The organism is Chitinophaga costaii, from assembly GCF_900094705.1.
GTDB lineage: Bacteria > Bacteroidota > Bacteroidia > Chitinophagales > Chitinophagaceae > Chitinophaga > Chitinophaga costaii.
The window spans coordinates 115,343-164,038 of record NZ_FMAR01000011.1; the positions used below are offsets into that span (position 1 = coordinate 115,343).

Annotated in this window: 38 protein-coding genes (1 of these 38 running past the window's edge); 7 read left to right on the forward strand and 31 right to left on the reverse strand. The window is 49.2% G+C overall.

Going from position 1 to position 48,696, the window contains the following annotated elements; all coding sequences use genetic code 11:
• Positions 1–710, forward strand: the 3' portion of a protein-coding gene (gene leuS, locus GA0116948_RS15120; RefSeq protein ID WP_089713716.1) for a leucine--tRNA ligase. 2,062 nt of this gene lie to the left of the window's left edge; the window shows 710 of its 2,772 coding nt (coding positions 2,063–2,772); its start codon lies off the left edge, out of view; its stop codon occupies positions 708–710.
• A 248-nt stretch (positions 711–958) separates the two neighbouring features.
• On the opposite strand, the gene GA0116948_RS15125 is transcribed toward leuS, so the two are convergent.
• Entirely contained in the window at positions 959–2,266 is a 1,308-nt protein-coding gene (locus GA0116948_RS15125; RefSeq protein WP_089713717.1) for a M28 family metallopeptidase, read from the reverse strand.
• A 108-nt stretch (positions 2,267–2,374) separates the two neighbouring features.
• Between GA0116948_RS15125 and ruvB the strand changes: the two genes are divergently transcribed.
• Positions 2,375–3,403 carry a Holliday junction branch migration DNA helicase RuvB gene (ruvB, locus tag GA0116948_RS15130; RefSeq protein WP_089713719.1) on the forward strand — a complete coding sequence of 343 codons (1,029 nt, stop codon included), beginning with the start codon at positions 2,375–2,377 and terminating at the stop codon, positions 3,401–3,403.
• A gap of 121 nt (positions 3,404–3,524) precedes the next feature.
• On the opposite strand, the gene GA0116948_RS15135 is transcribed toward ruvB, so the two are convergent.
• The 3 genes from GA0116948_RS15135 to GA0116948_RS15145 form a co-directional block, all read right to left on the reverse strand.
• The gene (locus GA0116948_RS15135; RefSeq protein WP_089713721.1) at positions 3,525–4,226 is read right to left on the reverse strand and encodes a response regulator transcription factor; all 702 of its coding nucleotides are present in this window, start codon (positions 4,224–4,226) and stop codon (positions 3,525–3,527) included.
• 93 nt (positions 4,227–4,319) lie between these two features.
• Positions 4,320–5,108 (reverse strand): DUF3108 domain-containing protein, encoded by a 789-nt coding sequence (locus GA0116948_RS15140; protein WP_089713722.1) that lies wholly within the window; start codon positions 5,106–5,108, stop codon positions 4,320–4,322.
• A 10-nt stretch (positions 5,109–5,118) separates the two neighbouring features.
• Positions 5,119–6,039 (reverse strand): lysylphosphatidylglycerol synthase domain-containing protein, encoded by a 921-nt coding sequence (locus tag GA0116948_RS15145; RefSeq protein WP_089713724.1) that lies wholly within the window; start codon positions 6,037–6,039, stop codon positions 5,119–5,121.
• 104 nt (positions 6,040–6,143) lie between these two features.
• On the opposite strand from GA0116948_RS15145, the gene ruvC reads away from it, so the two are divergent.
• Both ruvC and GA0116948_RS15155 read left to right on the forward strand, forming a co-directional pair.
• Complete coding sequence (gene ruvC, locus GA0116948_RS15150) at positions 6,144–6,704, forward strand: crossover junction endodeoxyribonuclease RuvC (RefSeq protein ID WP_089713726.1); 561 nt, start codon at positions 6,144–6,146, stop codon at positions 6,702–6,704.
• A 269-nt stretch (positions 6,705–6,973) separates the two neighbouring features.
• Entirely contained in the window at positions 6,974–7,684 is a 711-nt protein-coding gene (locus GA0116948_RS15155) for a response regulator transcription factor (protein ID WP_089713797.1), read from the forward strand.
• Here GA0116948_RS15155 and GA0116948_RS15160 read toward each other — a convergent pair.
• The 4 genes from GA0116948_RS15160 to rsmA all read right to left on the reverse strand — a co-directional run bounded on the left by GA0116948_RS15160 (position 7,665) and on the right by rsmA (position 10,549).
• Positions 7,665–8,063, reverse strand: coding sequence for an HIT family protein (locus GA0116948_RS15160; protein WP_089713729.1), 399 nt, complete (start codon positions 8,061–8,063; stop codon positions 7,665–7,667). The genes GA0116948_RS15155 and GA0116948_RS15160 overlap by 20 nt on opposite strands.
• Before the next feature lie 153 nt (positions 8,064–8,216).
• Positions 8,217–8,690 (reverse strand): transcription elongation factor GreA, encoded by a 474-nt coding sequence (greA, locus tag GA0116948_RS15165; RefSeq protein ID WP_089713731.1) that lies wholly within the window; start codon positions 8,688–8,690, stop codon positions 8,217–8,219.
• Positions 8,691–8,855: 165 nt separating this feature from the next.
• Positions 8,856–9,800, reverse strand: a complete 945-nt coding sequence (locus tag GA0116948_RS15170; protein ID WP_089713733.1) for an NAD(P)-dependent oxidoreductase — start codon at positions 9,798–9,800, stop codon at positions 8,856–8,858.
• On the reverse strand, positions 9,797–10,549 hold the full coding sequence (gene rsmA, locus GA0116948_RS15175) for a 16S rRNA (adenine(1518)-N(6)/adenine(1519)-N(6))-dimethyltransferase RsmA (RefSeq protein WP_089713735.1): 753 nt from the start codon (positions 10,547–10,549) through the stop codon (positions 9,797–9,799). Before rsmA ends, GA0116948_RS15170 begins: the two co-directional genes overlap by 4 nt.
• Positions 10,550–10,632: 83 nt before the next feature.
• On the opposite strand from rsmA, the gene pdxA reads away from it, so the two are divergent.
• Complete coding sequence (pdxA, locus tag GA0116948_RS15180) at positions 10,633–11,700, forward strand: 4-hydroxythreonine-4-phosphate dehydrogenase PdxA (RefSeq protein WP_089713737.1); 1,068 nt, start codon at positions 10,633–10,635, stop codon at positions 11,698–11,700.
• Positions 11,701–11,784: 84 nt separating this feature from the next.
• Here the strand turns inward: pdxA and GA0116948_RS15185 are convergent, their stop codons facing one another.
• The 11 genes from GA0116948_RS15185 to GA0116948_RS15235 form a co-directional block, all read right to left on the reverse strand.
• The gene (locus GA0116948_RS15185) at positions 11,785–12,444 is read right to left on the reverse strand and encodes a hypothetical protein (protein WP_089713739.1); all 660 of its coding nucleotides are present in this window, start codon (positions 12,442–12,444) and stop codon (positions 11,785–11,787) included.
• Between the two features lie 45 nt (positions 12,445–12,489).
• Positions 12,490–14,640 carry a TonB-dependent receptor gene (locus GA0116948_RS15190; protein WP_089713741.1) on the reverse strand — a complete coding sequence of 717 codons (2,151 nt, stop codon included), beginning with the start codon at positions 14,638–14,640 and terminating at the stop codon, positions 12,490–12,492.
• Between the two features lie 244 nt (positions 14,641–14,884).
• A complete protein-coding gene (gene atpA / locus GA0116948_RS15195) occupies positions 14,885–16,462 on the reverse strand; it encodes a F0F1 ATP synthase subunit alpha (protein WP_089713743.1) in 1,578 nt (525 codons plus the stop codon).
• A gap of 85 nt (positions 16,463–16,547) precedes the next feature.
• Positions 16,548–17,111, reverse strand: a complete 564-nt coding sequence (gene atpH / locus GA0116948_RS15200) for an ATP synthase F1 subunit delta (RefSeq protein WP_089713745.1) — start codon at positions 17,109–17,111, stop codon at positions 16,548–16,550.
• Positions 17,112–17,199: 88 nt separating this feature from the next.
• Positions 17,200–17,694, reverse strand: coding sequence for a F0F1 ATP synthase subunit B (atpF, locus tag GA0116948_RS15205; RefSeq protein WP_089713747.1), 495 nt, complete (start codon positions 17,692–17,694; stop codon positions 17,200–17,202).
• Between the two features lie 113 nt (positions 17,695–17,807).
• Positions 17,808–18,068, reverse strand: coding sequence for an ATP synthase F0 subunit C (gene atpE, locus GA0116948_RS15210; protein WP_089713749.1), 261 nt, complete (start codon positions 18,066–18,068; stop codon positions 17,808–17,810).
• A 44-nt stretch (positions 18,069–18,112) separates the two neighbouring features.
• Complete coding sequence (atpB, locus tag GA0116948_RS15215) at positions 18,113–19,303, reverse strand: F0F1 ATP synthase subunit A (RefSeq protein ID WP_089713750.1); 1,191 nt, start codon at positions 19,301–19,303, stop codon at positions 18,113–18,115.
• Between the two features lie 309 nt (positions 19,304–19,612).
• On the reverse strand, positions 19,613–19,873 hold the full coding sequence (locus GA0116948_RS15220; RefSeq protein ID WP_123891814.1) for a hypothetical protein: 261 nt from the start codon (positions 19,871–19,873) through the stop codon (positions 19,613–19,615).
• A 139-nt stretch (positions 19,874–20,012) separates the two neighbouring features.
• Complete coding sequence (locus GA0116948_RS15225) at positions 20,013–23,768, reverse strand: DUF3857 domain-containing protein (RefSeq protein ID WP_165798482.1); 3,756 nt, start codon at positions 23,766–23,768, stop codon at positions 20,013–20,015.
• A gap of 110 nt (positions 23,769–23,878) precedes the next feature.
• The gene (locus GA0116948_RS15230) at positions 23,879–25,636 is read right to left on the reverse strand and encodes an ABC transporter ATP-binding protein (RefSeq protein WP_089713756.1); all 1,758 of its coding nucleotides are present in this window, start codon (positions 25,634–25,636) and stop codon (positions 23,879–23,881) included.
• Between the two features lie 154 nt (positions 25,637–25,790).
• Positions 25,791–27,971 carry a hypothetical protein gene (locus GA0116948_RS15235; protein WP_123891813.1) on the reverse strand — a complete coding sequence of 727 codons (2,181 nt, stop codon included), beginning with the start codon at positions 27,969–27,971 and terminating at the stop codon, positions 25,791–25,793.
• Positions 27,972–28,386: 415 nt separating this feature from the next.
• Between GA0116948_RS15235 and GA0116948_RS15240 the strand changes: the two genes are divergently transcribed.
• Both GA0116948_RS15240 and GA0116948_RS15245 read left to right on the forward strand, forming a co-directional pair.
• Complete coding sequence (locus tag GA0116948_RS15240) at positions 28,387–29,070, forward strand: response regulator transcription factor (protein ID WP_089713760.1); 684 nt, start codon at positions 28,387–28,389, stop codon at positions 29,068–29,070.
• A gap of 169 nt (positions 29,071–29,239) precedes the next feature.
• Positions 29,240–30,289, forward strand: a complete 1,050-nt coding sequence (locus GA0116948_RS15245; RefSeq protein WP_089713763.1) for a sensor histidine kinase — start codon at positions 29,240–29,242, stop codon at positions 30,287–30,289.
• 70 nt (positions 30,290–30,359) lie between these two features.
• Here the strand turns inward: GA0116948_RS15245 and GA0116948_RS15250 are convergent, their stop codons facing one another.
• From GA0116948_RS15250 to GA0116948_RS15305, 12 genes are all read right to left on the reverse strand, one after another.
• Positions 30,360–30,668, reverse strand: coding sequence for a hypothetical protein (locus GA0116948_RS15250; RefSeq protein ID WP_123891812.1), 309 nt, complete (start codon positions 30,666–30,668; stop codon positions 30,360–30,362).
• A 114-nt stretch (positions 30,669–30,782) separates the two neighbouring features.
• Positions 30,783–32,270, reverse strand: coding sequence for an MBOAT family O-acyltransferase (locus tag GA0116948_RS15255; protein WP_089713767.1), 1,488 nt, complete (start codon positions 32,268–32,270; stop codon positions 30,783–30,785).
• Positions 32,267–33,634, reverse strand: a complete 1,368-nt coding sequence (locus GA0116948_RS15260; protein WP_165798481.1) for a GDSL-type esterase/lipase family protein — start codon at positions 33,632–33,634, stop codon at positions 32,267–32,269. Before GA0116948_RS15260 ends, GA0116948_RS15255 begins: the two co-directional genes overlap by 4 nt.
• Entirely contained in the window at positions 33,621–35,045 is a 1,425-nt protein-coding gene (locus GA0116948_RS15265; protein ID WP_089713771.1) for an SGNH/GDSL hydrolase family protein, read from the reverse strand. The genes GA0116948_RS15260 and GA0116948_RS15265 overlap by 14 nt, the downstream gene beginning before the upstream one ends.
• 41 nt (positions 35,046–35,086) lie before the next feature.
• Positions 35,087–35,605, reverse strand: coding sequence for a glucosaminidase domain-containing protein (locus tag GA0116948_RS15270; RefSeq protein ID WP_089713772.1), 519 nt, complete (start codon positions 35,603–35,605; stop codon positions 35,087–35,089).
• A gap of 238 nt (positions 35,606–35,843) precedes the next feature.
• Positions 35,844–37,604, reverse strand: coding sequence for an aspartate--tRNA ligase (aspS, locus tag GA0116948_RS15275; RefSeq protein ID WP_089713774.1), 1,761 nt, complete (start codon positions 37,602–37,604; stop codon positions 35,844–35,846).
• An 81-nt stretch (positions 37,605–37,685) separates the two neighbouring features.
• Positions 37,686–38,729, reverse strand: coding sequence for an NAD(P)/FAD-dependent oxidoreductase (locus GA0116948_RS15280; protein ID WP_165798480.1), 1,044 nt, complete (start codon positions 38,727–38,729; stop codon positions 37,686–37,688).
• A gap of 29 nt (positions 38,730–38,758) precedes the next feature.
• Positions 38,759–44,629, reverse strand: coding sequence for an alpha-2-macroglobulin family protein (locus GA0116948_RS15285; protein WP_089713778.1), 5,871 nt, complete (start codon positions 44,627–44,629; stop codon positions 38,759–38,761).
• A 138-nt stretch (positions 44,630–44,767) separates the two neighbouring features.
• Complete coding sequence (gene sucD, locus GA0116948_RS15290) at positions 44,768–45,643, reverse strand: succinate--CoA ligase subunit alpha (RefSeq protein WP_089713781.1); 876 nt, start codon at positions 45,641–45,643, stop codon at positions 44,768–44,770.
• A 208-nt stretch (positions 45,644–45,851) separates the two neighbouring features.
• On the reverse strand, positions 45,852–46,691 hold the full coding sequence (locus GA0116948_RS15295; protein ID WP_089713782.1) for an ABC transporter ATP-binding protein: 840 nt from the start codon (positions 46,689–46,691) through the stop codon (positions 45,852–45,854).
• Between the two features lie 47 nt (positions 46,692–46,738).
• Entirely contained in the window at positions 46,739–47,491 is a 753-nt protein-coding gene (locus GA0116948_RS15300; protein ID WP_089713799.1) for an MlaE family ABC transporter permease, read from the reverse strand.
• Positions 47,492–47,561: 70 nt separating this feature from the next.
• Positions 47,562–48,593: a hypothetical protein gene (locus tag GA0116948_RS15305; protein ID WP_089713785.1), complete on the reverse strand. Its 1,032-nt coding sequence runs from the start codon at positions 48,591–48,593 to the stop codon at positions 47,562–47,564.
• Positions 48,594–48,696 lie beyond the last annotated feature (103 nt).

The following is a 48,696-nucleotide window of genomic DNA, read 5'->3' on the forward strand; positions in this document are numbered from 1 at the left end:
AGTACCTGTGTGGCACCGAGGTAGAGAAAATGAGCAAGAGCAAGTACAACACCGTAAACCCTAACGAACTAGTAGAAAAATACGGTGCAGATACTTTCCGCATGTACGAAATGTTCCTGGGCCCCGTGGAGCAGTCTAAACCCTGGGATACAAAAGGCATTGAAGGGGTACACCGCTTTCTGAAAAAACTCTGGCGCCTGTTCTATGACGAACAGAAAGGCTGGATCGTAACCGGGGAACAACCCGCCCCGGAGGCGCTAAAAATATTGCATAAAACCATCCAGAAAATTGACTACGATACGGAGCATTTTTCTTACAACACAGCCGTAAGCCAGTTTATGATCTGCGTAAACGAGCTGGCCACCCTCAAGGCCCGCCAGCGTGCAGTGCTGGAGCCTTTGCTAATATTACTGGCCCCTTATGCCCCGCACATCGCGGCAGAACTGTGGCATACACTGGGCCACGAAAGTAGCATACTAGACGCCACCTACCCCCTTTTCGACGAGCAATATGTAAAAGAAAGCGCCTTCAATTACCCGGTAGCCATCAACGGCAAAACCCGCCTGGAAATGAGCCTCCCCCTAGACGCCGACAACACCACCATTGAAGCCGCCGTCTTAGCCAACGAAGACCTCAAAAAATGGCTGGAAAACAAACCCGTCAAACGCGTCATCATTGTTAAAGGCCGCATGGTAAACCTGGTTATTTAATTATGAATTATGAATTATGAATTATGAATTATAAATTATAAATTATAAATAATTTTGAGAGAATAAAAAAAGTAGCGCCACTTTCCTTACGGAGTGGCGCTACTTTTTTTTATATTATGAACCTCATTTTCAACCTGGGATTCTATATACATCTACTGATAACTAAAGACAAGCATAATTCATAATTCATAATTCATAATTCATAATTAATAATTCATAATTCATAATTCATAATTCATAATTCATAATTAATTCACTTTTGTTTTATCGATCCGGGTCGGCGTATCCTTGCCGCTTACAATTCCAGTGGCGCTGAGGGCGATGGCTTTGATGGTGTTGGTGATGTTGGTGATGTCCAGGCTTTTTACTTCGTCGCTTACGCTGTGGTATAATTTGTCGGAATCAATTTGGTCGGTGGAAATGGTGTGGGCGGGTACACCTAAACGGGCCAGGGTGGCGTTGTCAGAGCGGTAAAATAAGTTTTGCTCCGGATAGGGGTCCGGATAGAATTTGAAGACGGAGCCTTCCAGGTTTTTTTGCAGGATGGTGCCGAAATCACTGCGTTCATAGCCGGTGATAAAAGCACTGTTTACCCCAAATTTAGCTTCCTTGCCGATCATCTCTATGTTGAACATCGCTACAACGCTGTCTGCATTTAATTGGCGGGAAAAATAATGAGAACCGTAGCCGCCAATTTCCTCTGCGGTGAATGCTACGAAAACAAGCGTGCGCTCGTTGTTGTGCAAGTCATGAAAATGTTTGGCCAGTGCGATTACCGCGGTGGTGCCGGAAGCGTCATCGTCGGCGCCGTTAGCAATGCTGTCTTTCGCTTCATTGGCCGGGAGAATGCCCAGGTGGTCATAATGACCGGAGAACACCACGTATTCGCCCTTTTTGCTTTTGCCGGGCAGTATGCCCACTACATTATTCAGCGGCGACTGTTCAATATTTTGTTCCACCAGCAAGTTCCAATTATTAATGATGCTGTCTGCCGGACGTTTCAGCACAAACACCACGCTCTTGCTGCTGTCTAGCGTTTCACGGGCGCTGTTGTTAAAATAGCCGCGCAGTTGTTCAAAGGCAGTGGCATGTTTGGCATCTATCCAAACCAGCGTGTTGCGGGTAGCCTGCATGTTTTTGCGGATGGCATCAAAGAACACGTCGTCGGGACCAATTTGCTCAATGGCAACGCGGCTATCCGCAGCCGTCCAGCCAATGTGGGAGGCGGCGCTGCGCAGCAGTACATTGTTTGCGGTGGCCGGGCTACCGTTTACCTGCAGTGATATGCTGGAAGGCTCCAATTTGTAAATGGCAAATTCCTGCCGGTAGCTTTTAGTGCCGGGAAGTGGCTGAAGACCGGCCTTTGCAAATTCCCTTTCAATAAAGGCCGATGCCCGCTGAATGTCTGGCGTAAAGGTTTTACGGCCCCGCATCTCGTCCGATGCCAGCGTGCTAACAATCCGTTTTACTTCGCTTTCTTTAATATCTTGCTGGGCATAAAGGGCGCAGGCGCTTTGTAATACCAGTAAGCCCGTGAATAAAATTTGGGTACGCATAGTGGGTGGCTAGGTTTAGTCACGTAAAATAAAGCATTCTTGCTATTTTTGCCTTGGGTTAATTGTTAATCGGGGAATACCCCTTAACGAAAGGATTAACACATGCATATGTCCAATCCGCAATTACGGCCAGACGAACAACGGCTCAGCGCCGCCGAAAAGGAATTTGAAAACACCATCCGGCCCCGGGAGATCGTTGATTTCTCCGGGCAGGAACAGATTATAGAAAACCTCAAAATATTTATCAAAGCAGCCAAAATGCGGGGTGAAGCCCTGGACCATGTATTGTTTCACGGCCCTCCCGGCCTGGGAAAAACTACCCTGTCGCGCATTGTGGCCAATGAACTGGGCGTAAATATCAAGGAAACTTCCGGCCCGGTGATCGAAAAACCCGGCGAACTGGCTGGCCTGCTCACCAACCTGGGCGAACACGACGTGCTTTTTATCGACGAAATACACCGCCTCAGCACCGTAGTGGAGGAATATCTTTATTCCGCCATGGAAGATTTCCGCATCGACATCATGATCGATAGCGGCCCAAATGCCCGTTCTATACAGATCAATTTACAGCCCTTTACACTCATTGGTGCTACCACGCGTTCGGGCCTGCTCACGGCCCCACTCCTGAGCCGCTTTGGTATTAAATCACGCCTGGAATACTATTCTGCGGAATTATTGCAGAAAATCATCTGGCGCGCCGCCGAAATCCTGGGCACCAAAATCACCTCCGACGCTGCCATGGAAATAGCCCGTCGCAGCCGTGGCACCCCCCGTATTGCCAATGGCCTGCTTCGCCGCGTACGCGATTTTGCACAGGTGATGGGCAACGGTGTAATAGACCTCGCCATTGCCCAATACAGCCTGCGTGCACTTAACGTAGATGAATATGGCCTCGATGAAATGGATAATCGTATCCTCAACGTGATTATCGAAAACTTTAAAGGCGGCCCGGTGGGCATTACCACCATTGCTACGGCAGTGGGCGAAGAAGCGGGTACGCTGGAAGAAGTATATGAGCCGTTCTTAATTCAGGAAGGTTTCATTAAGCGTACACCCCGTGGACGAGAAGTAACGGAAAAGGCATATGTGCATTTGGGAAAAACGCCGCATACCAAGGGGGGAGGGTTGTTGTTTTAATGTTATTTAAATTGCCTCATCATTTATAAATCAGGTAGCATTCCTACCAGCATAGCATGCTTAAAAAAAGCGCCGCAATCTTTAGGAATGCGGCGCTTTTACAGAATATCCTTGCCTATAACTATTCTTGTACTACCAGCCGGAAACCATTTCCATGGATGTTCACGATCTCAATATGTGTATCATCCTTCAAATACTTGCGCAGTTTTGCAATGTACACATCCATGCTGCGGCCATTGAAATACGTGTCGCTACCCCATATCTTTTTAAGGGCCAGTTCCCGCGGTAACAGGTCGTTTTTATGTTCGCAAAGCATGCGCAGCAACTCGTTTTCTTTGGGAGAGAGGGTTTGCGTTTGTCCGTCGTGTTCCAGACTGCGGAGTCGGGAATTAAAGTGGTAGCGCCCCACCTGAAACTCGTGCAAGTCTTCTTCCTTATTAGAAAGCTCCTGGTTGCGTTTCAGGATGGCCTTGATCTTTAGCAACAGTAATTCGCTGTCGAAAGGCTTGGAAATATAATCGTCGGCTCCCAGTTTATATCCCTGGATAATGTCTTCCTTCATGGTTTTGGCAGACAGGAAAAACAGGGGAATATCGGGATCTACATCGCGAATTTCTTCGGCCAGTTTAAAACCGTCCATGTTGGGCATCATGATGTCCAGCAGGCAGATATCGAACTTTTCCCGGCGGAAGGCGGCCAGCGCCAGTATGCCGTCGCGGCTCAGTTCTACATCGTAGTCGTTCAGTTCCAGGTAATTCTTTAGTACCATACCCAGGTTGGTGTCGTCCTCGGCGAGTAATATTTTAGGCTTACGTTCTTCCATGTGCTGCAATTATACTGACAAATATACTTTTTATCTGAAACCGGCGCGCGCAGGTGGCGTGCCCGGCAGTGTATGTTTTGTTAAAGTTTGGGACTAGCGCTTGTCGATGAGGGAAGTAAAGGCATAACGCAGGTTCTTGTATTCTATCATATCCACTTTAATACTGCCCACAGAAATAGGGCTATCTATGCGCAGAGGTACTTTATTGGCATCGTCGCTCACCCATACCGTCATCTGTTCTCCACCGGTGAAGGCTGTACCTTTCAGTAGCAAGGGTTTGAACTTAATAGCCCGGAACTTTCCAAAGCGGGTGTCTACTTCCTCCTTGCCCAGATAACGGATATAAATTTCATATACCTGGTCATCGAGATACATATTGAAGGTGATCTTATCGTTTACTTTGTATTTGTTGAAATCAATATTGCGGGCGTAATACACGGCACTGATTACATCCTGCACACAGTGTGGCGTAGTAATCTTTTTTTTGGTGCTGGTGGCAGTGTTGGCTTCATGATCAAAGGATACATCATGGTTTATCTTATATCCGCCTTCATTCACATTGCGTAAAAACTTATAGGGCTGTAGCGTAGCGGTGTCGATAAAAGATTCGTAGGTATCCCTCACTTTAAAAATCCAGTCGTAGGAGCGGTAGGTTTTGCCAAAGGCTGTAATGTGGTATACGTCCCGGCCATCAAGTTTTTCACTGGCTACTACGAGGGTAGCTTCGCCGGCGCCTACATAAATTTTACCGAGGTTGTAATATACTTTAAGGGTAATAGCTTCGCCGGCGCGGTAGCTGGTGTTGCGCAAACCGCAAAAATCCTGCGCCCGCACCGCGCTAAATAAGAGTATACTGAGAAGTACTAGTAAACAACGCTTCATTTGACGGTGGCTATTTTTCCCTGAATATTTTAATGCCCAGCAGCAGCACAATTCCCAGTATGGCAGGAACACAAAGGTTAATGACCCAGATAGCAGCCGTAGCGTAAATAATGCCGGCAGTATTGTTACTGAGCTGACGCAATACATATACGCTTACCTGCCCTCTTACCCCTAGTTCCACCATGGCAAATGTGGGAATAATTGCCAACGCCAGATAAATCACACTGTTCATTAAAAACCCTTGCCACCAAACGATTTCCACCCCTAACGCTCCAAGCAAAATCAAATACTGTGCCGAGAAGACCATGTAACGGATGGCCGATAAGAGCAGTAAAATGCTTAATTCACGGGGTTTATAACGTGCTACGATGGCTACAAAAATGCGGACTTTGCGAAGAACAGGTATCTTCTCAAACAAGGTCACGATCCATTGCAACCGAAAGTAAAGTATTATCACGAATATGCAAACCAATAGCAATACCGCCAGCAGGAATTTCTCCCAACGAGGGTCCATCACCGCTTCATTGCCGGCACTGAGGGAGTAATGATACAGGTAATAAGCCAGGCCTATTAATCCAAAAATAATGGTGGTGATCAACTGGCTGAAGCTACCTACAATGGTTACTGCAATGCCCTTTATCTTGTTCTTATTTTTGAGGTACAATACGCGGCCACCGTACTCCCCCACCCGGTTTGGCGTATGAATGCTGAGTGATACACCCGCCAGGGTGGCACGGAAAGCCCGGATAAAGGAGATGTGTTCCAGCCGGTTTACTAACAATTGCCACTTACGCGCCTCAATCCCCCAGTTGACCAGCATCAGCGCCAGTTGCACGGCCAGGATACGTAGCACCCCACCCACCGTGAGGTTACTGCGTATGGTCTGATAGGCATGATCCAGGTGGGGCTGACGAATTACCTGCAGGTACATCAAATACCCTAAGCCTGCAAATAAGACCCCGCCTACCCCGTATTTGAGGATTGTTTTTGTACTTTTGTTCAGACGAATAAATTTGGGCAAAAATACGCTGTTGGTTGACAAACACTTCTAAAATAATTCTGGGCATCGACCCTGGCACCCTTGTAATGGGTTATGGCCTGATCCGCATTGAACAAAAGAAGGCTTCCCTGATCGACATGAACGTGTTGAAACTTTCCAAACATAAAGATCATTACGAACGCTTACAATTAATACAGATCCGGGTACAGGAACTCATCGCCCAGCACAGGCCTGCTGTTTGTGCCATTGAAGCCCCTTTTTTTGGGAAAAATGTACAAAGTATGCTAAAATTGGGCCGCGCCCAGGGGGTGGCCATCGCCACTGCCATGCAGGCTGGCGTAGCCGTATCGGAATATTCCCCCAAAAAGGTAAAACAATCCATTACCGGCAATGGGAATGCAGATAAAGAACAGGTATGGGCCATGTTGCAACGCATCTTGCTGTGTGGCGAACGCCCGGACTTCCTCGATGCTTCCGATGCCCTGGCGGTAGCGGTTTGCCACTTCTTCCAGGAAAATAATCCATTATCCGGTTTGGGAAAAAGTAAGGGCTGGGACCAGTTTTTACAAGACAACCCTGGCAGAATAGTGAAGTAATAGCAAAGCTGGTGGCCCATCTTCACGTATACACACGCATAATACCGTTACTGGCAACGGGTCGTCAAAGGCATTCCTACGGCTAGTGGCCCGCCCCACAGATTTTTTAAATCGGGAAATTGTATTTATTTTGACAAAAATCTCCTTTTTTTAATCCCTGGCAGAAGACCCGGCGTATTTAACTATACTATGAATCTGATTCAAGACCATAAATGGCTATCCATGGTATATTTATATGATTTTACTATTAATCAGCATCACAGATGGATATGAAAGCAAGAATCCTCCTGGTAGAGGATGATGAAAATGTGGGTGCGGTCACTAAAAAAAAGTTGGAAGAAAATGGTTATGAAGTATTTCATTGTACAGACGGACAAATGGCTTGGGACCAGTTCGTTATGCGCAATTTCGATATATGCCTTCTCGACGTGGTGATGCCTAAAAAAGATGGGTTTACCCTGGCCCAGCAGATCCGCAGAAAAAACGACCTTATTCCAATCTTGTTTCTCACGTCCAAGTCTATGGACGAAGACAAGATCACCGGCTTTAAAACCGGGGCAGATGATTACATTACCAAACCTTTTAGCATGACGGAACTGCTCATGCGCATAGAAGTTTTTATAAAACGTACTCGCAGCAGTTCCAATACACAGCCCTCCGTGGAAAAAAGGAGCCGCTATACCGTGGGTAAGTTTGTATTCGACTACGCCGAGCTTCGCCTCACCTTCAGCAGCGCCGCCGCCTCCAGTACCCTTACTCAAAAGGAAGCCGACCTCCTGAAGTTCCTCTGTGAAAACCCCAATAAAACGTTAAAACGCGAGGAAATCCTGTACCACGTATGGGGTAAGGACGACTATTTTCTGGGCCGCAGCATGGATGTTTTTATTACCAAATTAAGAAAACATTTTAAAGCAGACCCTGACATAAAACTGGAAACGCTCCATGGTGTGGGCTTCCGGTTTAACGTTCCTCAAAATTAGCCAGTATTTTTTCCTGGATTCCCTTAAACTGTTCCGGTGATAATTTCAGCTTAGGACGGGAAAAATTCATATCGTCTACCCCATTAATAGGAATAAGATGCATGTGCGCATGCGGCACCTCCAGCCCTATCACGGTAACGCCTATCCGGTTACATTCAAAACTCCGCTCCAGCGCTTCTGATACTTTTTTAGCAAATAACAGAAACTCGGCAAGGTATACGTCGGGTATCTCAAAGAATTTGTCTACCTCCACCTTCGGCACCACCAGTGTATGTCCTTCGGCCAGGGGGGCAATGTCCAAAAAGGCATAGAACTTATCATTTTCTGCAATGCGGTAACTGGGAATATCCCCGTTAATGATCTTCGTAAATATGGTCATGGGAGCAGGTATTAAATATTGAGTAGGCGTAACAATGTACGTTGTAATAGGTATTGTGCGAGCTATATTATGCTGCCACGGTACATGGCAAAGAAAAGCCGCTCTCAGCAAGCGGCTTTTCTTTGTAATACCTTACCGTAAACAGCCATGCCTTTATACGGTAATTTCGTCGATTTTAAACTGCATATTGCCATTGGGTACCTGCACCAGTGCTACATCGCCCACCGCTTTGCCCAGCAGGCCCCTGCCAATAGGGGAAGATACAGAGATCTTACCGGCTTTCAGATCAGCCTCCTGCTCACTCACCAGTTGATAGGTAATGGTTTTTTTATTGGCCATGTTGGTAATGGTCACCTTGCAAAGAATAGACACCTTAGAGGTATCGATAGAATTAGCTTCCACCACGCGAGCGGTTACTACCGCGTTTTCCAGCATGGCAATTTTGGCTTCATGCAGCCCCTGGGCTTCCTTGGCCGCATCATATTCTGCGTTTTCCTTTAAGTCGCCCTTTTCACGTGCCTCTGAAATGGCCCTGGCGATTTCGGCTCGGCCCTTCGACTTAAGCTGATTCAGGTCACGTTTCATTTGTTCGAGGGTCTCTTTGGTAACGTAATTGATGCCAGACATACCTTAATTCGTTTTTAATAGAGAAAAAAAAATCAACGCCCCCGTTTGCACGGAAGCGTTGTCAATATGTTGTTATGCAAATATAAGGTTTTTTAGATAGGTTCCTACCAACCCAAGTATTTAAAAAACCATAATACGACTACCCTTTAAAATGGCTACCATGGCTTATATGCGGCTATTTGGCAGTATGCCCAATTTTTCCAGTACGTATTGGGGCATTTTAATGCTGGCCTCATGAGAATAGCCCGCAATATGAGGGGTTAGCACTACGTTGGGCAATCGTAGCAGGTAATCGAACTGGGTCTTTTCTGCTGGCGTGAAAGTGGCCATTTTTTCATTTTCAAACACATCCAGGCCTGCCCCCGCCAGCTTACCGGCATCCAGGGCGGCCACCAATGCCGTGGTGTCTACCACTTTACCCCGGGAGGTATTGAGAAAGTATACCGGCTTTGCAAAGGCATTAAAGAACTGCGTATTAGCCAGGTGGTGGGTTTCCTTGGTGAGGGGCAGGTGCAAACTCACAACATCGGCTTGTGCATAGATTTCTTCCAGGCTGGCCTGTTTTACCACATCGGTATCAAAACCACTTTTATATTTATCGTTGGCCAGGATTTTCACATCAAAGCCCTGAAGTTTTTTGGTAAATGCCTGCCCGGTGTGTCCAAAGCCGATGATGCCCACCGTTTTGCCATTCAATTCCCAGCCTCGGTTGCCCTCCCGCTCCCAGATGCCTTTTCTTAGCTCCAGATTGCTCTTCAGGATGTTATTGCGCAAACAAAGCAACATGCCCAGGGCCTGCTCTCCTACTGCGTCGCAATTGCCATCGGGGCTGCTTACACAGGTAATGCCCTTGCTTTCTGCATAAGCTACGTCAATCAGTTCCATTCCACTGCCCAAACGGCCTATCCATTTTAACCGGTGGCCGCTATCCAACATGGCTTTGTCTACCTTTAAACGGGTGGTAACGATCAAACCGGTGATTTCCGGTAGCAGGGCCATTACTTCTTCGGTGGTAATGGCAGGTTGGTATACAGGTTCAAATCCTTTGGCCGTAAGTGTTTCTAATAACCAGGGATTCACTTTGGCCGTAATCAATACTTTCTGACTCATAACATTTTATGCGTTAAGGCAGCGAAATCCGCTACCGTTAAAGCTTCTGCTCTTTTTGTAAATATTTCTTCCTGTAAAATTTCTTTGCTGAACAAAGGTTTCAGCGGGTTGCGCAACTGCTTGCGGCGCTGGTTAAAGGCGGTTTTCACCAGGGTGAAAAATTTGCGTTCGCTGGCCATGTTGTATGGCTGCTCCAGGCGGGTAAGGCGTATTACGCCCGACTTTACCTTGGGCGGCGGATTAAAGCAATGCTCGTGTACGTCGAACAAATATTCCACTTTATAAAATGCCTGTATTAATACACTGATCACGCCATATTCCTTCGTATTGTATACCGAGGCCACACGCCGCGCCACTTCTTTTTGAAACATACCGATCACCTCCGGCACCTTATCCCGCCAATCTACTACCCGGAAGAGTATCTCGGTGGAAATATTGTACGGGAAATTGCCAATTACCTTGAACTTACCCTCAAAAGGGGGATCTATCTTCAGAAAATCTGCATGGATGATTTTGCCCCGGATGCCTGGGTAGGTAGCCTCCAGAAAGTCTACTTTCTCCTTATCAAATTCAACGGCCTTGAAATCAATACCGGGAATGTCCAGCAGGTATTTGGTGATGGCACCGCCGCCAGGGCCTACTTCCAGCAGTTGCATGCCCGGCAACACCGGCATACTGGTCACTATTTTCCGGCACATGTTTTCGTCGCGCAGGAAATGTTGACCAAGTGATTTTTTGAGTGTATACATCAGAACACAAAGGTACGGAAGATCGGGCCTTCGGCCAATTCACCCACATTTATTGTATATTTGAATGTCGAAGCTATAAAGCCATGAGTACAGTTAATATACACAAGCCGCTGATCGGCATTACCATTGGTGACATCAACAGTATTGGTGCAGAGATTATCATCAAAACGTTTCTGGACGCCCGGATGCTGGAATTTTGCACGCCCATTATTTTTGCGTCTAATAAAACGGTGAACTTTTACCGCAAACAACTCAACGAAAATAATTTCCAATACCAGAGCATTAAGGATTTTTCCAAGATCAATCACAAGCAGGTGAACGTGTTTAACTGCTGGGAAGAAGAAATCCAGATACAGCCCGGTGTACTTAATGAAGCGGGGGGCAAATATGCAGCCCGCTCCCTGGATGTAGCCGTACAGTGCCTGAAGGAAGGATACCTTGAAGGCCTGGTTACTGCGCCTATTCACAAAAAAAATATTCAAACCCAGCAATGGAATTATACCGGGCATACGCCTTACCTGCGTGATGCCTTTAACGTGAAGGATGTGCTGATGTTCATGACCGCCGATAATATGCGGATAGGCCTGCTCACCGAGCATGTGCCCCTCGCAGAAGTGGCGGCCTATGTAACGGTGGAAAACATTGTGGGTAAATTGCAGCTGATGCGCGATAGCCTGGTAAAAGATTTTGGCATCGACAAGCCCCGCATAGCCGTACTGGCACTGAACCCACATGCCGGCGATGATGGCCTGATTGGCAAGGAAGAGATCAATGTGATTGCGCCTGCTGTGAAGCAAGCCAGGAACCTGGGCATGCTCACATTTGGTCCTTATAGCGCCGATGCGTTCTTTGCCCGCCACGTGTATAAAGATTTCGATGGCGTACTGGCCATGTACCACGACCAGGGTCTTATTCCTTTTAAATCGCTGGCCGCCGGAGAAGGCATTAATTATACCGCCGGACTGCCCATTGTACGCACCTCACCGGATCATGGCACCGCCTTCGACATTGCCGGAAAAAATATTGCAGACGAATCTTCTTTCCGCCAGGCTATTTTCAGCGCACTGGAAATCATTGAAAAACGCCGCCAGTACGAAGAGAATACGCGCAACCCGCTCAAAAAAATACAGCTAGCATCCGAGAATGGATGATGGTGTTATCAGATAGATACCTGGAATAAAACTATTCTATACAAAAGCCGCTTACGATCTAAGCGGCTTTTTCTTGTCACTAAGTTATTTTATGGTAGACAGTAAATGTTTTGTATACGCTTCACCCCAGTTAGGATCTAAATTGGTGGCTGGTTTGAAGGAGGCAAATTGCTTCAATGCCGTTTCAAACAATTCCTTCGCTTTCACTTTACTGCCCCCAAATTGCTCCGGTGTGTAGTAAAGGCTTTGGCCTTGCAGCATGTATACCCGGGGGTTTGCTGCGTTCAACTTTTTAGCCTTCTCCAGCAGAACGGCGGCTTCTTTACCGTAAGGAAGGCCGCGGGTCATGGGATCTACGGAAATACGGGAAGTGGCCACCAGCGATTGCAGGCATAATATCTCACTATTGTCCGGACTAAAAGATAGCGCCTTATCTACATTCAGCGAGGCCTTGTCGGCCCATCCATCTACCTTGTCTTTATCCTTTACATACAAGGCTTCCATCACCTGGCAGTAAGCAGCAAAGTAGTAGGGCTGCCATTTATCTTTTTCGGCAGTAGCAATGCGTTCAAAGGCATTGGCTTCGGTTTCAAACAGGGAAAGGTCTGCATTGGCAAAGTATTTAATATGCGCACTGTCTATCAGGGCAATGTTTTTGGTCATGGCCGCCACATACTTTGCGTCCTGCGCCTGCACGGCCCAAACACTGCTGCTCAGCAAAAGAGAAAAGAGGATACGTTTCATAAAAAATGTTTTACAGCGTTTGTGGTAAATATGGAAGGATGAAAATTATTGATTGTCGATTACCTCCTGGCGCCGGTCTATCCCGAAGCTCATGAACATACCCAGGAAAAAGAAACGCGGTGCATTGGGCGTTACTTCCTGCCTACGCTGGCCGTCTGTGGAATAGTTATAATTGTACACCAGGTTATTGCCCGTTATATTGGTTACAGTAAATACAAACACCGTGAACGCCTTGCGGATAGTTGTAAGATAGTTCGCGCTAAAACCAATGGTGTTATAAGGCTTGGTGTGCTGCGACATAAATTCCGTTACCGGCAAGGTTGGATTGTAATAAGGCCTTCCAGTGGCAAAACTGTAGGTAACGCCAATGGTGGAAGTGATCTTAGGTATGTATTGCTTGTATACGACAGACAGCGTATGCGTGGCTGCAAAATTAGGTTGTACCGATTTAGGGAAGTCCAGGTACTGGCGGTGGGTATCCAGGAAAGAATAAGACACCCAGTAGTCTACATTCTTAAATGTTTTTTTATCGCGCCAGAAAATCTCTGCCCCCCTTGCATAACCGGTGCCGCCATTGGAGGTATCGGGTATGGTTTTCATGAGGTGGTGGTATTTTTTGTAAAACACCTCTGCCCGGAAAGTATAATTCGTAGCCAGTTTCTGATAGGTAGCAATGTAATGCGTAGCACGCATATAGTTTAACTGACGATCCCAGCGGATAAAATCTGGCTCCGGCTTTTCATAATACTCGCCATAGGCCATAGACAACTGAGCGTATTGATCCAGTTTATATCCCAAGGATGCACGGGGCGCCAGTACGGTTTTATCCAGCACAGTGGAGTGTTCGGCGCGGGCACCCACGCGCGCCAGCAGGCGCGGGGCCAGGGATATTTCACTTTCGGCGAATAACGCCCCATAGTTATCGATATAATTCTTATGATACTGGTTGTAGGCAGAGTTCTCTACGGCATACTGGTATTCTGCTCCCAATTTCAGGGAGGAGAAATTGCCCAGCCCACGGGAAAAAGCCATATGGAACTGACTTAGGTCGGAACGGTTGTTTACCGCTGCCGGCGGGCGTTTGCTAATGGTGTCCAGTTTTATCTTATCGGTGTTTGTGCTGTAGGAAACGCCCAGGTCTACCCGCCAGTTATCATCCAGCTTTTCTTTCCAGGTAAGGTTCGTGTATACGCTCCTGTTATGAAGTTCAAACAGCTCCAGGTAGCCGGGATATTCCAGGCTTTCGCGGGTGAAGCCCAGTTTATTAGTACTCACATAGCCATAAAATTTAAGCATACCGGTGCGCGAAGTTTTTAGCCGGTAGTTGGCCGATCCATTCCAGAATGCAGGGTAAATAGTGGTAGAGCGGTCTTGCGGCACCAGTTTGAAATAAGGTGCCAGGTTGGTATAGTCTGCCTCCACCCCGTAGGAACTTTTTTTATTTTTAGCCAGTTCCTGTAGCCCCAAATTTACGCCCACAGTAGAGATACCTACAGAAGAAGAACTGCGATCTGGCAGGTCGTTACTTTCCAGGATCAGGGCGGAGGAAAGCGCCTGACCATAAGCCGCACTATAACCGCCGCTGCTAAAAGTGGTGCCTTTAAAAAGGAATGGTGAAAACCGGCCTCGGGAGGGCAGGTCCGGCATTTCAGAAAAGAAAGGATTCCTTACCAATAATCCATCTATGTAAGTTTGTGTTTCGTAGCCAGTGCCGCCGCGTACAAAAAGGCCGGTCTTGTCGCCAATTTGCTGTGCGCCGGGCAATGTTTTAAGGGCGGAAACAATATCTGCATTGGCACCCGCTGTTGTAGCAATGTCCAGTGGTTTTAACACGGTGTTGGTTTTACTGCTGGCTTCAAAGGTGCCGGCAGAAATGGTGACCAGCCGTAGTTCATTAGCCGCTTGTTTCATGATCAGCACTACGTTTTCGGCTTTGCCATTCAGGGATATCTTTATTTGCAGGGGTTGATAGCCGTTCAGGGTGATGAGCAAAAATTTATCGCCGGTTTCGGTAGTGGTAAAACTGAAGTGGCCGTCTTTGCTGGAGGTAGCGCCGTCGTAGCTGTCCTGCACTGCAATGTTGGCACCGGCCAATGGGCGTTTTTTAGCATCGGTTATCTGCCCGCTTACTGTGGTTTGCGCATGTAGCAATACCGGGAGGGAACCTGCAATCAATAGGAGTAACAGTAATTTCATGCTATCAGTATTTGCGACAAAGAAAAGGCGTAACTAAAAGTTGGGAAAGGGGTATTCGGCAGGATCCGTACAAATTACCGGTAAATAGGGGGTAGCCCGGCGGCGAAAATATCTACCTGGACTAAATTAGTTATTATATGGGTATACCTGCTACTATAAGGGTTATAAGCGGTAAAAAAAAGACGGAAAATAAAAACGCCCTCATCGAATGACGAGGGCGTTTTAACAATATATCGAAAGATGATTAGGCGAAACGGGGTTTCAGTTCGTTGGCCAGGGTCACCATTTTCTTCAGGCTTTCGTCTGCCAATACGCCTTTTTTAAATTCGGCCAGTACTTCGGGCAGTCTTACCTCCATTTCATTCAGAAATGCATCTTCAAAGGCACGTACATTCTTCACGGGTACTTCGCGCAGCAGCCCCTGGGTACCCAGGTAAATGATGGCTACTTGTTTTTCCACCGTATAAGGGTTGAACTGTGCCTGTTTCAGAATCTCCACGTTACGGGTGCCCTTGTCTAGTACGGATTTGGTAGCCGGATCGAGGTCGCCGCCAAATTTGGAGAAGGCTTCCAGTTCGCGGTACTGTGCCTGGTCTAGTTTCAGGGTACCTGCTACTTTCTTCATGGATTTAATCTGGGCGTTACCACCTACGCGGCTCACAGAGATACCTACGTTGATCGCAGGACGGATACCAGCGTTAAAAAGGTTATTTTCCAGGAAGATCTGACCATCGGTAATGGAGATCACGTTAGTCGGGATATAGGCAGAAACGTCGCCGGCCTGTGTTTCGATGATAGGCAGGGCGGTGAGGGAACCACCACCTTTCACGAGGTGACGGATAGATTCCGGCAGGTCGTTCATCTGTGCAGCGATATCGTCTTTCGCGATCACTTTAGCAGCACGTTCCAGCAAGCGGGAGTGAAGGTAGAATACATCGCCTGGATAAGCTTCACGTCCCGGCGGACGGCGGAGCAGCAAAGATACTTCGCGGTAAGCCACGGCCTGTTTAGAAAGATCATCGTAAATGATCAGCGCCGGACGACCGGTATCGCGGAAAAACTCGCCGATGGCCGCACCTGCAAATGGTGCGTAGAACTGCAACGGTGCGGGTTCGGAAGCAGCAGCAGCTACAATAGTAGTGTAAGCCATGGCGCCGTTTTCTTGCAACGTTCTCATTACACCAGCAATGGTAGAGGCTTTCTGACCAATAGCTACGTAGATGCAATAAACGGTTTTACCCGCTTCAAAAAATTCTTTTTGATTAATGATCGTATCGATGCAGATAGCGGTTTTACCGGTCTGACGGTCGCCGATCACCAGTTCACGCTGGCCACGCCCCACGGGGATCATGGCGTCAATCGCTTTAATACCGGTTTGCAGTGGTTCTTTTACTGGTTCGCGAAACAAAACACCCGGGGCTTTGCGCTCGATAGGCATTTCGTACAGTTCGCCCGTGATGGGGCCTTTACCGTCTATCGGTTCACCCAGGGTATTAATTACGCGTCCTATCAGCCCTTCGCCCACCTTGAGGGAAGCGATCTGGCCAGTGCGGCGCACTTTATCACCTTCTTTAACAGAACCTGCATCCCCCATCAGTACCACGCCCACATTATCTTCTTCCAGGTTCAAGGCAATGGCCTTTACATCGTTTTCAAACACTACCAGTTCACCGGAACGTACGTTGTTCAGGCCGTAAACACGCGCGATGCCGTCCCCTATTTGCAGAACGGTACCCACTTCTTCGAGTTCGGCCGATGCATTGAAGTTGCTCAACTGTTGGCGCAGTATTGCAGAAATTTCATCGGGTTTGATGCTCACCATAAATTATGTGTTTTTAAAAGAGTCGTTTAAAATGTATAACGACAGACAGCTTTGCGACTACGCAGCGGCTGCTGTAAATAAAAAGTTAGTGAATAGCAGGAACGTAGGCGTTGCCGCTGAAGTTCTTGCGCAGTTCTTCCAGGCTGCGGGATACGGAGCCGTCGAACAATTGGTTGCCGGTTTCGAGCAGGAAGCCGCCAATCAGGCTTTCTTTCACTTCAGTTACGATATCCAGCGCCTGTCCCGGAAAAGAATCCTGGATATGCTGGGTCAGGGCAGCCAGGCTGGCCTGGTCCAGCGGCTGGGCCGTGGTGATCTTTACCTTGTGAATATGTTTAATGGCCTGGTACTGATCAATGAAAGCATGCGCAATCTCCGGCAGTACACTTTCGCGGCCTTTGTTTACCAGCAGGGTAATGAATGAGGAAGTGAGCGCGCTTACTTGCCCGGTCAGGATAGCGGCGAGTATTTTATTTTTCTTATCAGCCTTGATGATCGGACTTTTTAGCAAATTCACCACATCGGGGTTGGTGTTGGCAATGCTGGCCAGCAGTTTCATATCGGCATATGCCGGCTCTAACTGGGATTGCTCCAGGGCCAGGTCTACCAATGATTTTGCATATCTCGATGCTAAGCGGGGATTCTGCATGTTTTTATATCGCTTTGCGCAGGAAGGCCGTTTGCATGGATACCTGCCAGGGGCTGGGTTTTCATGGCAAACGGCTTGCTTGCGTTGATTAGTTCAGTTTAATATCTCCGGCCAGTTCTTTAATATAGCTTTCCTGCGCGCCTTTGTTAGACAGTTCTTTTCTCAGCACTTTCTCCGCTACATCTATCACAAGGTTGCCTACCTGGTTCTTCACTTCGGTAAGGGCAGCCTGTTTCTGTGTTTCAATGGCGGCATATGCTTCGGTGATGATCTTCTTGGCTTCAGACTGGGCTTGCGTTTTAGCTTCGGCAATGATGTGATCCTTGGCGTCTTTTGCTTCTTTCAGGATTTTGCTTCTTTCGGCTTTCGCTTCGGCCAGCACGTGTTCATGTTCTGCCTTCATCTGCGCCATTTCTTCTTTCACCCGCTCTGCGGAAGTGATAGATTCGGCAATAGAAGTTTCCCTTTCTTTCAGTACACCCAGGATAGGTGTCCAGGCATACTTTTTCAGCAGCAGGAAAACGATGAGGAAGATCAGTAATGAAATGCTAAACAAGCCTAAGGCGGGCTGCAACAGATCCATGGTAATGTATTGAAAGGTTATATTGTTTGCGTAATAAGGATAATCGTTGATGGCTTTTTAAAAAAAATTACTGCATCCCTTGCCCTGTGCGCAGGATGCAGTAAAAAGGTCAGTTAGCTTACTACAGCGAGCAGACCGGCAATAACCCCGAACAGGGCCACACCTTCTACCAGTGCAGCAGCCAAGATCATGTTTGCGCGGATGTCGTTAGCAGCTTCAGGCTGACGGGCGATGGATTCCAGCGCGCTTTTACCGATGTTACCTACACCAATACCAGCAGCGATAGCAGCAACACCAGCACCGATTGCACCACCAGCTTTCGCCAAACCAGCACCTGCTTCAGCAGCCTGCAATAAAACTGTTAAAAGAGCCATAATGATTATGTGTTTGTATTTAAATAAAAACTTAGATCAGGATATTAATGATGCGCTTTAACTTCTCCATGCGCATGCTCATCGTCGTGGGCACCTTCCATAGACTGGCCAATGAATACCGCGGTAAGCGTAGCGAAGATGAATGCCTGGATAAATGCTACCAACAGTTCCAAGCACATCATCATCAGGTTAAAGATGATGGTGACTGGCAGGAATCCATAACCCGCTATTTTGTTCATGGCACCGAAAATAAATACCAGGGCAATAATGCTGAGGATAATGATGTGGCCCGCGAGCATGTTGGCGAACAACCGGATCATGAGGGAGATCGGTTTGGTAAACACCCCGATCAGCTCTACCGGTGCCAGGATTAGCTTTACACCGAAAGGTACGGGAGGATTAAATATGTGACCCCAGAAATGGCGGTTGGTGCTGATCAAAATCGCGATGAAGCTGATAATGGCCAGGGCAGCGGTAACGGCAATATTACCCGTTACGTTTGCAGAACCCGGCAGAAGACCCAGCAGGTTGTTGATCAATATGAAAAAGAAAAGCGTGAGGATAAAGGGGGCAAATCGCTCGGCCTGTTTGCCAGGGATATTGGGCTTCACCACTTCGTCGCGCATAAAAATAATTACGGGTTCCAGTACACCCTGCAAGCCTTTGGGCGCTTTCTTGGCACCATTGGCCTTGTAAGTATTGGCTACGGAAATCATGATCCACAACAGCAGGATGGCTGCCAGGATCATGCATGTAATATTTTTGGTAATAGACCAGTCGTATATTTTTTCGCCCGTGGGATTATTGTTATTGTCTACAGCTATGATTTTCCCATCCGGATAAGTTGCTTCATCAAGGTGGTGTTCCTGGCGGTAGGCACTATTTACCTGGCGAAATCCATTATAAGAGGTTTCTCCATCTTCCAGTTTGTCAGAAGAAAAAGTGGTGGTTCCCTTAGCAGCACTATATAAAATAACCGGCAGGGGAATCGTTGCATGAAACGACCCTACACTAAAGAAATGCCATTCATGGCTGTCTTTTACGTGCCCGAGCAGCAACTCTTTTGCATCGATCTTTTTGCTTCCTTCCTTTTCAGCAGTAGCCGCTTCGGTTTTGGAAGCCGTTCCAACGTTTTCCGGAGTGGGCTGGGCAGCAGCAAAAGCCATGGAACCATGCAGGCACAAAGCCGTCAGAGTAGCTACCAGAGTATGTTTGAACAGTTTATAGGAAATCACCTTTTCTTGAAATTTTGCGCAAAGATAGGAGAATTTAGTTCAAAAACGATGTCGCATACAAAAAAGTGAAAGGGGAGCCTGGGGGAATTAATTATCAGTGAATTAATACATATTATTATTTGCGATAAAGTACTGAAAAACCGCCCGTTTCCCCTGTGGTAAACCTCCACTTGACGGAGCAGGCGCACGGAAGCAGTATTCTTATTTATATGTAGAATAAATTATATATAAAATTATTTTAATGTTTAATAATAAGATGGGTAATCTGGGGGGAAATTACCGGGAACGATTGCGGGAATAAAGTGAGGGTTAATCCTTTCCGCCAAATGCCTTTTCATAGGCACGCAGGCACTCCTCCTTGATGGCATCCGGCAGGTCGGAGTCCTGCTGAAAACGGAACCCCCGCTTGGTAATGTCGTCATCGAAAATGTAATGATCCGCCAGCCGGTCGCCCCTGGGGCCAAAAAAGTCCTGGTGATGGGCCTCTATGGTGTCCAGGTCTTTTTTTAAGGCGTCTATTTTTTCCGCAAAGCTTTTACCGGCTTCCGGCTCATAAGAAGATTTGTTCATCGTTATGGCTTTAGGTATACAACAGGGTACAGATACCATGCCATTGAAAACGGGGTACTGCATGCCCCAACAGGCAAAAGGGCGTACCAATCAGTACGCCCTCCCTTGTGGAGACACTGGCCCCCGCCTGCAAAAGCAGTTATTTGAAGGAAATATATTTTTGCTCTTCGCGCATGATCTGCTGAAAGAACGTTTTTAGCCCCGCAAAATCGGCTACCGGTATCTCCACCCGGCTGTTTGTATGAAATGTCCGGGTGATCAGCAACACGTCCGTCGCCGTACGCCGGTAAGTGATACTGTACTGCATGTTCTTATAAAGCGCCTGCATATCTGCCGGTACCTGGTCAAAAACCTTCCCATTCTCCAGATGGATCTCTACCTCATCGCTGTATTCATCCGTATTTTCATAGTTCCAATACAGGAAAGGATATTGGCGGTCTTCCCCGGTAAAAATGTTGGCCGTGGCCACCTGGTCCCTGAATACAGGGTGAAGCATGTTAATGCCTCCTACGCTTAGCACTTCGTTGAGCACCTTAAAGTGTACGTTCTCCCCCACCGTGTCTGCCAGGTTATTGAGGTTGGCAAAATCAAAAGAATCAATTTCCACGGCATTTTTAAACCCATTATGGAGGGTATAGTAGAGTTGCTCTTTGCAATCGTCCCTGTTTTTATCGGAATAAACACTTCTCAATACCTCGGCCCGGATACCGCCACAATACTGCCGCTGAGTAATCTCCAGGTCATTGCCATGCACCGTCATCGTAGTGTGCATATGGACGAAGGATGGTTGCAGGTGCTTCATATTTACCACTTCCAGGCTGGCATGCGCAGCAGGCTGAAAGGGTATATTCAATATCTGTGCGCCATATACCTGGCTAGGCATTACATTAAATGGTAGCAGGTTGTCGGTTAGTTCCAGGTAATAGTTTTCACCGCCCAGCGTAACCCGTACGATGCAATGGTTGAATGCCACGGATGGCAGTTCCATGAGCCGTTGTCCATTATCGCGCGTGCTTACCAACACCAAGTTGGCGGCTAAGCCGGCTTTGCGGGCAAAGGCCAGGAACAGGGTAGACAAATCTTTACAATCGCCCAACCGGGTGGCCAGGGTTTTGGATGCGCGCTGAGGTACATAGGCGCTCTGTCGGAAAGGCACAGAACTGTAGGCAATGTGGGCCTCTATGTATGCATAAATACGGCGGGCCTTGGTAAGATCGTCCAGGCCTTTCAGCCCTTCGGGGAATATGTCCGCAAAGGCCTGGTTCAGATCGTAGTCTTCCCGCGACTGAAGCCGGGTCAGGTCGCTGTACCACTGCTCAATTACGTCCCAGGATCTTATAGTAGACACATGCAGCACAGTGCCAATGTCTGACAGGCTGGGCATGAAAGGTTGGTTATGAATGGGCGCCAGGTTATTGGCCGTCCAGCTATAAAGTTTAAAATTCTCATGTTGGCTGGTAACGGGTTTAAACGTATCGTCATTGAGCACTTTATATTGTATGTCCATGCTATCGGCTACCAGCAGGTTGTATTGTTCCCGACGGGTAGGAAAAGGGGAACAGAAATAATACCGATCCCAAAACTCTTTACCCAGGCGGCCTATGGGGTAGTTACTGACTTTATAGGTGTAGTAAATGGCATCGCCGGGTTCCAGTTTTTCAAAGACGATAGTATTGTCATTTACATCTGCCGGAATCCTGGCCCCACTTCGTTTTACCACTTCCGCCTTAAGTATATTGAGGAGTTGGTACACCTCGTTGTAGGGGATAGTTACTTCTTTCCAGCCATCTATGCCCGCCTTGTTTTGCAATAACATGGCACAGCTATTAATCCGCTCGGAAGCGCCTTGCCCATATAACACCACATTGTCTTGGTCAAAAAGGGTAATGAAAGGCTCTGCAGAATCGAGGGGCTGCTTGTAGGCATCGGCAATGGTTTTAACATAATCGATGGCAGGAAAATATTTAAAGATGTCGGGCTTGCCCTGTAGCTCCCGGAGGTGGCGGCGGTATTCATATTGGCCGGGGTAAATGGCTAAGGCTTGCTGGTAGTATTCGATGGCTTTGGCAATTTCCTTTTTCTGCACATAGCAATCGGCGATGGAGCCGCAGATATCGTAGTTGTAAGGACTCAGCCCACGTTGAATTTGCAGGTAATGCAGAGCGCTATCGTATTGCTGCAACCGGTAGAAATGATTGATCAGCAGATCGTAGCTTCCTTTTTCATCGGGCGATTTACAGACAATATTCCGCAAAACGGCCATCGCTTTATCTTCCATCGATTGCGCCTCGTATTCATCCACGAGGGATTTCTGCACATCAAAGTTACTTTGCTGGTTTTCGTTATAATCTTCCAGTAATTTTAATGCGGCGGCCCGGTTTTTCTGCACATCCCTTTCCAGCACAAACATCATACTTAATGCCACACTGCTGCCGGGCATCTTTTCGTACCCATGCCGCACAGTGGCGATCAAACTGTCTACCTGTTGCATTTTACTAAGCAGGATCACTTTCTTTTCCAGGGTTACTTCCCGCTCTCCCATCAGCCTCTCTGCGTGCAATAAGGTATCCAATGCTTCCGGAAATTGCGACTCTTCGGTGAGCCGGTTACTCTCTTCCAGCAGCACCCAATAATTCTGCGGGTCTAGCGCTTTGAGGCGCTCTATGAGTTCCAGCATTTCGGTTTTGTCTTTCGATTCACCCAGGCAGTTAATATATTGGCTAAGTATGACTACGTCCTGCGGGTATTTTATGTAAAAAGGATGCAGTACTGCTTTGGCTTTGTCGTACTGCCGGTTGCGGATATACGTTTTGCTAAGGAGCAGGGCGCTAGTGATATCATTTGGATTTTTTTGTAACTGCGCCTGGAAATAGGCTACGGCAAAATGCGGGATTTCCGCTGGCAAAGTGCGGAGGGTATCCGGGAGGTAGAGTTGGGCGCCTGATGTATCGGTAAGACCCGGCAGCACATGATGGCGGGCATCGGTAAGCCGGACTATAAAATTAGGAACGGAGGTTCTGCTGGTAAAACCGGTTTGCACCAGGATACGGTTATAGCCTGCATGCAGGTGTACGGGCACATTGTATTCATCCAACTCTGTAAGATTTTCATCCTGTTCCACGATAAGCAACCGGTCGTTTACCCATACTTTGAAGGTTCCAGCGCCCCCCAGGCATAAAAATCCATCGGTATCCTTTTCCGATTTTACGAAAGACTGGGAATAGCCTATGGCCGCACTAACGGGAAATGCCATCTCTAAAATCACCCATCCCTGGGGAGCAGCCGGTGTAAACCAGTCTATGGGCGTATTGTTCAGGGAAATAAAACCCTTCCCGGTGTGGGGTTCATGGATAGGTCCATAATCTTTGTCGAAACCACTGCCGGAAATATTATCGAACGGGCCTACGTGCGACCAATGCTCAATGGCCCCCATGGCGGCAAAATGTGCCGCCATTTGCCCCGCCTGGTTGCTACACGCCAGGTGATGGCTATAAGCGTATTCACCAGCGGCACGCAGGGAGCCATCCAGGCTGCTGTCGCTTATCATGCGGTGCAGGTTATCCAGTTCGTACCCGCTTTTACGCTTGTACTCGCCCAGCACCGCATCGGTAAACCATAATGCGTAAAAGTAAGGATCGGGTTTCCGGAAAGTGGCAACAGGATTATGCAGCTTTACAGCCAGATCTTCCATGTATCCTTCATAGCTTTCCAGCAGCATCCAGGTGGCCAGGGCATTGTCGTGCGTAGCAGGTACTCTCATAGCATTGGCCAGGTAAATACGGGCGTGGGGAATATCATTTTTGTGAATGCATTCCCAGGCTTTTTCATAATCTCCGGCCCGCAGGGATAGGGTAGACAGGAGCGCCAGGACAAATAAGGTTGTTCCAAATTTCATGAGGTAGGGCATTAAAACATGTATAGGGATACAAATTACATATAAAAAATAATAATGTATAAAATGTCGGAAAATAAAAAAATGCTAGCACTGGGGCAGAAAAGGGATTTTTATATTTTATCGGCCACCTTCTTAAACTGCATGCTGTGTAATTTGAAGTAAAAGCCTTCTTTTTTGAGCAGTTCCTCATGGGTGCCCATTTCTTTAATCTCGCCTTTATCTAACACAATGATCTTGTCTGCCTTGCTGATGGTAGACAGGCGGTGTGCAATAACAATGGCGGTGCGGTCGGAGATAAGCTTGTCGATGGCATGCTGGATCAGCATTTCCGACTCTGTATCTACCGAGGAGGTAGCCTCGTCGAGGATAAGGATGGCGGGGTTATATAGCAAAGCCCGTACAAAAGAAATAAGCTGGCGCTGCCCGAGCGACAAAGTACTGCCCCGCTCCATCACCGCGTAATCGAAGCCACCCGGCAGTTGGGTAATGAATTCATGCATGCCAATGAGCCGGGCTGCATTTTCTACCATTTCCCGGGTAATGGCGGGATTGCGTAGGGTAATATTTTCGTAAATGGAACCGGCGAACAAAAACACATCTTGCAACACCACGCCAATGCGGCTGCGCACTTCAGAAAGTTTGTAATCCCGGATATTTTTACCATCCAGTAAAATATGCCCTTGCTGTACATCGTAGAGCCGGTTCAGAATACTGATCATGGTGGTTTTGCCCGAACCGGTATGTCCTACAATGGCTACCGTGTCGCCGGGTTTCACCTCAAAACTAATGTTTTTTAACACATAGTCATCTGCCTTATAGGCAAAGGATACATGCTCAAAGGTAATGGCACCCTGTAAGTTTTGGGCGGTAAGTGTGCCGGTATCGGGCAGGTATTCATCACTATCCAGCACTTTAAACACGCGTTCACAGGCCACCATGCCCATTTGCAGGGTATTAAACTTATCAGCCAGCACCCGCAGCGGGCGGAAAAGCATGTTCAGGTACATGATAAAAGCAATCATTACGCCCTGGGTTACCTGGTAGTTCAGCACCTGGTTAGCCCCATACCATACCATAAGGCCCAGAGAACTGGCCAGTATAATTTCTACCACCGGAAAAAACACGGAATAGGCGAAAATGGCGTCGATATTGGCGGTACGATGCTCCCGGTTAATTTTTTTAAACTTCACCGACTCCCGTTTTTCGCCGGAAAAGGCCTGCACTACCACCATACCGGTAATGTGTTCCTGCACAAAGGCATTGAGCGCCGCCACCGCATTGCGCACCTGGTAAAAAGATTTGTTTACGCTTTCCTTGAAGATATAGGTAGCCAGTATGAGCAGCGGGAAGGGAGAAAGGCTTATCAAAGTAAGCCGCCAATCCTGGACCAACATTACCGCCAGGATGGCCACGATCATAAGTACATCAGCAATGATGGAGATCAGGCCTTCAGAAAAAATATCGTTGATCGCTTCTATGTCGTTAATGGTGCGGGTGGTAAGGGTGCCTATAGGTGTTTTGTCGAAGAAGGCTAGGTTCAGGTGGCTGATCTTTTTATACACAGTAACCCGCAGGTCCTTTATCACGCTTTGTCCCAGCCAGTTGGTGAGGTAGGAGAACAGGAAGCGCACCACCGTTTCCAGCAGCAGCAACCCTACTTGTATGATACTCACCGTAATGAGGGCCTGTATCCATTGGTTGGCAATATATTTATCTACCGTAAGCTGGATAAGGTAGGGACGCACTGGCGATAGGATGGCCAGCAACACCGTCATGGTAATAGACCCGTAAAACGAGCGCTTATAAGGACGGGCAAAGGAGAACAACCGCCGCAGTAATCTAACATCAAATACTTTCTTATTCGCCATAATTTGCTAAACAGGTTGTAATGCGTGGGGGGCTGTGAACCGTAGTCCGCCGTGTTGTGTCCTACTTCCCTGCTGGCCGCATGAAACACACTTTGCAAAAATACAAAATCCCCGGCGCGCACAGCGCCGGGGATTATATATTACTAAGAGTAAGTTATTTGTCTTCTTTCATGATCTGCTTATAGGCCTTGATAAAGATAGCGCCCAGGTTTTTATGCGGCGGCACATAATCGTTAAAAAGATCGCGGCTGGCTACATCGCCGGCAAAACGTTTGGAAAGGCCGGCCCACATGTTTACCCAGTCTATGCGTTTGCCCTGGCGCACCTCTTCTTCCAGGCTGCGCAGAATGGGCTCATTCACGCGACGGGTACCCACCTGTTTAGAAGAAATAATATGGGCTTCAGGTGCTTTGGCCAGCACCAGTGCCAGGTTATGGTAGCCGCCGCAGGAACCCAGTACCACGATCTTGGCAGAGCTTTGCAGGTTATCCAGGGTGGTGTTCACATGGAAGCTATGGCCACGGTGAATGAAGATGGTGGGGTGAATATCGTTTTCATCCAGGTAATCACTCAATTTGCGGATAGCTTCCTTATCGCCCGGCTCGTCTATGGGCAAGTTGGCGTAAATAGTTACCGGCTGGCCTTTGGTAGACGTGATCGTGGCCCAGTTAGCATTCTTCACAATCTTCCAGTCGCCCGCAGGAAAGTTGGTCATAAAACTGGCGTAAGATTCCTGGCCATCTTTATCCCCGTAAAAAAATACCTGCTCGTATACCCGGCCACTGTCGCTTTGCAGGGTATTAAAGTTTACGTAGTTAATGGGGGGCAACTGGAATTTGCTGGCCATGTCCGATGCCTTGGAAGAATCGCTGCCTACACCGGTTTCTGTTTCAAACAAGCTACTCAGCAGGGAGTAGATCACCATACCGCGTTTATCATTTTTGCTACTTACAAAGGCGTAGTTTTTTTGCACTTCGCTGCGTAAAAAATCCAGCAGTTTTGGATCGCGGATGCTGCCAAAAGAATTAGCCACATCCACGGCATCTTCCAGATCTTCTGTTTTTTCCAGGCTGCTCACAAATTTCTTCATGAGGTAATTGGCGTTTTCCGGTGCCATGGATTTCAGGAAATTGTCCAGTGTATTAAAGCCTGCGGCCATTGCCAGGAATTTCTTAAAGCGGTCAAAACCCACCAGCATCAGCAGGCTGTCGCCACGGCTGGGTTTCATGCGCAACATCATTTGGTCGTACAGGCCGGCATTGTTATGATTAGTATAACTGGAAGTATACAATTCTTCTTCGCCGTTTACGATCAGGTAATAAAGTTCTTCCGGCGTAAAGTCTTTGATGATCCGGAATCTTACAGGGGCCTGCTCTTCGTGCAGGTCATCTACTTCCCGAATATATTTGAGCGATTTGGCCTGGAGATTTTCCTGCATGGCTTTGAGGCCAATAGGATTTTCCCCGGCCAGCTTGCGTTTTTGCAGTTTAATGGTAGCCTTAACCATTTGCTTGTAATAACTATCGTCGTTGGCCACAATGGGCTCTAGTTGGGCCACCGTGGTGCTACCATCCAGCAGTTCGTCGATGAAGGGCAGTATGCGGGTACTCTGCTCGCTGCGTCCTATCTGCACAATCTGCTGTACTATGGGATCTAAATTTTTGCGGATAGCGGCAGCCGTAGGCGTGTAGGAGGTGGCATAGGTTAATACCTGGTTGGGGTATTTACGAGCCACGGCAGCTACCACACTATCTGTTACCGGGTATTCCAGGTATTGCGGCACATCGGTCATGATCGTTTCCAGGTGGTTGAAAGCATATTTACCAAAAAGCACGCCTTTTGCCTCCTTATACCCCACGTTGTCTGTAAAAGGCCTTAATACGATGTTGGCAGTTTCATAAGAAAGTCCGTCCAGCAGCGGCGCTACACTCTGGCCTTTCATGTCAGCCTGCATCATCTGCTGGAATACACGGATCATGTCCGGCGCATCGGCAGCTTCTATTTTATGGTAAGAACGGTTTACATTGTATAGGTGCAATACCTGGTTAATGGCGGTGAGATACTTCATTTTCAGCCGGTGGTCCAGGGAAGAATCCAACTCTATCTGCTGCTGCATCTGGTCTATTTGCTTGAAAATGGCATTGGTTACCTGGAGATTAATGGTTTCGTCCTCTCCCACGTTTACATGGTTGTCCTGCTTGCCATCGAACTTGTCTGCGGCCACTTGTTCTTTATCAATGCTCTCATGAATACCTACGCGGCCTATGGGTATAGCAGGTTGGGCATTCTGGGCAAATAACCAGCTACCGGGAACGGCAGCCAGTAAAACGAACATAAAAAATTTTTTCATGAATACTTCAGTTGTACGGTAATACTATGCAAAGGTAGTACCAAATTGGCAATTATCCTGTATGCTCCTGTTTGCTATCAACCATTGAAGGTGTAATACAGTTGCTTTCATATTATAAAAAATGACCTTTACGAGAATATCCTACGCCAGCCTTGCTGGGTGGTTTTCAGTAACTTTACCGCAGGCGCATATGCGAATGAAGCATGGCGTAAAGGCGATAAGAACATGGAGGTCATTGCCACCTATTGCTTTTTTTTAAAATACCTGTAACGATCATGGCATCTTTTGCTGCACCTGGCCTATCGTTTCCCGCAGGCGCTTCGTTAACAATTTCATAATGCAAACTTCATATGAAGTGGGATTAATTTTGCAGCGTCTTTTCAACTCAATGTTAACAGTTATGATCGATCAAGCGGTTGCAGGAAAAATTTTAGTGGTGGATGACGAATTGGATATCCTGGAAATAATCAGCTACAACCTGAAGAGCGCCGGTTATGACACCGTAACGGCAAAAGATGGTCTGGAGGCCATCCAGAAGGCCAAAATATTTCGTCCCGATCTGATTATGCTGGACATTATGATGCCCAATAAAAACGGGATAGATACCTGCCGGGACCTGCGCAAGCTGCCGGAATTTAAGGAAACGATGATCCTTTTCCTGACAGCACTCAATGATGAAAAATCTGAAATCGACGGACTGAACATGGGGGCCGATGACTATATTGCCAAACCCATTAAGCCTAAATTGCTGGTAAGCCGCATCAATGCCCTGTTTCGCCGCCTGAACAAGCCGGAAGATATGCAGGTACACCTGGGCGACCTGGTGATAGACCGGGAAAGATTTTCAGTGAATTACAAAGGAGCCGGGATAGTGCTGGCCAAAAAGGAATTTGAATTGCTGCAACTGCTGGCCTCCAAACCAGGCCGGGTGTTCCTGCGCAACGAAATACTGAACCAGGTATGGGGCACGGAAGTAATTGTTGGCGACCGCACCATAGATGTGCATATCCGTAAAATACGCCAGAAGCTGGGTGTAGATTTGATCACCACGGTGAAAGGGGTAGGTTATAAATTTGATATTTAAAGGACCTGGAAAAAAAGCATCCCGCTTTGCCGCAGGTGCGGTTAAGTAAAGGCTTAAATCCTGCTCCCCAGGCAGCTTTCCCTGGCCTTAGAAACCCGGCTATGGCTTGCAGGAAAACAGAAAAATTAAATTAATTTTCCACTATTAATCAATTTACTCGCTTAGGAGTATGTTCAGTGCTAAAAACCTTTCCCCGCAAAAGCTCGCGGGCTTTACTGCATTAATTCTTGCCGCTATCCTTGCCCTGTTCTGTTTAATTGCCGACGGTCGCTGGCCAGTGGTGGGCATTGCTTTTGGCCTTACCTTCCTGGTATCTTATTTTTTGTATTTATACACCCTGCAAAATTTTATATACCGGAAAGTAAAACTTATCTACAAATTCATTTATCAAACCAAGGCTACCAAACGGGAAGACTTCTTCCATAAAAACATACTGCCCCTTAAAACCATCGACGAGGTGAGCGAGGATGTGGAAAAATGGGCCCAGCAAAAGAAAGAAGAATTGGAAGTACTGCGAAAAAACGAAGCATTTCGTAAGGAGTTCTTACTAAATCTTTCACATGAGTTAAAAACACCCATCTTTGCGGTGCAGGGATATATCCATACTTTATTAGACGGCGCGCTGGAAGATCCCCAGGTGAACCGTATGTTCCTAAAAAATGCTACCAAGAATATAGACCGCCTCTGCCGCTTGCTGGACGACCTGGACGAAATTTCCAAACTAGAAAGCGGCGAAATGACGATCAACCCGGAAACCTTTGTGATACAGGATCTTACCCGCGACGTGTTTGACACGCTTTCGCTGAAGGCCGGTACTAAAGACATAAAGTTTAGCATTAAAAAAGGTTGTGAAGCCCCCTTGCATGTGCTGGCAGATAAGGAAAAAATACGCCAGGTACTCATTAACCTGGTGGATAATTCTATAAAATACGGCAAGGCCTCCGGCCATACGGTGGCCAGTTTTTACAACATGGACGGGAAGCGGGTACTGGTAGAAATATCCGACGACGGCATTGGCATGATGGAAGACCATTTGCCCCGCGTATTTGAACGCTTCTACCGCACCGATAAGGCCCGCAGCCGCGACATTGGCGGCACCGGACTGGGACTGGCCATTGTAAAACATATTATGGAAGCGCACCACCAAACCATTAATGTGCGCAGCAAACCAGATATCGGTTCTACGTTCGGGTTTACACTGGATTCGGGCAAAGAGTAAAATAATAGTGCATAAAAAAAAGAGCGCTGCCATAGACTATGCCAGCGCTCTTTTTTATGCCTTTTCGCTCTTACTTGATGCCTGCTTTATATTTAGGCAATACCAGTTTTCTCACAATGGTATGGGCCACTAAGGATAGTACAGCCACGACTACCAAAATGAGCAACTGCTTTAACGGGGTGTTAAAAATGCCCAAGGTATCATCGCCACGAGCATTCAGTACGGCGGCCACATACACAATAATGCCACAGATCCACAACGTATAGTGCGACCAGGCATAGCGCCGCTTGTTATACGCTGTTTTTCCAAATGAAGTAAATAAAAGGGCAACGTGTGCAATGAAAAACAACAGGGCAAGCACTAATAGGATTGTTAACATAAGGAATTGGTTTGGTGAGGGAAGTTGTGCTAAGAAGGTTTTCACTATAAATATAGGGCATAAAAAAGAAAGCCGGATGCGGATCCGGCTTTCTTTTTTATGCAGGGCTGCTTATTAAAACTGCAAATAGATGGGCATCATTGGCTGGGTAGATTTTACCTGGATGATGAACCAGAGGAATACCACCATCACCACCACGCTGGCGGGTACGGGCATTTTCTCAAAACGTTTGGCCAGCCAGTTTTCACTGCTGCGGGGCAGGAAGTGCAGCACAAAGGCCATACCCATCACCCAGAATACGGGTTTATACCCTTCGTATAAGGTACCCATTACATTGGGCTGGAAGTCGTATATAATCTGGTGAATGAGTGTCCAGGCATCGGCAAAGGTGCTGGCTTTGAAAAATATCCAGCAAAAGCATACGAAATGGAAGGTGATCAATATGCCGACTACTTTCCAAAAGCCGGCGCTAAACCCTTTAAATACATATTGCCGTTTTTTAAGGAAGGTAATGCGAAGCTTGTCCAGGGCCAGGGCTGCGCCATGCAGCCCCCCCCAGAAAATAAAGTTCCAACTGGCCCCATGCCAGAAACCGCCTATAAGCATGGTAAGGGCCAGGTTTATGTATTGACGCACCTTACCCTTGCGGTTGCCGCCCAGCGGAATATAAAGGTAGTCGCGCAGCCAAGAGGAAAGCGAAATATGCCATCGCCGCCAAAACTCCGTGATGTTGGTGCTTTGATAGGGCGAGTCGAAGTTGGGCGGAATTTTAAAACCAGTCCAGCGGGCAATGCCCAGGGCAATGTCGGAGTACCCGGAGAAATCGCAATAAATGATGAGGGCATACCCATATACCCCCAGCAAACACTCCAGCCCCACGTGTTTGGAAGGGTCGTCGAAAATGTATTGTACGAAGTTCTGGTTAATGAAATCGGAGATCACCATTTTCTTGAAAAGGCCGGTGAGGATAAGGTACATGCCCTTGCCTACATCCTCCGCCGTTAGTTTATACGGCTTGGCTATTTGCGGGATAAAATCTGCCGCGCGCACAATGGGCCCCATCATGAGCTTAGGGAAAAACGACAAGAAGAACACGTAGTCCATGAATTCCTTTACGGGCGCTATTTCCCCCCGGTACACGTCGATGGTGTAACTCAGGTTTTCGAAGGTGTAGAAAGATATGCCGATTGGCAGGAATATCTGTAACGGGGTAAGGTGGCCCAGATGCAGGTCGTTTACAATACCGATGAAAAAGTTCGTGTATTTAAAGAAAAACAACATGCCTAAATTGGCCACCACGCTTATGCCCAGGAGCAACTTTTTCCTGGATAGCCGTGGTTCCCGGTAAATACGGTTGGACAGTATAAAATCCACGACGGCAGAGAGTATGACCAGCCCCACGTACCAGCCGCAGGCCTTGTAAAAAAAGTAGAGTGAGAACAGGGAAAATACCCACACCCTCCCCTGCTTGCTGCCACTCACGGCCAGGTAGCAAAAGAGAAATACCACGAAGTAGTAAAAGAAGAAAGCACTGTTCAGCAGAATAGGATCTTCCCGGTGATAGGTGAGCTGATAAGCCAGTTGTTGTAGTACGTCCATCATAAACCGGCTGTTGTTTTAATATTAAGCTGAGAATAGTGTTGATATGCGGTGTGAATGGCATCGTAAAGCAGGTTGCCCTGCAACGTGTAGCCATGTGCGTTAAAGTGAATATGATCCGTAGACCAGGCACCGGAAAAGGCTTTGCTCATGCCACGGTTCTGTTCATAAAAGTCCCAGGCGGCCAGTTGGTGTTCACGCGCGTATTGCAGGATGGCGTTGCGCATCACCAGTACGTTGGTGTTAGGGCGGTAGCTCACCTTGTAGGAGGTAACGTACCGTTTGCCCTGCCGGCGGCGGTAGGCTTTGCGGGTGGCTATGCTGCTAGCCGCCGGGGTGGTAAGTAGCAGGGCCACGTTCGGGTTCAGCTCCCGGAGGGTGGTAACGGTACGGTCTATATTGGCCGCCATCTGGCTGGCGGTGATGCCGCCATAGGCTTCGTTGGTGCCGAGGGAAATAATGACCAGTTGTGGCTGTAGCACCGTCATCAATGCGGTGAGGGTGCTGCTGTTGTCGTTGTAATGCTGGTACATGGCGCTATTCACCCCGATGGCGCTGTATAAAATGCCGGGATGCCCGTTTTGCAGCAAGGCGCCGTAAAAGTGGAAATTCGCATTACTTTGGGTGAGCCAGTTGGCCGTAAAGCCATTCACCGGCGTATCAAAGGTGAGGGTAGCGTCGGTAAGCTTCAGGGCGTCGCCAGGCAGTGGCACGGGTTGAATATTTACCTGGGCACCGCCGGCGGTAACAGTGGCGTCGTCGCCACCGTAATATAGCAGGGTGGCCTTTTTCACGGTATTATCCATGGCATTGCCATCATTGCCGCTGAACTGGAGGGAGATGGTATGCTGGCGGGTGGTGAGCTCCATGCCGCCGGGGCCAGGGGCCTCGTTCAGACTACGGTCTACAATGCGCTGGGTGTCCCAGATGCGGGCGCTGCTCCATTTATAATCACTGGGGCCATTGGTATTGGCGAGGTTAAAAGGGAATACCCATCCCCGCCCTGCATTGCCAAAATCGCCCTGTAGGCGGCTGGCCAGGGCAGCGGGGAAGAAGCCGGCTTGCACGTGACTATCGCCCAGTTGCAGCACAGACACCACCTGGTCTTTCAGTTGCAAGGCGTCGAAAAAAGGCGACAGCCCATTTTCCTGCTGGATGCGGTTGGGCGGCGTAAAGGTGGGCGCGGCATTATTGCCGGCCTTGCCCTTGCGGGCGGTAGAGGGTTTACCACTTGCTTTTTTGGCAGTGGCAGGCGGCTTATGTTGAATGGCTTTTTTGGCGGGATGTTGTTGCCGCGCGGACATGGTGCCAGTACTGCCGGCCAGTATACAGCACAGCAGTAGCAAGACGAGCTTACGGCTTTTCATCTTCATGATATTTGTTCAATAATGCTTTAAAAAGCAATGCACCTACCTTGGCGGCGCCTTGCCGGTTAAAATGGGTATAATCCTTATTGGCCAGCGGATGTTCTGACTCTACCCACTGGGTCATGGAACCGTTGCCGCCCATGTTGGCATACAGGTTCCAGAAAGCGGCTTCATGGGCTTCTGCCATGGTATGCTGTACGCGCAGCAGGGCGGTAACGCCCGGGGCCGTCACGTATTTATCTTCCTTGCGGTAAGACTTGTCTGCGGTGCTGATCACCAGGAAGGAAGTCTGCGGGAAATCTGCCCGCAGGCTATCCAGCACTTTGGTCATGGGGCGCTGGTACCAGCTATAATCGGTGAGTTCCGGTTTCCAGAGTATGTTAGCCCCGTATTGTAAAACGATCAGGTCGTAGGGGCGTTCTTCCTGCAGGTGCATAAGCATATCGCGGGAAAGGCGGCCCAGTTCTATGCCGCTGATGCCACGAAAAGAAAAGTTATCGACAAACACGCCTTCGGGGCTTTCAAAGGAAACGCCGTAAAGGGGCTGGCTACCGGCATTGTCAAATTTCATGAGGAGGCCGCCGGTGGTATCGGGCTGTATAGCCAGGCTGTTTACCGTTTGATTACCGCTGAGGGGGTAGGTATGTTCATTAGCCGTCAGGGTGCTGTGGCCATCGCCTGGGCCATAGATAAGGTTCACTTCTTCAAACTTATCCAGGTGGGGCTTGTGTACGGGGCTATATTTCACCCAACTGCCGGCGGAGGGCAGGAAGGTATGGCCGGAAATGCCCAGGGGCAGGTTACCGGCAGGAAGATTTTTATAATGATAGTCGGTCCAGTCTTTAGAAAAGGTATGGGTAATGGTGGTACGGAAAGAGGCCACGATAGAGGTTACTGGTACAAAGCCCACGCCTTCGCCCCCAAAGAAATTTTGCAGACTATCTCGCAGGTCTTCCGTAATGAGGTCGCCTTCTATCATGGAATCGCCGAAGTAGGCAATGCGTACTTTGCGGCGCTTGCCGGCTTTCAGATCGTGCAGGGCTTGCAGGAAGTGGGCCATTCCAGGACTAATATCTCCCGGAGTGGTGCTGGTTTTCCCATAATCCTGGATACCGGTGTAGGTTTCAAAATTATAGCGGGGTGCAGCAGCAGTGGCGGTGGTGTCCACAGCCTGGGTGCTGTCTGCAGGCGATGTGGGCTGGGTGGTGGTACCTGCTACCGTGGCAGCGCTATCTTCTCCAGGAAGGAGGCCGGGGGTATTTTTAGGCCGCAGATCGGCCAGCAGGTCTACCTGCCGGCTGGTAAAATTTTTGAGAGAAAAACTATTCTGTACGCAAGAGAGCGCCAACAGGCAGCCCAAGGTTCCCGCAACGATGTAAAAAGGATAAGCAAATCTATTCTTCTCGGACATACTAAAAATCGTATGCAGCACTAACGCTTATCCATACGCGCTTATTCTTTAACCAGCGTCATATCTGCGTCTAATGCATGCAATTTATAACGGGTGATGATAGCGGTGACTCTTGTAACCCATACATTACCGGCGGCAGAATACTTGCCTGCATGCATGTGTTTTAGCCATAGAGTATAGTCGGATGTTCCTTTCATGGACCTGAACCACTTTTTGCGTTGCAGCGTCTTTACAAAACTATTATAAGAAGCTGTTGCGTTAGCATATTCTTTATACTTGGAATGATAGGTACCCTTCTTGTGCAATTCGTTCCGGCCTACAATGCCAAAATGATTGTGGAGCAGCCGGGCGTTCTTGCTATTGCCCATCCCCGATTCCAGCATGGCTACGCCGAGGATAATACTAGCCGGTATACCAGATTCTTTCATCAACTGCTGCGCTACTGGTGTGTATTCATGCAAGTAACTTTTTGCGGTGTAATGCTGCGCTTGGGCCGTCCTGAAAATGATCATCAGGCTAAGGCTGCATACGAGTGCCTTTACAATTTTACTGCATTTCATTTGGTGACGTTTAGGTTCAATAAAGCATCCGCCCCAACTCGTTCCCCTATTCAATAATCATCGTTTTCGTGAAAAAATGGTTTTAAATATTCTTTATTAACGTATAAAACAGGTGGGTATTACCCCATATAGATTATAATTAAATGTAATGCATTTTAATGACCCGGCCAAATCAGGCGACTTCCCGGTGAACGTGGTATAGCCAAAGATAAACCATTTACACCGGTTTTGCTGCGGGCTAGGCCTTGGGTGCTCTTACCAGGTCTATTTTCAGCTCGTTCAGTTGGGCTTCGTCTATGGCGCTGGGTGCGTCCAGCATTACGTCTCTGCCCGAATTGTTCTTCGGGAATGCAATGAAATCGCGGATGGTATCACTGCCCCCCAGCAAAGCGCAGAGACGGTCAAGTCCAAAGGCAATGCCCCCGTGCGGCGGCGCGCCATATTCAAAGGCACCTAACAGGAAGCCAAATTTGTGCTGGGCTTCTTCGGGCGACATGCCTAAAGCGGCAAACATCTTCTCCTGTAACGGGCGTTGGAAAATACGGATGCTACCCCCGCCTACTTCGGTACCATTCAGCACAATATCGTAAGCATTGGCCTTTATCTCGGCATAGCGGCTCAGATCGTCCATCAGCGCAATGTGCTCCGGCTTGGGCGAGGTGAAGGGATGGTGGCGGGCCACCCAGCGTTTTTCTTCCTCTGCGTATTCGAACAGCGGGAAATCTATTACCCACAGGGGTTTAAACACGTTTTTATCCCGCAGGCCCAATCGTTCGCCCATTTCCAGGCGCAGTTCGGAGGCGGCTTTGCGGGTTTTTTCTTCCCGGCCAGCCACTACCAGTATCAGGTCGCCCGGCTGGGCGTTGGTAAGCGTAGCCCAGGTTTTAAGCTGGGTTTCGTCGAAAAATTTATCTACAGAACTTTTTACAGACCCGTCTGCACCCACACGGGCGTAGATTAATCCGCTCATGCCTATCTGGGGGCGTTTTACCCAATCAGTCAGTTCGTCCAGTTGCTTGCGGGTGTATTCGGCGCAGCCGGTAGCATTGATGGCCAATACCACCTCCGCCTCGTCAAATACTTTGAAACCGTGGCCCTTTACGGTGTTGGTAAGGTTCACCAGTTTCATATCGAAACGGATATCGGGCTTATCGTTGCCATAATATTCCATGGCATCGTCGAAGGTCATGCGGGGAAAGGCTTCCGGAAATTCAAGGCCTTTGATCTCGCGGAAGATATATTTCAACATATCCTCGAAGTTGTTGAGAATATCTTCCTGCTCCACAAAACTCATCTCACAATCTATCTGGGTAAACTCCGGCTGGCGGTCGGCCCGCAGGTCTTCGTCGCGGAAGCATTTTACCACCTGGAAGTAGCGGTCGTACCCGCTTACCATGAGCAGTTGCTTAAAGGTTTGGGGCGACTGTGGCAGGGCGTAAAATTCGTTGGTGTTCATACGGCTGGGCACCACGAAATCGCGGGCACCTTCCGGAGTAGATTTAATTAGAAAAGGCGTTTCAATTTCCATAAAACCCCTGCTATCGAGGAAGTTGCGGGTAGCGCGGTTTACGCGGTAGCGCAGTTCCAGGTTTTGCTTTACCAGGTTGCGGCGCAGGTCCAGGTAGCGGAATTTCATGCGCAGCTCATCGCCACCATCTGTATCGTCCTGGATGGTGAAGGGCGGCGTTTTGGCCGCGTTCAGGATGGTATATTGGGTTACAATCACCTCTATATCGCCGGTAGGTATATTTTTATTGATGCTGGTACGCGCAGCAACGGTGCCGCTTACGGCTATTACGAACTCGCGGCCCAGGGGCTGTGCATCTAGTTGCGCTTGCAGGCTTTCATTGAACAATAGCTGGGTAATGCCATACCGGTCGCGCAAGTCCACAAAGTTAATGCTGCCGAATTTGCGCACGGTTTGCACCCATCCCGAGAGGGTTACGGGCGTGCCCGCCTGTTCTATTCTTAATTCGCCACAAGTATGCGTCCTATACATATTCTATAATACTTTTTGTCGATGAATGCCTACGCAGAGGGTAGACAGCAAGTGCGCAAAGATAGTATTGTGGGTGGATTTTTATGCTTTCCACCTGTTAAAAAACCGTTTTATCTCTATTTCCGGCGGCAAAGGGATATCATTTTCAAGGAGTTGCGAAAAATGCCAGGCCATGAGCGGAGCCAGGGAGCAGCCTTTGGTACCCAGCCCGTTCCAAACGCCCAGTTGGGGGTATTGCGGGTGTAGGCCCGCTACTGGCCGGCGGTCGGTGGTGGAGGGGCGTATGGCGGCCTTGTGGCCGGTTACGGTATAGGGAACAGACAGCAGTTGTTGCAGCCCGTTTTCCAGTTCGGCCCTTTTGGCGGCGGTGGGCGCTGTATCCGGAAAGTCCCAGGCAAAGGTGGAGCCTAACCAGAAATGCTCCGGGGCCTGGGGTACCAGCATAATGGATTTTTTAAGGATGCTTTCGGTAAAAAAGCCCGGTATTTTTATGTGAAGGGCCTCCCCTTTGTTGGGCAGGAAGGGAATAAAATTAAAAAAAGGATTGCGGGCAATGGCGGGGCCTTCGCAAAAGATAATGCGTTTTGCCGCCAGGCCTTTGTAGGAAACATGGTTATCGTGCAGCTCCAGGGCGGCAAAGTCAAATACCGCTTCCTGCAGGCAGCCAAGTTGCGCCAGGTAACGGCGGTAAGCGGGCAGCAGGTTTTGCAATAGTACGGTGGCCCCTTTTACAATGGCGGCACCATGCTCCTGCTGCAAATAGTGCGCGTAGCGGTTTTCAACTACCGGCTGTATGTAAGGACTGGTATTGGTTTTGGCGTGAAAGGCGGCTTGCATTTGTGCGGAGGGAAATACCGTAAAGATATCGCGCTCCACGAAGGTGTCTGTATGCAGCAGGGCAGCCATTGCAGCATAGGTATCTTTGGCAAAGGGGTAGATGCGGTCGTACTCCCAGGCCGTTTCAAAGCGACGGCCAGACACGGGGTTGATGATGCCCGCCGCAATGCGGGAGGCTGTGTCCGGGCGGGCCTCATCTATCACCAGTATATCTTTCTGCGCCTGTAGCAGGTGCCAGCTAAGCAAGGTGCCGGCTATGCCCTGGCCTATGAGGAGGTAGTCTTTCATTGGGCCGCAATTTAGGAAAAACGGCCCAGCTACTCCTGGATGGTGATACGCTGGGCCGCTGTGTGGGCGGCAAATTCCGGCGCATACATGCATTGCAAGGTCGTGATGCCATTGGAAAAAACACCGGGGTGGGTGGCATACACTTCATAATCGATGACATGCACCCCTTGTGATAAGGAATTGAAGAAAAAATTCATAGACACGTCCTGGATGGCCAGGTAATAACCGGCACCGTTTTGCCAGGTGTAGCCGCTCAAAGCACCCACCGGCTCAAAAGCCGCTGCCCGCAGGTCTTTGAGGTGCACGTATTGCAGGTCCCGTTCGGTGGTTAGGGTGATGCGGATGGTGATCTTATCCCCTACTTTAATAGGCTGTGCTGCCGTAATGGGTACCAGGGTATTGTTTTGCGTACGGTATAATTGTTTTTGAACTTGTAAGGTGGTTTTTGCCGCCATTACATGGTTCATATCCTGGAAATACTGCCAGTACAGGGCTCCCCAGGCAGGCTGGCCCTGGGTATGGGCGGCGGTAATGGTTACCTGCCCCATGGCGGGCTGTATGGCAGCGGGTTTCCAGGTGTGGGTAAAATACCCGGTGCCTGCCTCCGCATTTTCTGCCACCACTTTTTCGTGGCCCACCTGGATGTTGATCTCGGGCGTATGCTCCAGCCGGCCCGCCTGGAGCAGCAGGGCAAAACAGGCGTCTGCAGTGGCTTTGCTGGTGTGCCAGCCCTGTGCCTGTTTGTTGCGGAGCAGCCAGTTGCTGATGCCGTTTACCATATCGGTGTCGTGATTTATTTCTTTGAACGCTTCGAGTAGCTGGGCGGCAACTTCTATGGGCGCTTCATTCCAATAATAACCGGCTATTACGTCTTTCCAGTAGGTGCCTTGCTCCTTGTCTTTTATCGCGTATTCTTTCAGTGAGGCCAGTATGTGGCGGGCCGTGATGCTATCACCCTGGCGGTACAAGGCCAGGGCCAGTAAGGCTTTCGTGTAGGTGCTTTGCTGCTTCCAGGCTGCACATACGTTGGCCAGCAGGCGGCCAAAGGCAGCGTTCATCGTGTAGGTTAACGGCTGATCTTTAAAAAAACTCCGCGCATAGAGATAATGTATATCCAGTGCACCCGGTAGACTATCAAACTTTGCCAGCACCTGGGCATCGAGATAGGCGATTGCTTTTTGGCAGCTTGCCCGCATGCCGGCATCGTCGGTGCCGGATAGCTGCAACTGTTGCAAGCGGCCCATACCCGCCACTATGTATTGGGTAATGAAACGGTCTTCCCCGCTGCCGTTGAACCAGGGGAAAGCGCCGTTGGGCAATTGCATGGCCTGCAATTTTTGTTTAGCGTTCAGTTTTTCTGTGCCTAGTTTATAGAGGTCGAAGAGCAGGCCTACGTGTTGTTTACGGGCGTTTTCGCTGGTGGCGTCCAGCACCCAGGGCGTTTCTGCCAGCAGGGCACTTTTCAGGTCTTCATTTTTTTCGAGGTTGCTAAGCAGGGCGGAAGTGTCTTTATTTTGCCAGGTTTGGAATACCGACCGGATGCGGGGCATGCTGGACACGATGTAGCCGCCCAGGGCGTTGGCATAATAGCGGTTAAACGTTTGCTCGGCGCATTCGTAGGGGTATTCCATCAGGAAGGGCAATGCCTGCACGGCGTTCCAGGCAGGGTTGGCGGTAAATTCCAGTTTTAGTTGCTGCTGTTGCAAGGTGGCCGCCGTATCGCTGTGTAGTAAGCCGGGCAGTGAAAACGTAAAGGTGCCATCGCCCGGAACCGGCAGTGGCAGCGATTCTGTAACCAGGGTATTGTTAGACAGTACCGGGATGGTATTTTCCTCTCCATCGCTGAAATGACCATCGCTGGCGGTAACGCGGTAGCGCAGCACACTGGTGAAATGGGCAGGCACCTGGAGCGCAAAAGTAACTGCTGTACTGCCCTGCGGTGGTAGGGTAAAGGCGGGCGCGGGCAGGATGTTACCAAACGCGCTGTCTACCGGCTGGCCGGTGGCGGCATCCAGCAGCTCCAGGCGGGCATGGCCCTCCAATGGCTGGCTGGCGGTACTGGTTAATTTAGCGCTCAGGGTAATGTGGTCGCCTTCGCGCAGGAAGCGGGGCGCATTGGGCATCACCATGAGCGGTTTTTGGGTAACGATTTCGTCTTCGATGTATCCCATTTTCAGATCGGGGGTATGGGCCAGCCCCATGAACTTCCAGCGGGTAAGCGACTCCGGCAGGGTGAAGGATAACGCTACCTGCCCATTTTTATCCGGCAGTAAGGTGGGGTAAAAGAAGGCGGTTTCGTTGAAATATTTGCGGGGTATTACTGGCTCCGGCGCTACGGTGAGCGGCAGGAGCGCATCCTTGCCAGGCTGTACCGCGCCTAAACCGGCTACCACCACGTCTCCGGCGAGGGCCTTATTTTTTTCACTCGCTTCGAATAACAATCCATGCAATGACCCTTGTAGCGCACTTATCGGGGCAGGCGCCATGGTGCTCATTCCCCGGAGGCGAATATTATAACTTTCCGGCTTACTATCCCACCGCTGGAGGCGGTCGGGTATCAGTTTGGCATACGCAGTAGTATCAGGCGTATCTACCTGGTAACCCGCAGAAGCTTCAAAGCCGGGCGTACTCCAATTGTGGTAGAAATAGGTTTCTCTCCGAAAGTCTTGCAGGTTCCAGGCTTGTTTGTACAGGGCGTCCAGCGAGGCATCGTACATGCTGGCCATCAGTTCTGCCGCCGTGCCGGCAGGAAGGTTTATTTTCCATTGTTCTTTTTCCCCGGGCAGCAGTTTATTCCGGTGGGCTTCTAGCTGGATGGGCAGGGCGTATTGCTGCATCGCCGGCAGGTAGCGCTGCTCCCAGTGGTACAAGCGGTTGTCTTTTACAAACGTCATATTCACCAGCAACTGGCTATTCCCTGGGCGGGGTATGGACACCGCATTCATACCGGGTTGTAGGCGCAGGAAGTGATGCGTGGACATTGTTTCCCCTTCAGGCCCTTGCTGCTGCATGAGGGTCTGGAAACAATAGATGTCGCTGGCCGTGCTGCCAATGGCCAGGTGCAGGGAATCTGCCTGCGTAGCCCTAGTTTGTATGGCCAGCAAATAAGCCGGATAAGGCAGGGCGGCACGGGGGCTCACGTAGGTGAAGCGCCAGTGCTGCTGTACGGGTGCATTACTTTTATCGTGTGCCAATACCTGCAGTTCATATACACCTGGCTTCATCAGCCCCAGGGGCAGGGACAGGAGGCTGTCTTTGCGGATCATCACAGGGCTGGTCCAAACCGTATTGCCGAGGGGCCATTTTTTGGGATCATCGTTCTGCTGGTATTCATCCAGCGGGAAATCTTTTTCAAAATCGCTTTGCGACATGGCATACTGGTCTGGCGCATCCCACAGGCGGTGGCGCTTCAGGGTAGTAGGGGTATGCACCTGTACCAGGGTGAGGGTAGCCTTTACCGGCAAGAAGCTGCCGCTGGCGTTATAGGATAGCAAGCTTATTTTTTTCAGGTCTTCCGCAGCTGCCATTTCCGGTATGTTTCCCATTATTTGCAGGTAGGTATGGCCTATCAGCAACTTACTTTCTCCATCATGGGTTTCGCCATTGTTATCGGTGGCGGCGGCATGTACTGTGAAGAAATATTGCCGCCCGTTGCCGGAGGCTTCCGCTTTAAAACGCAGGGTAAAATTGCCCAGGCTATCGGTCACGGTAGCGGTATCTGCCACCGTGGTGCCACCGTTGTCATAGTACCATTGGAAGTAATTACCCTCGCGGCGTTGCACCGTGTACTTCACAGTAGCATCACTGATATTGAAGCCGGCAAAGGCGCGTACATGGCCGGTTACAAACACGCTGTCGCCCAGGCGGATTTCGGTTCTTACGGTATCCATCGTTACCTCAAAGCGCGGGCGCTTATAGGCTTCTACGTGAAAACTTACCTCATCACTGGTCGTATCATCGCCCAGGTTGTATTCACCAGGCAGCGCATTGTCGGGTATTTTCAGTTTGCCGGAGATGGACCCAAACTTATTACTGGTAAGGGTTAAGGAATCCAGCGCATCGTAGGAATCGTTTTGCAGGAATACAGTGATCTTGTAGCCGGGCCACGCCGTGGGGTATCCCTGGCTATTTTTCCGGCTCACAATGCCTTTAAAATATACCGTTTGCCCGGGGCGGTACAGCGAGCGGTCGGTGAAATAATGCAGGGCAGGACTTTGTGTCTCCTCCGTGGTGGCCGGCTGCCGGAGATTGGGGAGATATTGTACGTCATCGAGAAAGAGGGTATCCTTACCGTATATGCCTTGCAGGCTCACCCGCTGCATATTTTTTACGCGGGCAGCCAGGGGGCAATGCCCGGTGGCGTCTGTCATTAATTTTTGCACCGGGCGAGCATCGTCATCGCTATTATACACCCATACTTGTACACCCGCTACGGGATGGCCGCTTTGCCGGTCCAGGAAGTAATAATCGGTGCCATCGCCTATGTACGCCAGGTTAGATACCAGGGTAACGCCCACGGCCAATGCATTGCCAGCAAAGGAGAAATCCGGCTGCCGGCTGGCTAGCAACAAATATTTGCCGGGTGGCAGGGCCGCTATTTTTATTTCGCTACTGTGCTCCTGATAGTCTCCAGGGTTGGGCAAGGGCTGCTCCCAGGTGCGTACGGACGGCAGCGACGCCAGCGCGGCAACGTAAGCCTTACTTCCATCCGCCCGGACGAGGGATGCAGCTTCCCGGCTGCCCATGCGGATGGCCCGGAGGTATATTTTATCCAGGTTGCGGTATTGTACCAGGGTGCGGAAAGGCAGTGCCGGCACATTCACCTTTTCAAAGTGCAATTCCAGTTCCGGCTTGGTGATGCTGGCCAGCAAACGGGCGCAGTCTGCGGCACCAAAGGAGCCCGGCCACAGGGCTATGCCGCTATCGCAGCAGGCTTTGGCCCTGACCATGTCTTTTTCCTGTTGGTAATACGCCGCTTCCTGGTAATACAATGCGCTCACTTCGGGCTGGCCGGCGTAGGTATGGCGCATACGTTGCAGGGCTTGCAGGTAAAAGACATTCCCCAAGCTATCGCTGCCGCCATCTATGGAGCGCACGTATAGCAAGCGTTCCAGGTCGGCCTGCAACAGGGCGGCCCTGCCGGTATCCTGCCCGTGCAGGCGCAGGAGGGATTGATACAGTTTCAGCAGGTCTATGTTGCCAGCGGAGGTATCTTCACCGGGGAAGGAGGTATTTACAAACGTGCCGGCATCGGCGTACAGGGCTGCCTGCATAGCACCGGCATGCAGGTTGGAGCCGCGATGTCCACGATATTGATCTATTACATCCTGCACCAGCAGGTCGTACAAGGTGGGCCGCCAGGTAATATTGCCCTTCTGCACCAGGGCGGGGTAGGCGCTGGCGGGTGTGTGTTGCAGCAATGATGCGGGGGTTATAGAAAGGAGGAAACTGTTGCGCTGCAGGATTTGTAATTGGTCCCGGGACCAGGTTTCGGGGTTAGCAGCCGTATCTGCGGCGGCAGATTTATCCGGCAGGTTCCAGTGACCCTTGCGGAAATTGGCATACCAATGGGCCAGGGCATTGCTCAGCAAAGCCTTGCGAACGCCGGTGGCGGTGTCTGTCATGTGGCGGAGCAGGCGAAAATCGCTGTAATCGCCCTTTACTTTGAGCGATTCGGATAGGCGTAAACGGTAGAACAGGGCTTTCAGGAATTGATCATCCTGGTGGTCGCGGAGTGCCTGGGCATACAGGCCCTGCACCTGCGTCAAGGCAGACTGGGGCAACTTGTTAAAATCCAGGGAGTCTATCTCCTTCCAATGCGCCTCATAATCATAAGACTGGGCCAGGACGGGCAAATAAAGTGTGCAAGCGGCCAACAAGGCAAACAGGAAACGGCGCATATCAGGCGTATTTTAAACGATCAGCAATGCAATCAGCATCAGCAGGATGCACCCGCGCGCCGGATTGCATAAAAAAAACAAAGCCGGCTGCAAAAAATTGCTTGGCCGGCTTTGTTCCCTTAAATATGGTAAAGTGTACTATTTCTTTTTCAGCACTTCGGCAATGGTTTTGCCAATGTTTGCCGGGCTTTCTACTACATGGATGCCACATTCTGCCATGATCTTCATCTTGGCGGCAGCGGTATCGTCTGCACCGCCTACAATGGCACCTGCGTGACCCATGCGGCGTCCGGGAGGGGCCGTTTGGCCGGCAATGAAGCCTACCACGGGTTTAGTACCGTATTCCTTGATCCAGCGGGCTGCTTCGGCTTCCATGCTGCCCCCAATTTCGCCGATCATAATGATGGCTTCCGTTTCGGGATCGTTCATGAGTAGTTCTACAGCGTCTTTAGTGGGCGTGCCAATGATAGGATCTCCACCAATACCGATGGCGGTAGAAACACCCAGGCCAGCTTTCACTACCTGGTCGGCAGCTTCGTAAGTGAGGGTACCGGATTTAGATACAATACCGATACGGCCCTTTTTGAAGATAAAGCCAGGCATAATACCCACTTTAGCTTCTTCGGCAGTAATTACACCAGGACAGTTGGGTCCTATGAGGCGGGCGTTGGTGCTTTGCAGGTAATGCTTGGCTTTCACCATATCCTGTACCGGAATGCCTTCTGTGATGCAGATCACCAGGGCAATGCCGGCTTCGGCGGCTTCCATGATCGCGTCGGCAGCAAATGCCGGCGGCACAAAAATGATAGATACGTTGGCGCCGGTTGCTTTTACCGCGTCGGAAACGGTATTGAACACGGGACGGTCCAGGTGGGTAGTGCCGCCTTTGTTGGGCGTTACACCGCCTACTACATTCGTACCGTACTCGATCATCTGTGTGGCATGGAAAGTACCTTCAGTACCGGTAAATCCCTGCACGATCACTTTGCTTTGCTTATTAACTAAAACACTCATCGCGCGCTTTGTTTATTGGTTTAAGATATTGGAATCTGCCTGTCCGGGCGGGGCAAAATTAACGGATAAATGTGGATAATGGCAATCCGGGCATGGTTAATTTACGGTTTATCTTGGCCTGGTGCAGCAGTGGCTGCCGGGTGGCGGCCCTTTGTGCGGGCAGGATACCGACGGGTATAGTACCCTATTCTCCCAGCCGTTGCGGCTCCTACTCTGCTGCTTTCTTTTCATCACTGCCTGCTTCGGCCTGCTTTTTAAACTGTTCTCTCCAGTCTTTATCCTTGAACATGTCCATCTGCCGCATTTCCTTGGCTTCGCGCAGGAATTCGGAAGCAAAGATGAAGTCGTTCAGCTTTTGGTCTTTGCTGAAAATAATATCCTTATTGTTACCCTCCCATTGTTTTTGTCCCTGAAACATGTATACGATGTGGTCTCCGCTTTCCATTACGGTATTCATATCGTGGGTATTGATCACCGTGGTCATGTTGTTTTCGTGGGTCAGTTCTTTGATTAGCTGGTCTATCACCAGGGAGGTTTGTGGATCCAGGCCAGAATTAGGCTCATCGCAAAACAGGTACTTGGGATTTAGTACGATGGCCCGGGCAATGCCTACCCTTTTTTTCATACCCCCGGAAATTTCTGCGGGTAGTTTTTTGGCAGCGTCTTTCAGGTTCACGCGGTCCAGGCATTCCAGTACCCGCTTCTTTTTTTCCCGCAGGGTACCCATGCTAAACATATCCAGGGGGAACATTACATTTTGTTCTACCGTCATGCTGTCGAACAGGGCGGAGCTTTGGAACAGCATGCCTATTTGCTTGCGCAGTTCCTTGCGGCCTGCAACATCCAGGTTGGTAAAGTTTTGTTTGTCGTACTGAATATGGCCGGCATCTACTTCCATCAGGCCTACCATACACTTCATCATAACGGTTTTGCCGCTGCCGCTGGCACCGATGATAAGGTTCACTTTTCCGGATTCCATGGTGGCCGTTACATCTTTAAGGATCTCACGATCACCAAAGCTTTTTTTAATATTTACCAGTTCGATCATGTAATACAAATTTCCAGGTAACAAGTGCTGAAAAGACAAGGGCTATTTTAGCCATTGGCGAGCAAGAGGGCAGACAGTCCATAATCTGCCACCAGTATAAGTATGCAGGTTACCACCACAGAGCGGGTGCTGGCCCGGCCAATTTCCAGGGCACCGCCATTTACATTATACCCATAAAACGAGGGAATGGTGGAAATAATGAAGGCGAATGCATAGGATTTGGTGAGGGCAAAAAACACATTGTAAGGTTTAAATTCCTGCCGTAAGCCGCGCCAATACTCATCGTTAGAGATGATGCCAGACATTACGCCGGCGGTTTTACCCCCCCAGATACCCAGGAAGCCAGCAATGATCACTAGTGCAGGGATCATGAGCATGCTGGCGGCAATTTTGGGAAACAGCAGGTAGCCCTTGGTATTGATGCCCATGATCTCAATGGCGTCTATCTGTTCAGACACGCGCATATTGCCTAGTTCCGATGCGATTTTGGAACCAATTACCCCTGCCAGTACAATACAGGTGAGGGTGGGTGCAAATTCCAGCACAATGGTGTCGCGCACCACCTGTGCAATGGTAGACTTAGGAACAAAATTGCTGACCAGTTGATAAGCAGTTTGCAGGGTGGTAACCCCACCCATGAAAATGGAAATGATCACTACAATGCCCAACGACCCGATGCCAATGTCCACGCATTGATTCATAAACTCCTTCCAGTACATCCTAAAATTCTCCGGCTTCGTAAACATGCCCTTTAGCATGAGCAGGAACTGGCCGAACAGGGAGAAAAACTTGAATTCCATACTGGCCAAAGATAGGTGTTTTTGTAGTGTACCTGTATGGCAATAGCGTCACTACCGGGGTTTATTTGGTTTATTTCAGGCTTTGTACAAGAAGGCGCTTCAGGCTGCGTTCTATGATCTCGCCCATGGTGCGGCAGCGCTCAAAACCGCTATCGCCATAATATTGGGCCAGCTCATCGCCCAGTTGCTGCACCTTTTCGGGCAGGGCCACCTGATCGCTCATGATCACATCGCGCATGTCTTTAATGCGGTGGCGCTGCACTTTAATGCGGCGGGCCATGAGCGAGCGCTCTTCCTGCTGGTATTGCTTTACCACTTCTGCATTGAGGTGCTTGATGGCCAGGTCTACGAACACGCGGTTTTCCTTGAAAAACTGGGGCATATACAACGTTCGCCGGCCTTCATAAAACTGTTGGTCAAAGTCGATGGCGCGGATGCGGAACTGCACATCGTCGAAATCGGGGGTGATGTCGAATACGAAGTTGTAAGAGCGCATATCACCCAGCAGGCGGGCAAAACAGCGTTCGTTAAATTTCACGAACTCTTTGGCAATGCGCTTGTGGTTAAACTCTGGCCGGTCTATCCAATGTTTTGCAAACTGGTCGCCGGGTACACCGGCAATATGTTCTTCTATCAGGGTATTGCCATCCACCAGGAAGTTCATCCAGTAGGGCGATAACACATGCTCCAGCTCCAGGCCGTAAATACGGGAAGCGTCTGCCAATTTCACATAATAGTAATCGTATACTTCGTTGTAATTATTGACAATTTTAATGCGGAAGGGATGTGAGTTGCCAAAGGTGCAGAAGTCGATGCGCTCTACATGCAGGTGCTCTTCTGCGGCCTGATCGCCCCCAGCTTTAAGCAAAGAATAAATTCGTTTAAGCCCCCGGTGCAGATCGTCTACCATGGCAGGCGGGTAGAAAACCGTTTCCCAGAGCGTGTCCTGTCCTTGTTTGTCATATACGGCCATACCATACTGGAAATAGCGCAGGTCTTCATACTTTACCGGCAGAGCCATTTCACGCTCATAGAGGCGAAGATACTTGCGGAAGGCCATATTGACCGGGAAAAACAGCTTCTTTTTGGAAATGGTTTGCATGGGTTCATAATTATGAATTATGAATTATGAATTATGAATTATGAATTATGAATTATGAATTATGAATTATGAATTATGAATTATGAATTATGAATTATGAATT

Coding starts and splice junctions, on each gene's coding strand:
- GA0116948_RS15125 (WP_089713717.1), bottom strand. CDS start 2,266: ATGCGTACCCAAATTTTATTCACGGGCTTACTGGTATTACAAAGCGCC.
- ruvB (WP_089713719.1), top strand. CDS start 2,375: ATGTCCAATCCGCAATTACGGCCAGACGAACAACGGCTCAGCGCCGCC.
- GA0116948_RS15135 (WP_089713721.1), bottom strand. CDS start 4,226: ATGGAAGAACGTAAGCCTAAAATATTACTCGCCGAGGACGACACCAAC.
- GA0116948_RS15140 (WP_089713722.1), bottom strand. CDS start 5,108: ATGAAGCGTTGTTTACTAGTACTTCTCAGTATACTCTTATTTAGCGCG.
- GA0116948_RS15145 (WP_089713724.1), bottom strand. CDS start 6,039: ATGTACCTGCAGGTAATTCGTCAGCCCCACCTGGATCATGCCTATCAG.
- GA0116948_RS15155 (WP_089713797.1), top strand. CDS start 6,974: ATGAAAGCAAGAATCCTCCTGGTAGAGGATGATGAAAATGTGGGTGCG.
- GA0116948_RS15160 (WP_089713729.1), bottom strand. CDS start 8,063: ATGACCATATTTACGAAGATCATTAACGGGGATATTCCCAGTTACCGC.
- greA (WP_089713731.1), bottom strand. CDS start 8,690: ATGTCTGGCATCAATTACGTTACCAAAGAGACCCTCGAACAAATGAAA.
- GA0116948_RS15170 (WP_089713733.1), bottom strand. CDS start 9,800: ATGAGTCAGAAAGTATTGATTACGGCCAAAGTGAATCCCTGGTTATTA.
- rsmA (WP_089713735.1), bottom strand. CDS start 10,549: ATGTATACACTCAAAAAATCACTTGGTCAACATTTCCTGCGCGACGAA.
- pdxA (WP_089713737.1), top strand. CDS start 10,633: ATGAGTACAGTTAATATACACAAGCCGCTGATCGGCATTACCATTGGT.
- GA0116948_RS15185 (WP_089713739.1), bottom strand. CDS start 12,444: ATGAAACGTATCCTCTTTTCTCTTTTGCTGAGCAGCAGTGTTTGGGCC.
- GA0116948_RS15190 (WP_089713741.1), bottom strand. CDS start 14,640: ATGAAATTACTGTTACTCCTATTGATTGCAGGTTCCCTCCCGGTATTG.
- atpA (WP_089713743.1), bottom strand. CDS start 16,462: ATGGTGAGCATCAAACCCGATGAAATTTCTGCAATACTGCGCCAACAG.
- atpH (WP_089713745.1), bottom strand. CDS start 17,111: ATGCAGAATCCCCGCTTAGCATCGAGATATGCAAAATCATTGGTAGAC.
- atpF (WP_089713747.1), bottom strand. CDS start 17,694: ATGGATCTGTTGCAGCCCGCCTTAGGCTTGTTTAGCATTTCATTACTG.
- atpE (WP_089713749.1), bottom strand. CDS start 18,068: ATGGCTCTTTTAACAGTTTTATTGCAGGCTGCTGAAGCAGGTGCTGGT.
- GA0116948_RS15220 (WP_123891814.1), bottom strand. CDS start 19,873: ATGAACAAATCTTCTTATGAGCCGGAAGCCGGTAAAAGCTTTGCGGAA.
- GA0116948_RS15225 (WP_165798482.1), bottom strand. CDS start 23,768: ATGAAATTTGGAACAACCTTATTTGTCCTGGCGCTCCTGTCTACCCTA.
- GA0116948_RS15230 (WP_089713756.1), bottom strand. CDS start 25,636: ATGGCGAATAAGAAAGTATTTGATGTTAGATTACTGCGGCGGTTGTTC.
- GA0116948_RS15235 (WP_123891813.1), bottom strand. CDS start 27,971: ATGTTCGTTTTACTGGCTGCCGTTCCCGGTAGCTGGTTATTTGCCCAG.
- GA0116948_RS15240 (WP_089713760.1), top strand. CDS start 28,387: ATGATCGATCAAGCGGTTGCAGGAAAAATTTTAGTGGTGGATGACGAA.
- GA0116948_RS15245 (WP_089713763.1), top strand. CDS start 29,240: ATGTTCAGTGCTAAAAACCTTTCCCCGCAAAAGCTCGCGGGCTTTACT.
- GA0116948_RS15250 (WP_123891812.1), bottom strand. CDS start 30,668: ATGTTAACAATCCTATTAGTGCTTGCCCTGTTGTTTTTCATTGCACAC.
- GA0116948_RS15255 (WP_089713767.1), bottom strand. CDS start 32,270: ATGATGGACGTACTACAACAACTGGCTTATCAGCTCACCTATCACCGG.
- GA0116948_RS15260 (WP_165798481.1), bottom strand. CDS start 33,634: ATGAAAAGCCGTAAGCTCGTCTTGCTACTGCTGTGCTGTATACTGGCC.
- GA0116948_RS15265 (WP_089713771.1), bottom strand. CDS start 35,045: ATGTCCGAGAAGAATAGATTTGCTTATCCTTTTTACATCGTTGCGGGA.
- GA0116948_RS15270 (WP_089713772.1), bottom strand. CDS start 35,605: ATGAAATGCAGTAAAATTGTAAAGGCACTCGTATGCAGCCTTAGCCTG.
- aspS (WP_089713774.1), bottom strand. CDS start 37,604: ATGTATAGGACGCATACTTGTGGCGAATTAAGAATAGAACAGGCGGGC.
- GA0116948_RS15280 (WP_165798480.1), bottom strand. CDS start 38,729: ATGAAAGACTACCTCCTCATAGGCCAGGGCATAGCCGGCACCTTGCTT.
- GA0116948_RS15285 (WP_089713778.1), bottom strand. CDS start 44,629: ATGCGCCGTTTCCTGTTTGCCTTGTTGGCCGCTTGCACACTTTATTTG.
- sucD (WP_089713781.1), bottom strand. CDS start 45,643: ATGAGTGTTTTAGTTAATAAGCAAAGCAAAGTGATCGTGCAGGGATTT.
- GA0116948_RS15295 (WP_089713782.1), bottom strand. CDS start 46,691: ATGATCGAACTGGTAAATATTAAAAAAAGCTTTGGTGATCGTGAGATC.
- GA0116948_RS15300 (WP_089713799.1), bottom strand. CDS start 47,491: ATGGAATTCAAGTTTTTCTCCCTGTTCGGCCAGTTCCTGCTCATGCTA.
- GA0116948_RS15305 (WP_089713785.1), bottom strand. CDS start 48,593: ATGCAAACCATTTCCAAAAAGAAGCTGTTTTTCCCGGTCAATATGGCC.